General features: G+C 60.4%; 57 protein-coding genes and 1 pseudogene (2 of these 58 running past the window's edge). 38 read left to right on the top strand and 20 right to left on the bottom strand.

Going from position 1 to position 56,126, the window contains the following annotated elements:
* Positions 1-138: the 5' portion of a DUF5602 domain-containing protein gene (locus ERD78_RS10075; RefSeq protein ID WP_167668905.1), read on the bottom strand. It extends 300 nt beyond the left edge of the window; only the first 138 of its 438 coding nucleotides appear in the window; it begins with the start codon at positions 136-138; its stop codon lies beyond the left edge, outside the window.
* A 261-nt stretch (positions 139-399) separates the two neighbouring features.
* Between ERD78_RS10075 and ERD78_RS10080 the strand changes: the two genes are divergently transcribed.
* The 10 genes from ERD78_RS10080 (at position 400) to ERD78_RS10125 (ending at position 10,721) form a co-directional block, all read left to right on the top strand.
* On the top strand, positions 400-2,094 hold the full coding sequence (locus ERD78_RS10080; protein WP_129969184.1) for a thiamine pyrophosphate-binding protein: 1,695 nt from the start codon (positions 400-402) through the stop codon (positions 2,092-2,094).
* Complete coding sequence (locus tag ERD78_RS10085; protein WP_129969185.1) at positions 2,095-2,994, top strand: VOC family protein; 900 nt, start codon at positions 2,095-2,097, stop codon at positions 2,992-2,994.
* 33 nt (positions 2,995-3,027) lie between these two features.
* Positions 3,028-4,128, top strand: coding sequence for an ABC transporter substrate-binding protein (locus tag ERD78_RS10090; protein ID WP_129969186.1), 1,101 nt, complete (start codon positions 3,028-3,030; stop codon positions 4,126-4,128).
* A 10-nt stretch (positions 4,129-4,138) separates the two neighbouring features.
* Positions 4,139-4,993, top strand: coding sequence for an ABC transporter ATP-binding protein (locus tag ERD78_RS10095; protein ID WP_129969187.1), 855 nt, complete (start codon positions 4,139-4,141; stop codon positions 4,991-4,993).
* 23 nt (positions 4,994-5,016) lie between these two features.
* Entirely contained in the window at positions 5,017-5,787 is a 771-nt protein-coding gene (locus ERD78_RS10100) for an ABC transporter permease (protein WP_245152423.1), read from the top strand.
* 23 nt (positions 5,788-5,810) lie between these two features.
* The gene (locus tag ERD78_RS10105; RefSeq protein ID WP_129969189.1) at positions 5,811-6,896 is read left to right on the top strand and encodes a M14 family metallopeptidase; all 1,086 of its coding nucleotides are present in this window, start codon (positions 5,811-5,813) and stop codon (positions 6,894-6,896) included.
* Positions 6,893-8,416 (top strand): class I adenylate-forming enzyme family protein, encoded by a 1,524-nt coding sequence (locus tag ERD78_RS10110; RefSeq protein WP_371734587.1) that lies wholly within the window; start codon positions 6,893-6,895, stop codon positions 8,414-8,416. Before ERD78_RS10105 ends, ERD78_RS10110 begins: the two co-directional genes overlap by 4 nt.
* 53 nt (positions 8,417-8,469) lie before the next feature.
* Positions 8,470-9,477, top strand: coding sequence for a quinone oxidoreductase family protein (locus tag ERD78_RS10115; protein WP_129969190.1), 1,008 nt, complete (start codon positions 8,470-8,472; stop codon positions 9,475-9,477).
* Positions 9,474-9,890: a PaaI family thioesterase gene (locus ERD78_RS10120; RefSeq protein WP_129969191.1), complete on the top strand. Its 417-nt coding sequence runs from the start codon at positions 9,474-9,476 to the stop codon at positions 9,888-9,890. The genes ERD78_RS10115 and ERD78_RS10120 overlap by 4 nt, the downstream gene beginning before the upstream one ends.
* A gap of 129 nt (positions 9,891-10,019) precedes the next feature.
* Positions 10,020-10,721, top strand: coding sequence for a GntR family transcriptional regulator (locus ERD78_RS10125; RefSeq protein ID WP_129969192.1), 702 nt, complete (start codon positions 10,020-10,022; stop codon positions 10,719-10,721).
* 24 nt (positions 10,722-10,745) lie between these two features.
* Here ERD78_RS10125 and ERD78_RS10130 read toward each other — a convergent pair whose 3' ends face one another.
* The 3 genes from ERD78_RS10130 to ERD78_RS10140 all read right to left on the bottom strand — a co-directional run bounded on the left by ERD78_RS10130 (position 10,746) and on the right by ERD78_RS10140 (position 13,701).
* Positions 10,746-11,741, bottom strand: coding sequence for an NAD(P)-dependent oxidoreductase (locus ERD78_RS10130; RefSeq protein WP_129969193.1), 996 nt, complete (start codon positions 11,739-11,741; stop codon positions 10,746-10,748).
* 8 nt (positions 11,742-11,749) lie between these two features.
* The gene (locus ERD78_RS10135) at positions 11,750-12,784 is read right to left on the bottom strand and encodes a Bug family tripartite tricarboxylate transporter substrate binding protein (RefSeq protein WP_371734586.1); all 1,035 of its coding nucleotides are present in this window, start codon (positions 12,782-12,784) and stop codon (positions 11,750-11,752) included.
* 137 nt (positions 12,785-12,921) lie between these two features.
* A complete protein-coding gene (locus ERD78_RS10140) occupies positions 12,922-13,701 on the bottom strand; it encodes a class II aldolase/adducin family protein (RefSeq protein WP_245152424.1) in 780 nt (259 codons plus the stop codon).
* A gap of 273 nt (positions 13,702-13,974) precedes the next feature.
* Here ERD78_RS10140 and ERD78_RS10145 point away from each other — a divergent pair, with 273 nt between their 5' ends.
* Positions 13,975-14,454, top strand: a complete 480-nt coding sequence (locus ERD78_RS10145; protein ID WP_129969194.1) for a carboxymuconolactone decarboxylase family protein — start codon at positions 13,975-13,977, stop codon at positions 14,452-14,454.
* 86 nt (positions 14,455-14,540) lie between these two features.
* On the opposite strand, the gene ERD78_RS10150 is transcribed toward ERD78_RS10145, so the two are convergent.
* Positions 14,541-15,659 carry a calcium:cation antiporter gene (locus tag ERD78_RS10150; RefSeq protein WP_245152425.1) on the bottom strand — a complete coding sequence of 373 codons (1,119 nt, stop codon included), beginning with the start codon at positions 15,657-15,659 and terminating at the stop codon, positions 14,541-14,543.
* 301 nt (positions 15,660-15,960) lie between these two features.
* On the opposite strand from ERD78_RS10150, the gene ERD78_RS10155 reads away from it, so the two are divergent.
* From ERD78_RS10155 to pyrF, 4 genes are all read left to right on the top strand, one after another.
* On the top strand, positions 15,961-16,248 hold the full coding sequence (locus ERD78_RS10155) for a co-chaperone GroES (RefSeq protein ID WP_129969195.1): 288 nt from the start codon (positions 15,961-15,963) through the stop codon (positions 16,246-16,248).
* A 33-nt stretch (positions 16,249-16,281) separates the two neighbouring features.
* Positions 16,282-17,928: a chaperonin GroEL gene (gene groL, locus ERD78_RS10160; RefSeq protein ID WP_129969196.1), complete on the top strand. Its 1,647-nt coding sequence runs from the start codon at positions 16,282-16,284 to the stop codon at positions 17,926-17,928.
* A 218-nt stretch (positions 17,929-18,146) separates the two neighbouring features.
* The gene (locus ERD78_RS10165; protein ID WP_167668906.1) at positions 18,147-18,533 is read left to right on the top strand and encodes a diacylglycerol kinase; all 387 of its coding nucleotides are present in this window, start codon (positions 18,147-18,149) and stop codon (positions 18,531-18,533) included.
* A gap of 15 nt (positions 18,534-18,548) precedes the next feature.
* Entirely contained in the window at positions 18,549-19,382 is an 834-nt protein-coding gene (pyrF, locus tag ERD78_RS10170; protein WP_129969197.1) for an orotidine-5'-phosphate decarboxylase, read from the top strand.
* Here pyrF and ERD78_RS10175 read toward each other — a convergent pair.
* The 6 genes from ERD78_RS10175 to ribBA all read right to left on the bottom strand — a co-directional run bounded on the left by ERD78_RS10175 (position 19,365) and on the right by ribBA (position 23,688).
* Positions 19,365-19,874 (bottom strand): CinA family protein, encoded by a 510-nt coding sequence (locus ERD78_RS10175; protein WP_167668907.1) that lies wholly within the window; start codon positions 19,872-19,874, stop codon positions 19,365-19,367. The genes pyrF and ERD78_RS10175 overlap by 18 nt on opposite strands.
* 32 nt (positions 19,875-19,906) lie before the next feature.
* On the bottom strand, positions 19,907-20,434 hold the full coding sequence (locus ERD78_RS10180; protein ID WP_129969198.1) for a phosphatidylglycerophosphatase A family protein: 528 nt from the start codon (positions 20,432-20,434) through the stop codon (positions 19,907-19,909).
* Positions 20,435-20,448: 14 nt separating this feature from the next.
* Positions 20,449-21,414 carry a thiamine-phosphate kinase gene (gene thiL, locus ERD78_RS10185; RefSeq protein ID WP_129969199.1) on the bottom strand — a complete coding sequence of 322 codons (966 nt, stop codon included), beginning with the start codon at positions 21,412-21,414 and terminating at the stop codon, positions 20,449-20,451.
* 64 nt (positions 21,415-21,478) lie between these two features.
* Complete coding sequence (nusB, locus tag ERD78_RS10190; protein WP_245152426.1) at positions 21,479-21,979, bottom strand: transcription antitermination factor NusB; 501 nt, start codon at positions 21,977-21,979, stop codon at positions 21,479-21,481.
* Positions 21,980-21,983: 4 nt separating this feature from the next.
* Positions 21,984-22,496, bottom strand: a complete 513-nt coding sequence (ribH, locus tag ERD78_RS10195; RefSeq protein ID WP_129969201.1) for a 6,7-dimethyl-8-ribityllumazine synthase — start codon at positions 22,494-22,496, stop codon at positions 21,984-21,986.
* Between the two features lie 10 nt (positions 22,497-22,506).
* Positions 22,507-23,688, bottom strand: coding sequence for a bifunctional 3,4-dihydroxy-2-butanone-4-phosphate synthase/GTP cyclohydrolase II (ribBA, locus tag ERD78_RS10200; protein ID WP_129969202.1), 1,182 nt, complete (start codon positions 23,686-23,688; stop codon positions 22,507-22,509).
* 76 nt (positions 23,689-23,764) lie between these two features.
* On the opposite strand from ribBA, the gene ERD78_RS10205 reads away from it, so the two are divergent.
* Positions 23,765-24,601, top strand: coding sequence for an IclR family transcriptional regulator (locus ERD78_RS10205; protein WP_129969203.1), 837 nt, complete (start codon positions 23,765-23,767; stop codon positions 24,599-24,601).
* Between the two features lie 7 nt (positions 24,602-24,608).
* Here the strand turns inward: ERD78_RS10205 and ftsY are convergent, their stop codons facing one another.
* A complete protein-coding gene (gene ftsY / locus ERD78_RS10210; RefSeq protein WP_245152427.1) occupies positions 24,609-25,961 on the bottom strand; it encodes a signal recognition particle-docking protein FtsY in 1,353 nt (450 codons plus the stop codon).
* A gap of 120 nt (positions 25,962-26,081) precedes the next feature.
* Here ftsY and ERD78_RS10215 point away from each other — a divergent pair, with 120 nt between their 5' ends.
* The 3 genes from ERD78_RS10215 to ERD78_RS10225 all read left to right on the top strand — a co-directional run bounded on the left by ERD78_RS10215 (position 26,082) and on the right by ERD78_RS10225 (position 27,607).
* A complete protein-coding gene (locus ERD78_RS10215) occupies positions 26,082-26,678 on the top strand; it encodes an RsmD family RNA methyltransferase (protein WP_129969204.1) in 597 nt (198 codons plus the stop codon).
* Between the two features lie 68 nt (positions 26,679-26,746).
* Entirely contained in the window at positions 26,747-27,265 is a 519-nt protein-coding gene (gene coaD / locus ERD78_RS10220) for a pantetheine-phosphate adenylyltransferase (RefSeq protein ID WP_129969205.1), read from the top strand.
* A 90-nt stretch (positions 27,266-27,355) separates the two neighbouring features.
* Positions 27,356-27,607 (top strand): YfhL family 4Fe-4S dicluster ferredoxin, encoded by a 252-nt coding sequence (locus tag ERD78_RS10225; protein WP_129969206.1) that lies wholly within the window; start codon positions 27,356-27,358, stop codon positions 27,605-27,607.
* Positions 27,608-27,631: 24 nt separating this feature from the next.
* On the opposite strand, the gene ERD78_RS10230 is transcribed toward ERD78_RS10225, so the two are convergent.
* Together ERD78_RS10230 and ERD78_RS10235 are read right to left on the bottom strand one after the other, a co-directional pair.
* A complete protein-coding gene (locus ERD78_RS10230; protein WP_129969207.1) occupies positions 27,632-28,024 on the bottom strand; it encodes an MOSC N-terminal beta barrel domain-containing protein in 393 nt (130 codons plus the stop codon).
* 41 nt (positions 28,025-28,065) lie between these two features.
* Positions 28,066-30,741, bottom strand: coding sequence for an AsmA family protein (locus ERD78_RS10235; RefSeq protein WP_167668908.1), 2,676 nt, complete (start codon positions 30,739-30,741; stop codon positions 28,066-28,068).
* A gap of 269 nt (positions 30,742-31,010) precedes the next feature.
* On the opposite strand from ERD78_RS10235, the gene ERD78_RS10240 reads away from it, so the two are divergent.
* Entirely contained in the window at positions 31,011-32,288 is a 1,278-nt protein-coding gene (locus tag ERD78_RS10240) for a bifunctional O-acetylhomoserine aminocarboxypropyltransferase/cysteine synthase (protein ID WP_129969209.1), read from the top strand.
* Between the two features lie 32 nt (positions 32,289-32,320).
* Here ERD78_RS10240 and ERD78_RS10245 read toward each other — a convergent pair whose 3' ends face one another.
* Positions 32,321-32,725, bottom strand: a complete 405-nt coding sequence (locus tag ERD78_RS10245) for a YidB family protein (protein ID WP_129969210.1) — start codon at positions 32,723-32,725, stop codon at positions 32,321-32,323.
* 133 nt (positions 32,726-32,858) lie between these two features.
* Between ERD78_RS10245 and ERD78_RS10250 the strand changes: the two genes are divergently transcribed.
* From ERD78_RS10250 to ERD78_RS10260, 3 genes are read left to right on the top strand one after another with little or no spacing between them, the layout of a single operon-like run.
* Positions 32,859-33,977, top strand: coding sequence for a Re/Si-specific NAD(P)(+) transhydrogenase subunit alpha (locus ERD78_RS10250; protein WP_129969211.1), 1,119 nt, complete (start codon positions 32,859-32,861; stop codon positions 33,975-33,977).
* The gene (locus ERD78_RS10255; RefSeq protein ID WP_129969212.1) at positions 33,977-34,288 is read left to right on the top strand and encodes an NAD(P) transhydrogenase subunit alpha part 2; all 312 of its coding nucleotides are present in this window, start codon (positions 33,977-33,979) and stop codon (positions 34,286-34,288) included. The genes ERD78_RS10250 and ERD78_RS10255 overlap by 1 nt, the downstream gene beginning before the upstream one ends.
* Positions 34,285-35,724 carry an NAD(P)(+) transhydrogenase (Re/Si-specific) subunit beta gene (locus tag ERD78_RS10260; RefSeq protein WP_129969213.1) on the top strand — a complete coding sequence of 480 codons (1,440 nt, stop codon included), beginning with the start codon at positions 34,285-34,287 and terminating at the stop codon, positions 35,722-35,724. The genes ERD78_RS10255 and ERD78_RS10260 overlap by 4 nt, the downstream gene beginning before the upstream one ends.
* Before the next feature lie 10 nt (positions 35,725-35,734).
* Here the strand turns inward: ERD78_RS10260 and amaB are convergent, their stop codons facing one another.
* Positions 35,735-37,237, bottom strand: coding sequence for an L-piperidine-6-carboxylate dehydrogenase (amaB, locus tag ERD78_RS10265; RefSeq protein WP_129969214.1), 1,503 nt, complete (start codon positions 37,235-37,237; stop codon positions 35,735-35,737).
* 253 nt (positions 37,238-37,490) lie between these two features.
* Here amaB and ERD78_RS10270 point away from each other — a divergent pair, with 253 nt between their 5' ends.
* From ERD78_RS10270 to ERD78_RS10300, 7 genes are all read left to right on the top strand, one after another.
* Positions 37,491-38,672, top strand: a complete 1,182-nt coding sequence (locus tag ERD78_RS10270; protein WP_129969215.1) for an NAD(P)/FAD-dependent oxidoreductase — start codon at positions 37,491-37,493, stop codon at positions 38,670-38,672.
* Positions 38,673-38,795: 123 nt separating this feature from the next.
* Positions 38,796-39,419, top strand: coding sequence for a helix-turn-helix domain-containing protein (locus ERD78_RS10275; RefSeq protein ID WP_129969216.1), 624 nt, complete (start codon positions 38,796-38,798; stop codon positions 39,417-39,419).
* A gap of 18 nt (positions 39,420-39,437) precedes the next feature.
* Positions 39,438-40,349: a bifunctional Delta(1)-pyrroline-2-carboxylate/Delta(1)-piperideine-2-carboxylate reductase gene (gene lhpI / locus ERD78_RS10280; protein ID WP_129969217.1), complete on the top strand. Its 912-nt coding sequence runs from the start codon at positions 39,438-39,440 to the stop codon at positions 40,347-40,349.
* Between the two features lie 127 nt (positions 40,350-40,476).
* The gene (locus ERD78_RS10285) at positions 40,477-40,905 is read left to right on the top strand and encodes a RidA family protein (protein WP_129969218.1); all 429 of its coding nucleotides are present in this window, start codon (positions 40,477-40,479) and stop codon (positions 40,903-40,905) included.
* Positions 40,906-40,963: 58 nt separating this feature from the next.
* Entirely contained in the window at positions 40,964-41,524 is a 561-nt protein-coding gene (locus ERD78_RS10290) for a 3-hydroxyanthranilate 3,4-dioxygenase (RefSeq protein WP_129969219.1), read from the top strand.
* Positions 41,521-42,522 (top strand): amidohydrolase family protein, encoded by a 1,002-nt coding sequence (locus ERD78_RS10295; protein ID WP_129969220.1) that lies wholly within the window; start codon positions 41,521-41,523, stop codon positions 42,520-42,522. Before ERD78_RS10290 ends, ERD78_RS10295 begins: the two co-directional genes overlap by 4 nt.
* 75 nt (positions 42,523-42,597) lie before the next feature.
* Positions 42,598-43,263, top strand: coding sequence for a thiopurine S-methyltransferase (locus ERD78_RS10300; RefSeq protein ID WP_129969221.1), 666 nt, complete (start codon positions 42,598-42,600; stop codon positions 43,261-43,263).
* Here the strand turns inward: ERD78_RS10300 and ERD78_RS10305 are convergent.
* Both ERD78_RS10305 and nadE read right to left on the bottom strand, forming a co-directional pair.
* A complete protein-coding gene (locus tag ERD78_RS10305; RefSeq protein ID WP_180029207.1) occupies positions 43,243-44,217 on the bottom strand; it encodes a hypothetical protein in 975 nt (324 codons plus the stop codon). The genes ERD78_RS10300 and ERD78_RS10305 overlap by 21 nt on opposite strands.
* Before the next feature lie 205 nt (positions 44,218-44,422).
* Positions 44,423-45,253: an ammonia-dependent NAD(+) synthetase gene (gene nadE, locus ERD78_RS10310; RefSeq protein WP_129969222.1), complete on the bottom strand. Its 831-nt coding sequence runs from the start codon at positions 45,251-45,253 to the stop codon at positions 44,423-44,425.
* A gap of 194 nt (positions 45,254-45,447) precedes the next feature.
* Between nadE and ERD78_RS10315 the strand changes: the two genes are divergently transcribed.
* Entirely contained in the window at positions 45,448-46,644 is a 1,197-nt protein-coding gene (locus tag ERD78_RS10315) for an MFS transporter (protein WP_129969223.1), read from the top strand.
* Positions 46,645-46,748: 104 nt separating this feature from the next.
* On the opposite strand, the pseudogene ilvD reads toward ERD78_RS10315, so the two are convergent.
* Both ilvD and ERD78_RS10325 read right to left on the bottom strand, forming a co-directional pair.
* A pseudogene (gene ilvD, locus ERD78_RS10320) lies at positions 46,749-48,431 on the bottom strand (dihydroxy-acid dehydratase); the annotation flags it as partial.
* Between the two features lie 138 nt (positions 48,432-48,569).
* Positions 48,570-49,484 (bottom strand): LysR family transcriptional regulator, encoded by a 915-nt coding sequence (locus ERD78_RS10325; protein WP_129969686.1) that lies wholly within the window; start codon positions 49,482-49,484, stop codon positions 48,570-48,572.
* Between the two features lie 118 nt (positions 49,485-49,602).
* Between ERD78_RS10325 and ERD78_RS10330 the strand changes: the two genes are divergently transcribed.
* The 7 genes from ERD78_RS10330 to ERD78_RS10360 all read left to right on the top strand — a co-directional run.
* Positions 49,603-50,589, top strand: a complete 987-nt coding sequence (locus ERD78_RS10330; protein WP_129969225.1) for a 2Fe-2S iron-sulfur cluster-binding protein — start codon at positions 49,603-49,605, stop codon at positions 50,587-50,589.
* A gap of 68 nt (positions 50,590-50,657) precedes the next feature.
* Positions 50,658-51,917 carry an aromatic ring-hydroxylating dioxygenase subunit alpha gene (locus tag ERD78_RS10335; RefSeq protein WP_129969226.1) on the top strand — a complete coding sequence of 420 codons (1,260 nt, stop codon included), beginning with the start codon at positions 50,658-50,660 and terminating at the stop codon, positions 51,915-51,917.
* 2 nt (positions 51,918-51,919) lie between these two features.
* On the top strand, positions 51,920-52,402 hold the full coding sequence (locus tag ERD78_RS10340) for an aromatic-ring-hydroxylating dioxygenase subunit beta (RefSeq protein ID WP_129969227.1): 483 nt from the start codon (positions 51,920-51,922) through the stop codon (positions 52,400-52,402).
* Between the two features lie 8 nt (positions 52,403-52,410).
* Positions 52,411-52,749, top strand: coding sequence for a non-heme iron oxygenase ferredoxin subunit (locus tag ERD78_RS10345; RefSeq protein WP_129969687.1), 339 nt, complete (start codon positions 52,411-52,413; stop codon positions 52,747-52,749).
* Positions 52,750-52,816: 67 nt separating this feature from the next.
* Positions 52,817-53,311 (top strand): RNA polymerase sigma factor, encoded by a 495-nt coding sequence (locus ERD78_RS10350; protein WP_129969228.1) that lies wholly within the window; start codon positions 52,817-52,819, stop codon positions 53,309-53,311.
* A gap of 141 nt (positions 53,312-53,452) precedes the next feature.
* Positions 53,453-54,490 carry a FecR family protein gene (locus tag ERD78_RS10355; protein ID WP_167668909.1) on the top strand — a complete coding sequence of 346 codons (1,038 nt, stop codon included), beginning with the start codon at positions 53,453-53,455 and terminating at the stop codon, positions 54,488-54,490.
* Positions 54,491-54,576: 86 nt separating this feature from the next.
* A protein-coding gene (locus tag ERD78_RS10360; protein ID WP_129969230.1) for a TonB-dependent siderophore receptor crosses the window boundary here: on the top strand, positions 54,577-56,126 show its 5' portion. 817 nt of this gene lie beyond the right edge of the window; the window shows 1,550 of its 2,367 coding nt (coding positions 1-1,550); the start codon lies at positions 54,577-54,579; its stop codon lies off the right edge, out of view.

A 56,126-nucleotide genomic window follows, 5' to 3' on the forward strand; every position in this document is an offset into this window, starting at 1 on the left:
TGCGCTTACAGCCTTGTATGGCGCGGCCGGCGGCGCCTTGGCCGCTGTTGCCGCGTGGGCGCCATCGTGGGCGTCCGCCATCAATGGGCTCAGTGCAAGCGCCGCGGCTGCGGCGAATGGAAGAACGAGTCTGCGCATGGCTTATATCTCCAATAGAAAAGAAAAACATCATCGATTTCTACCCATTGGATGACGGGCATGCCGTAACTGTTTCAGTGCGGCACGGCAAATATATGGGGTTATCCCCAGGAATTGCCCTCTTGTATCGCATGCAATATTGCATGTATCTTTGTATACATTGAATAAGCCCGATCCGGAACGGCATCCGGCGGGCCTTCAACACCTCGGGGACCGCACGCTCGACTTCGCGTGGACATTACTACTGGACAAGGACGGGAAATGACAAAACTGAATGGCGCCGAAGCCGTTGTGCGCATGCTGCAACTTAACGGTGTCAAACACATTTTCGGGTTGTGCGGCGACACCAGCCTGCCTTTCTACGATGCGCTGGCCAGGCTGGACCACGGCATGGATCATGTGCTGGCTCGGGACGAGCGCAGCGCGGCCTATATGGCGGACGCCTATGCCCGCGTAACGGGAAAGGTGGGCGTGTGCGAGGGTCCGAGCGGCGGCGGCGCAACCTATCTGCTTCCCGGACTGGTGGAAGCCAATGAATCATCCATCGCGGTGCTTGGCATCACCTCTGATGTCTCAGTGGGTTCGCGCGGAAAATACCCGCTGACGGAACTGGATCAGCAAAGCCTCTATCGCCCGCTGACCAAATGGAACGCAACCATAGACAGGGCGGACCAGATTCCCGGCGTATTCCGGGCTGCCTTTCGCGCCATGACAACCGGGCGGCCGGGAACGGCGCACATATGCCTGCCCCACGATGTACAGCAGCACGAGGTCAACGAAAAAGATGTCTGGGCTCAGCCCGGTCACGACAGATTTCCCGCCATGCGGTCCGCGCCGGATCCCGCCGACGTCTCCCGCGCGGCACAACGGCTGGTGGCCGCTCGATCTCCGGTCATTGTGTGCGGCGGCGGCGTCGTCATCGCCGGCGCCTGCGATGCGCTGGGAGAATTAGCCGAAACACTGCGTGCGCCCGTCTGCACCACAGTCAGCGGCCAGGGCAGTCTCGCGGATACCCACCCGTTGAACGCCGGCGTGGTCGGTTCGAACGGCGGCATCATAGCCACCCGGGACGTGATCGCCGGCGCGGACCTGGTATTGTTTATTGGCTGCCGGGCGGGCTCCACTTCGACAGAACACTGGCGTTTTCCTTCAGCCGACATCACCATCCTGCATATCGATTCCGACCCCATGGTCGTCGGCGCAAATTACTGCACCGAGGTGGGCATGGTGGGCGATGCTTTGCTGGCGCTGCAATCGCTGGTGACAGAAGTAAAGGAACGCATTGCGGACCGCCCGGCTGATGCGGCCGACGGCGCCAGGATCGCCGCTCAGGCGCGCAGCCTGAAGCTGGCCGCACTCGAACCGCTTGCAGCGTCAAGCGAGGCGCCGATCAAACCCGAGCGCGTGGTCGATGCGCTCAATCGCCTGCTGCCTGACAATGCCGTCGTGGTGGCCGACCCCGGCACGCCCTGCCCTTATTTTTCGGCCTATTTCAGCCAGTCGCGCTCAGGTCGGTATTTCATTACCAACCGCGCACATGGCGCTCTGGGTTTTTCAATGTCCGCGGGCATAGGCGCCGCCTTCGGCAGGCCCGACACACGGGTTGTTTCGGTAATGGGCGACGGCAGCTTCGGCTTTACAGCGGGCGAACTCGAGACCATCGTGCGCCGCAAGGTGCCGCTGCTGATGATTGTGCTGTCGAACAGCGTTTTCGGATGGATCAAGGCCAGCCAGAAGGCCGGCTACGACAAGCGCTACTTCTCGGTGGACTTCGGCCGCACCGATCATGCCAAAGTAGCCGAGGCCTATGGCGTACGTGCCTGGCGCGTCGAAGATCCCGCACAGCTGGATGCGGTGCTGAAAGCGGCCATCGAATACGGCGGCCCCGCGCTGGTGGATATCATCACGCAACCGCTGCAGGACGCGGCCGCGCCCGTCAGCCAGTGGATGGGCTAAATGACAATGCTCCCCGCATCCGCGCGACCCGGGATCACCGGCCTGGATCACATCGGCCTTTATGTGCAGTCTCTGGACGACAGTGCCGAACAGTTCGCGCGCCTGGGGTTCCTATTGACGCCATTGTCGCAGCATTCAAGCGCGGAAGCCGGAACGGGTGAAGTCATTCTGCGCGGCACGGCCAACCGCTGCGCGATGCTGGCGGATGGCTATATCGAACTTGTAGGCATCGTTGACCCGGCACGCGATCTTCGCGACGTAGCCAATGGGCTCAAACGCTATGAAGGCATGCACATCATGGCATACGGTGTGGATGATCCATCGCAGGCCATGACTCACATGAGGCGTAATGGCTTCACGCCGCGTTTGGGCGATCTCAGGCGCCATGTCGACACACCTGAAGGCCAGCGCACTGCGCGCTTCACACAGGTGCGAGTGCCGCGCGACGAGATGCCTGATGGCCTCGTTATGTGCTTGCGGCAAGAGACGCCCGAGCTGCTATGGCAACCCCGCTACCTGACTCATCCCAACGGCGCCATTGCACTGGAGGCAGTGGTCTTGGCCGTGGAAAATATTGCCGAAACCGCATCACGCTACAAGCGCTATTTCGGCACACGGCCGACACCGATTCCTGGTGGCTTGCGATTCCAACTGCCACAGGGTTCGCTGCAGTTATTGGAACCCTCGGCAATCGCCCGAGAGTTCAACCAGATTGCGCCGCCGCTGTTGCCGTTCCCTGCTGCCGCCATTGTTTCAGTCGCCTCCCTGGCTAAAACGGAATCATTGCTGGTGAGCAATCGCGTCGAATACGAAAAGAGACGGGATGCGCTGCACATTCCGCCACGCAGCGCCGGCAATATGGGACTCATATTCAAAGCGAAAACAAATGGGCATGACTGACAAGCGAAATGCCCCCATAAAGGAGGAAGCACCATGCATTACACAAAATCCCGGAGCCATCGCGGCAAGAAGCTAGTTGCCGCCCTGATCGGCGCGGCGCTAGTCAGCGCAGCCGGCATAAGCCAAGCTGCGGACATGGAGAAAGTATCATTCGCCTACCCAACGAACATCTCCTTGTCCAACGCCCCGACTTTGATGGCGGTGGGAATGGGTTATTTCAAGGAGGCAGGCCTGGATGTAAGCATCAACTTCTTCCAGGGCTCAGCGGTCATGCTGCCGCAGATTGCGCAAAAGCATGTCACCTTTGGCTGGATCACACCCGACCCGCTGGTTGTGTCGCTTCAACCGAAGCGGGACCCTCTGCCCGTCAAAATGTTCTATAACGGCATTTATCTTTCTCCCTTTGAAATTGTGGTGCCGGCCGACAGCCCGCTTCAGTCACTCAAGGACCTCAAAGGCAAGAAGATTGGTGTAGGCGCGATGTCATGGGGAAATGTGCTCGTCACCGAGACCATGCTGAAGGATCTGGGTTACACACAGCAAAAGGACTACACCCTGGTTCCGGTCGGTGTTGGACCAACGGCATTTCGAGCCCTTCAGGATGGCAGCATTGATGCACTGAATCTGTTCGATACGTTCCACACGCAAATGGAAAACCGGGGAGCCAAACTCAGAAGGCTGCCATTCGAGAAAAAATACAGGGAACTATTCTCCAGTGGCCTGATTGCACACAATGACACCTTGAAGGAAAGGCCTGATTTGGTGGTTGCCTTTGGCAAAGCGGCCACAAAAGGCGTCATTGCATGCAACGCAAATCCCGTTGCCTGCGTCAAGAACTTCTGGAAGCTGTATCCCAACACCAAGCCCGCACAAGGAACGGAGCAGGAAAAACTTGACGATGCGGTCAAGGTTCTGCAGGTTCGCCTCAAAACCATGATTCCTCCAGAAGGCTTGAAGGAAATGGGCTACTACACAGAAGAAGCATGGAAGCACTATGCCGAGTTGCTACACGCGGGCGGCCAGCTTCCCACTGCAGATGTTCCCGTCCAGACGCTCTACACCAACGATTTCGTCAAATCCATTAACGACTTCGATGCCGATGCGGTTGTCGCAGCAGCCAAGTCTAAGGAATAGGACATACGCTATGGCGGCCATATTGGATGGAGAAAATTTATCCGCGGCAACACAGAGTATCGACCCGGGGCCTGTGCCGTCTTCACCGGCCGCCTCCACGCCTTTGCTGGAGGCGGATGCGCTGAGTGTCGTGTACAAGACAAGCAACGGCCCGATCACTGCCATGCAAGACGTATCCCTGCGTCTGGGCAGCAGTGACTTCGTATCGGTGGTTGGGCCCTCCGGCTGCGGCAAATCAACACTCATCAAGGTTTTCAGCGGCCTTCTGAAACCCACCAAGGGCTCGGTGCGCCTGGGTGGTACATCCGTGGATCAGCCACGAGGGGATGTTGGCATTGTCTTCCAACAGCCCACTCTACTACCCTGGAAAAACGTACTGGACAATGTACTAGTACCCGTACGCGCACTGGGCATGGACGTACCGGCATATAAAAAGAAGGCCATGGACCTGCTGCGCCTGGTGGGTCTCGAAAAATATGCCAGCCATTACCCTAACGAACTGTCAGGCGGCATGCAGCAACGCGTGGGCATCGCAAGGGGGCTTATCCATGATCCTTCACTGCTGCTGATGGATGAGCCCTTTTCCGCCCTGGACACCATGACGCGCGACCACATGAGCATCGAACTGCAGCGCATCTGGATGGCCACCCGAAAATCCGCATTGTTCATTACTCATAGTATTCCGGAAGCGGTATTTCTCTCCGACCGCATCCTGGTGATGTCCGCGCATCCGGGCACCATCGTTCGTGAAATTTCGGTGAACCTGCCTCGGCCACGCACGGTGGAAACATTGGCTGCGCCGGAATTCAATGAACTGTGTGCGGAGCTGCGCGCATTGTTCTCCCAACTGGTGCAGTTCAACTGAGCGGGGCCATCATGCAAGAGATCATGAAAACCATACTCTATCCCGCCCTCACCGCGCTGGCGCTGATCGCGGCATGGATAGCCAGCATCGAGGTGTTCAATGTTCCCAATTACCTCGTGCCTGAACCTGGCGCAGTGTTGCATGCGCTCAAGGTTGGATATATCGATGGCCAATACTGGCCGCATTTCTTCTTCACCTTGAAGAGTGCGGTGATCGGCTATGTAATGGGTTGCGGCCTGGCGATCGTTATCGGCACGATGGTTGCGGAGTCCCGTACCTTCGAACGCTTTTTATATCCCTATATTGTTGCCCTGCAGTCGACGCCCAAGATTGCCATCGCTCCCCTCATCCTTGTCTGGTTTGGCTTCGGGATTGAATCCAAAGTCGTCATGGTTGCCCTGATGAGCTTCTTTCCCATGTTCATCAATACCATGGTGGGGATACGCCAGACAAATGCATCCATGCTGAACCTGATGCAAGTATTCTCAGCCAGCCGTACGCATATCTTCTTCAATGTAAAGCTGCCAGCGGCTGCTGGGCATATTTTCGCAGGATTGCAAATATCGGTGGTGCTGGGGTTGATTGGCGCCGTGGTCTCGGAATTCGTATCGTCCACGCAGGGCTTGGGCTACATGATACAGGCCGCCTCCGTCAACATGGACGTTGCCACAATGTTCGCCTGCCTGCTAAGCCTGGTAGCCATAGGCCTGTCAGGAACCCAGCTGATCCGTTACCTGCATCGAAAGCTGGTGTTCTGGGACGAAACGCACAACGCCATGGGCCAGACCGAGTAAACCTGCGCCTTCAAGGATAACTCATGGAATTTCACGATTGCTATGCATTGACCTACCCCAGCGCTCGCGAGAAGTTTCGCGCGGCCGCTCAGGCTGCGGGCGCTGCGTTATATACCTACTCCGGGAATGCAAATAGCGACAAGCTGGCGACAGACGTCGCCTATTTCGGGAACATGAATGCGCAGCGGCGGCTCGTCGCTGTCAGCGGCACACACGGCCTTGAAGGCTTTTGCGGCTCGGCTGTCCAGATTGCCTGGATGAAGAGCGGCGGTCCGGCTCTGCTGGATGACAACACCGCCGTCGTCATGATCCACGCGATCAACCCGTGGGGGTTTGCAAACTTGAGCCGAACCACCGAGAACAATGTCGACCTGAACCGTAATTTCATAGATTTCTCCAAGCCCTTGCCCGCCAATCCTGGCTATCACCAACTTCATGCCCGCCTGCTGCCGGCCGAATGGTCAACCGAAGGTATGCGCAATGCCCAGGCGGCTATGGATGAATATGAATCCACCCATGGGCGCGACGCGCTGTTCGACTGTCTTGCGCGTGGTCAGTACGATTACGCCGATGGACTGAACTACGGGGGCGCGCAGCGGGAATGGCCTAATCTAATTCTTGAACAGATTGTTGAAGAGCATCTCGCCGGAGCATGCAAAGTTGGCTTCATAGACTGGCATACCGGCATCGGGGAATACGGAGAGCCCTTCTTCCTATGTTTTCATGATTCCGAAAGTCCGCTGCGCCAGCAGGCCGTACGCTGGTGGGGCGCAGAACGCATAGAAGGCGCTCAGCCTCACGGCAGGGCTCGACCCAACTACCAAGGACTGCTCTGCTTCGGCCTGCAGCAGTTTCTTGGCGATACGCCGCTATGCGGCGCCGTGATCGAGTTCGGAACGCGCGGATGGCATATGCGACGCATTCTGCGCCTCGATTTATGGCTGAAGTTTCATGCCAGCGGCAGCCAGGAACGCATAGACATGCATAGGGCAGATCTGCTTGATGCCTTCTGCCCGGTCGATGAAATATGGCGTGGCAGCACCATACGCTATGGGCAGCAGTTTATGAACGAAGCCGTCGCAGGCCTGGCGAGCTGGGAGGACGCGTGATGATCGCCTCCGGCAATCTGGGCATGCTGTGCTCATCCACGGCCGACGACAGCAAGACTGCCATCATAGACCTGAGCAGAGAATCCGCTGTTCAGTATTACACCTATGGTGCTCTTCGCCAGCGCATCGAGAATCATGCTCGCGGCATTGCGCGCCATGGACTGGATCGTGGCTCCCGCATAGCAATACTGGCGGCCAATAGTGCGGACTTCCTCGCTGCTTACTTCGGCATCATGTGCGCAGGCATGGTAGCCGTACCCGTGAACTACCGGCTGCCTCCCGCAACGATCGCGTACATTCTTCGAGACTGCGGTGCAGCGCTCGTCATGACAGACGCGGCGCGCCGCGGCATGTGTCCGGACGGCGTGCCCGTTGTCCCGCTGGATACTGACATGCCAGACCCGCCCATACCCGCCGGCGACGGCATCGCCGCATCCGTAGCCGATAATGACCCTGCCGTTATCATCTACACATCCGGCTCCACAGGCCGTCCCAAGGGCGTCGTGTTAAGTCATTCAGCCTATCTGTGGACGATCAGGCTGCGCACCCAGGCTGCACAGTATGCAACCGAACGCTTTCTTGTAGCGGCACCGCTCTATCACATGAATGCCTTGAACACCGTTAAGCTTGCCTTGGCCGGGCATGCCACATTGGTGCTCATGCCCAGATTCTCTGCGGCGGATTACGTGCAGGCGATCTTCAACTATCAATGCACATGGCTGACAGCCATTCCCACCATGATTGCCATGATCGACAGGCAACTGGTTGCCGATCTCCCTGGCGCCTTGACCAGTGTGCGTACAGTCAGGCTCGGTTCCGAGCCGCTCACGCAGCGTATTCTTGATCACGCGCATGGCCTGTTTCCGGCCGCTCGTATTAGTAATGGTTACGGTACCACCGAGATCGGTTCAGTCGTGTTCGGCACACACCCCGACAGCCTGCCCACTCCCGAGCTGTCTCTGGGCTATCCGCACCCGGCAGTCAGCATACGCCTTGCAAATGGCGCGAACCTGGATGCAGACGAAGGCGTGCTGCAGGTAAAGTCACCCGCAATGATGGAGGGCTACCTGGGACTGCCAGAACAGACAGCGGCAGCCACCACAGAAGACGGATACTACATCACGCGCGATGTCATGCGCCGCGATCATCATGGCTTTTACTACTTCGTTGGCCGCAGCGACGATATGTTCGTATGCGGGGGCGAGAACATTTATCCTGGAGACGTGGAGCGGCTGCTACTGACGCATCCGGATGTATTGCAGGCTTGCGTGGTGCCCTTGCCCGATCCGCTGAAGGGCTTCAAACCAGTCGCGCTGGTGGTCAAGCATTCAGGCGCAGACCTGAACGAACAGCAATTAAAGCAGTATGCCCTGGCGCACGGGCCTGCTTATCAGCACCCTCGTTCGGTGCACTTTGTGGAACATCTGCCTATCAGCGGAACCGAGAAAATCGATCGTAAGGCATCCATGGCGCTAGCCGCACAACTGAGCAGTGCCCCGTCGGCGCACCAAGTCCGATAAAACAGCGGACGTTTTTATACGTACCAGCCCAAGCAAAGGAGCAAGAAAGTCAGATGAAAGCCATAGTCATATCCGGTCACGGAGGGCCAGAGGTATTGCAGTATGAGAGCCACTTCCCCGATCCAAAGCCTGGGGAGGGGGACGTCATTATTAGAGTGACAGCCACCTCCATCAACTATCACGATGTTTTCACACGCCGTGGCATGCCCGGCATCAAGCTCTCCTTCCCAATTATCATGGGACTGGATGTGGCGGGCGAGATTGTAGAGGTCGGTCCCGGTGTGCAAGGATGGCAGATCGGCGATCGCGTCCTGGTCGATCCGATAAACCGTCAAGAGGGCGGCCTCATGGGAGAAACCATGCACGGTGGTCTGGCGGAGTACTGTCGTGCTCGCGCGCATCAGCTCATACGCATACCCGACAATGTCAGCGACGAACAGGCTGCCTGCCTGCCTGTTGCATTCGGCACTGCATATCGCATGATGGCCACGATAGGCAAAGTCTCCCAGGGAGAAAAAGTACTGGTGCTCGGCGCCAGCGGCGGAGTCGGCGTGGGATGCGTCTTACTGGCAAAGATTGCAGGTGCAGCAGTGGTGGCCTGTGCCAGCAGCGAATCTAAAATCCAGAGACTGCGGGAGCTCGGTGCGGACCATGTCATCAATTACGCTCAGGAGGATTTCGCCAAGGCAATCTATCAGCTGTATGGGAAACCTCATCGGCGCAGCTTCGAAGGTGGCGTGGATGTGGCCGTGAACTTTACGGGCGGCGATACGTGGGTCAAATCCATGCGTACGCTGCGCCGCGGCGGGCGGGTACTGACCTGCGGCGCAACGGCGGGCTACGATCCTCAGACAGACCTTCGCTTCATCTGGACTTTTGAACTCAATATCATGGGCTCCAACGGTTGGATGCGGGAAGATCTCGACGCACTGCTCAATCTCGTCGCCGAAGGGAAAATGCAGGTTCCGGTGGACAGGGTATTGCCGCTGTCCGAGGCGGGCGAAGCGCTGCGGCTTATCGAAGACCGTGAGGTTATGGGCAAAGTGGTGGTGAAGCCATGACGACACCTATGAGCATGGAGGCCATGCAAGAGCGCCTCGACAAATCGCCTTTCAACAGTTTTCTCGGGCTCAAGGTTGTTTCCGCCGATCACGAAAAACAGGTGATAGCCATGGAGATGGCTTTGCGGCCAGAATTCGAGCGCACGGCGGACAGTGGGCAGTTCCATGGCGGTATCATTTCCGCCGCCATAGATGCGGTAGGTCAGTATGTAGCCATGATGATGGTGGGCAAGCCACTTGCAACCATCAATTTTCGTACGGATTATCTGCGGCCCGCCATCAATACACGCTTGCACGCAACAGGGCGCGTGTGTCGGCTGGGCAAGACAATCTGCGTATCCGATGTAGAAATACACGACGACGCAGGAAAGCTCGTCGCCATTGGCCGCGCCAATTATGCAACGCCGGCATAGTCACGACGCTTTTTCTGCAATATCCGGCTGCCGCGTTAAACTGCGGCAGCCAATGTTGGCCAGCAAGGAATCATCCCCGCGCTGACGTAGCTTCATTCTCATGCACAACTTAAATATGGTTTCAGCTCCATGACACGGCCTGCGAGAGTTCCTGCCGCTTCGGTTCCCGCCAAACGGCGCAGCACCTCGTCTCAGGTTTTTGAGAAGCTCAGGGACATGGTCATTCTGTATGAGATCAAGCCTGGGGAGCGGCTTAACGAGGTGGCACTTGCGGAAAAGCTGGGGGTCAGCCGGACCCCCGTCAGGGATGCGCTGCATCTGCTGGCGCGTGACGGCTTTCTTGAGGAGTCGGGACGCGGCTATATCAGACGGCCGCTCAACCTGAAGGAGATGCTGGACGTCTATGAAGCGCGCGAAGCAATCGAAGTGGAATGCCTGAAGCTGGCGTCGCAACGGGCCACGCCGGAGCAGATTGCCGAGATCGAGGCATTTCTCGCCGAAAGCCGTACCGTTCCTGAAAACTATCCCGTACTGGATCTGGTCAGCCTCGACGAGAAATTCCACGATATGCTTGCGCAACTGTCCGGCAACAATGAGCTGCGCCGCATCCTGAACGAACTGAACGGGCGAATACGGTTTGTGCGCTGGATCAACATGGAACAGATCGGCCGCGGCAAGACCCAGGCCGAGCACGCGGCCATCTTGCAGGCGCTGCGCGACAAGGACGCGGATGCCGCTGAAGCGTGTATGCGCAGCCATATCTCGCAGCGCACGGCACAGATCAAGGAATCCATCACCGAGGGCCTGGCGCGCATCTTCCTGAGAGATTGACTGCTGCCCGCTCAATGACCAGCGTCAGGAGCACTGCGACCGGCCTGCCGCCGCCCGTTCGCGCTGCAGCCTGTGCGCCAGCTTTTCCAGAAAGATATCCAGCACACGCTGGTAGTTTCCCGCCGCATGACCGGCGGAGTGCGGCGTGATCATGACATCCTCTCTGTCCCAGAGCGGCGAATTCGCCGGCAGGGGCTCTTGTTCGAAAACGTCGAGAAAGGCGCCTGCCAAGTGGCCGCCATCCAATGCTGCGATCAAATCCCGCTCGACCAGGATTTCTCCTCGCCCGACATTGACGACATGGGCCCCGGCGGGCAGGGCGGCCAGCATATGGGCATCCACCAACCGGTTGGTCGCCGGCGCCAACGGGCACGCGATAATCAGCCAGTGAGCCTCGCGCAGGATGGATGCCATGTCCGCATAGGTGGTTGTGGCCGCCGCCTGCGCGACGGGCACACCGCTATGACGAGCCACGACAATCCGCACGCCCAGCGCCGACAGCAAGGCGCCAATGCCCTGTCCTATCGGCCCCCATCCCACAATGGCTGCCGTCTGGCCAGGCAGGTCGGGCGGCATGTCGCCCACCGCCAGTGAACGCCACTCATGGCGTGCCTGGCGCCGCATCATCTGTGGAAAGCGTCGCGCCAGCGCCAGCACCGCCCCCACCGCCGTATGCGCCACGACCTGCGCGTTGGCACCGGAAGAGGCCGTCACCGCCACGCCACGCGCCTGCAGTTCTCCAAAAATCGGCCTGTCCAAGCCCGCAGAGTGCGTGTGCACCCACTGCAGCCCGCCTGCTGCACGGAGCACATCATAAAAACGCGCCAGCGCCTCGGAATGCACATACTTCGTCGACGTGCCTGTGATATCCCGGCTGACCAATGCCATGCGTATTTGCGATAGCACATGATCATCCGCCTGCCCGAACGTCACCAGGCGCACATCGTCGCCACCCGGTATTTCCGACAGGCGAGCGCGCAGCAGATCCGCCGCCTGGCTTGTCACAAGAATTGATGTCATCGACGGAGCTATTGCTGTGACTTGACCGCGCCCGACTCAATCAGCACCGCCTTCCAGCGGTCATGCTCCTCTTGTATGAAATGCTTGAACTGCTCCGAGCTGCCTGGCACCGGATCCGCACCCTGCTGCACCATCTGCTTGGACACTTCGGGGATCTGGATGATGCGGTTCACGCTGTCATGCAGTTTCTTTACAACCGCTTCCGGCGTCCCTTTGGGCGCAAACAGACCAAACCACGATCCTGCACGAAAACCCTTGAAGCCCGCCTCGTCCATGGTGGGCACGTCGGGCAGCGAGCGCGAACGGTGGGGGCTTGAAACCGCCAGAGGCTTGAGCCGGCCGGCCTCGATCAATGAATGAACAGAAGGGATTGTGGCGAACATGAACTGCACCCTGCCCGCCAGCAAGTCATTGAGGGCTTCCGCACCTTTGTAGGGAATATGCGTAATCTTCAGATCCTGCATCTTCCCCATCATGTAGCCAGACAAATGGGAGGATGTGCCCACGCCTGTGGAACTGAAGTTATACTTGCCTGGGTTGGCCTTGATGTTCTTTACCAGCTCATGAATGTCCTTGACCTTCAGATGCTCGGGAGCGACCACCAATACATTGGGCACATCCGCGACTTGGGCGATGGCAACGAGGTCGGTCAGCGGATCATAGGGCAGATCATGAAGTGTCGGGTTGATGGCAATGGGCCCGACAGAATCCACGATCAGCGTATAGCCATCGGGCTTGGCGTTCACCACATACCCAGTGCCGATGTTGCCACCCGCACCCGGCTTGTTTTCCACCACGAAAGATTGTCCGAACTCCTTGCTCATGTGGTCGGCGACCAGCCGGGCAAGAATATCCGTCGTACCGCCGGCCGAGAACGCCACGACTACCCTCACCGGCTTGCTGGGATAGTCGTCCGCCGCATTGGCGGTGGCCGCAGTCGCGCCAAGACAGGCGGATGCCAGGGCGGCGGCCGCCGCCAAGCGCCCCGCGGCGCCGACGATCCCAGCCCGGCAGCGCATGTTCAATGGATTTCTTCCTTGCATGTTTGTCTCCCGTATTGAATTATTGTGAAGCAGCCGGCATCAGCGCAGGCACGGACGGCAAGCAGCGCCAGACGCAGCTTGCGGTATAGGGCGGCCCGCGGGAAGCCATGCGCGGGCCATCGATCAGGGTGAGTCGATCAGGTTCTGTATGAAGGGTCCATGCGGTCGAGTTTGCGCAGCAGCGCGGGCCACTCCATCAAACCGTAGGGACGCCGTGTTCCCGGCTGATAATTGCGCCATGTGTCTTCCAGCACACTGGAAGGCACGGCGCGCAACGGCGAGTTGCAAGACATGGCGGCCACCTGTGAGCGGCATGCAAGTTCCAATCTATGCATCCAGTTGAAAGCCTCTCCAACCGTCCTTCCGGCCACCAGCGCCCCATGATTGCGCAGAATAAGCGCCTCGCCCTGCCCCAGGTCCTCCACGAGCGAGGCCTTCTCTTCATCCTTGAGCACAACGCCGACATAGTCGTGATAGCCGATTTTCAGGAAGCGCATCGCCGTCTGCGTGATGGGCAACAGGCCGCACTCAAGCGCGGATACCGCCATGGAAGCCCAGCTGTGCGTGTGGATGATACAGGCGACATCGTGGCGGGCCTCATGTATGGCACTGTGAATGACATAGCCGGCCTTGTTGATGCCGTAGTTCAGTTCGCCGAAATCGGGCCTGGAAAGCACATTGCCATCCAGATCTATCTTGACGAGGCTGGAGGCGGTAATTTCCTCGTACATCATCCCGTAGGCGTTGATGAGAAAGGCGTTGTCCTCGTCCGGAACGCGCATGGAAATATGGTTGGCCATCATGTCGGACATGCCATAGATCTCGACCAGCCGGTAACAGGCTGCAAGATCAACTCTTGCCTGCCATTCCTGTTCGGAACATTGCGACCGCATCGAGGGAATTTCCAGACTGCTCATCCACGTCCTCCGGTTGATTCTTGTTCTAGCATAGATAGCCGGCGCGTTTCATGCTAGTAAGCAAATACTCAAGGCGTGTTCAGTATTCATGAAGAGCACATCGCCCCCCGGCTGCAGGCTTGGCCCAAGCGAAAAGCACGTTCTTGGCTCTTCACCGACGGATGCCATGCCGGCATTATTTAATATCAGCAGGATGCCAAGGCACGGGGCGTGCCCACTTCAAGCCCCGACAGGCCCGCGCATTCGGCAGGTAATCAACCAGGATCAGATCATATGAATCAGCGTTTGGCGTATTTCGAAGTCTCGCCCGAGCTTGCAAACCAGTATCGGAACTTCAGCATGAGTCTGAAGAAAAGTGCCGTCGTCAGGGAGTTCGACGACCTGGTGTCGATCAGGGCGTCCCAGATCAATGGCTGCGCCTTTTGCGTGGACATGCACGTGAAACAGGCCAAGATTCACGGCGAACGGGCGTTGCGCCTGCATCATATCGCCATATGGCGGGAATCTCCTCTTTTCACGCCACGTGAACGAGCGGCGCTGGCCTGGACCGAAGCCCTGACCACGCTGGCGCCGCATGGGGTTTCCGATGCGGTTTACGACGCAGTCCGCGCAGAGCTCTCAGAGGCGGAAATTTCGGACCTTACCTTTCTGGTGGTCGGCATCAATGGCTGGAACCGGCTGAACGTCGCTTTCCGGACACCCTCAGGATCCGCCGACAAAGAGTATGGCCTGGACAAGGCCGGCTTGAACTGAAACGGCCCATGTCATTCTTCCGGGCTGGGGTTCTCGGCGAACGCATATGCCGCCAGTCGCGTCTTGTCCGGCAGCAGGCGCATGGGCTAGAGTCCCAATGCGGTCAGCATCAGAAACGCCGTAAACAGAATGAAATGCGTCATCCCTTCGATGGCGTTGGTCTGGCCGTCATTCAGATTGATGGCAGCGGCAAAAAGCGTTATGGCCACCATCACGGTCTGTACCGGTGTCATGGCCATCTCCAGGGGTTTGCCCGTAAGCAGCGACAGCGCCTCCATGGCCGGCACGGTCAATATGACGGTGGACAGCGAGGCGCCCATGGCAATATTGACCACTGACTGCATGCGATTCGCCAGCGCGGCGCGAAGGGCGGTAAGAATCTCCGGACAGGCGGAAATCGTCGCCACCAGCAGGCCTGCCAGCATGGGCGGTGCCGACATGGCGGCGAGACTGACATTCAGGCTCTTGGACATGACCTCGGCCAGTGCGCCTATGATCACAATGCCCAGCACCAGGATTCCGGCGGACATCATGCTGGAATTTGCGGCATGGGGCTGCGGATGCGTGCTTCGCCGGCGTTTCTCGGGGTAGCTGTAGCTGAAGAAATAACTGTGCGCACCTACCTGCATACGCACAAACAATGAATACAGCACCAGCATCGCGCCTATGGTATAGATGGCATAGATATGTCTGCGAGCCTCGGGAATGAACTCAGGCACGATCATTGATATGCCCATGGCGGTCAATATCATGACGCCGTACACTCTTCCCGAATCGTCGTTGTACGACTGCTCGCCATGCTTCAGGCCCCCCATGAGCGCAGCCAGACCGAGAATGCCATTGATATCCAGCATTACCGCCGCGTATATCGTATCGCGCACCAGCGTCGGCGACTGCTCGTGACCCACCATGATGCCCAGGATCACCACCTCGACCAGCACGGCCGACAGGGTCAGGATCATGGATCCATACGGGTCTCCCACCTTCTCGGCCAATATCTCGGCATGGTGGGCCACCCGGAGGGAAACGCCAACGATCGCAGCCACCAGCACGGCTGCGGCCGCCAGGGCGACCAGCGGCCCGTTATCCACCAGCGCATGTTCGCATGCGTAGGCCAGCACGCCAATGATCACCGCGCCGGCGAGCAGATACTCTTCCCTAAAAGTGCGCCGCAAAGGCGGCATTGTGTCAGTCGAGTCGGTCATGGGTTTGCGCCTGGGGTGGGCCCGCCATCAAGCAAGTGCTGTGCCTCGTCATGTGCGGCGACGGGAAAATATCATTCGCAATATATTGAGACTGGATCCGTTTAGCCAGGCTAAATTCAGCCCGGCGTACATCCTGATATGTAACTAACTGAAACTTTGACCGCACACCCTCTTGAAGATCCTCGTATCATCCCTATAATTAGCACTCGATGGGGTTGAGTGCTAACAGAGCATTCTGTCGGCTTCGACCTCTCAGCGATACGAACCAATCAATCCCAATTCATTGAACAGGAGTTCCTCCATGGCACTGCGTCCTTTGCACGATCGCGTGATCGTCAAGCGCCTGGACAACGAGCGCACCACTGCCTCCGGCATCGTCATTCCCGATAGCGCCGCTGAAAAGCCCGATCAGGGTGAAGTCGTGGCCGTTGGCCCCGGCAAGAAGACCGAAGACGGCAAAGTCCTGCCCGTAGATCTGAAGGCTGGCGACAAAGTGCTGTTCGGCAAGTATGCCGGCCAGTCGGTCAAGGTCGATGGCGAAGAGCTGCTCGTCATCCGCGAGGAAGAAATCCTCGCCGTGATCCAGTAAGACACATACACGAATCACTAAAGGAATTTCACAATGGCTGCTAAGCAAGTTTATTTCGGCGATGACGCACGCTCCCGCATCGTGCGTGGTGTCAACGTCCTGGCCAACGCCGTCAAGACCACTCTGGGCCCCAAGGGCCGCAACGTCGTGCTTGATCGCTCCTTCGGCGCCCCCACCGTCACCAAAGACGGTGTGTCGGTTGCCAAGGAAATCGAACTGAAAGACAAGTTCGAGAACATCGGCGCACAACTGGTCAAGGAAGTGGCCTCCAAAACTTCCGATAACGCGGGCGACGGCACCACGACCGCCACTGTCCTGGCCCAGTCCGTCGTCGAAGAAGGCCTGAAGTACGTTGCCGCCGGCATCAACCCCATGGATCTCAAGCGCGGTATCGACAAGGCTGTCGCCGCCGCCGTCGAAGAGCTCAGGACCCTGTCCCGTCCTTGCACCACCAGCAAGGAAATCGCCCAGGTTGGCTCCATCTCCGCCAACAGCGACGAATCCATCGGCAAGATCATCGCCGATGCGATGGACAAGGTCGGCAAGGAAGGCGTCATCACCGTTGAAGACGGCAAGTCGCTCGACAACGAACTGGACGTCGTCGAAGGCATGCAGTTCGACCGCGGCTACCTGTCGCCCTACTTCATCAACAACCCCGACAAGCAAGTGTCGGTTCTGGAAGACCCCTATATCCTTATCTTCGACAAGAAGATCAGCAACATTCGCGATCTGCTGCCCGTGCTCGAGCAAGTTGCCAAATCCAGCCGTCCGCTGCTCATCGTGGCCGAAGATGTCGAAGGCGAAGCGCTGGCCACGCTCGTGGTCAACAACATTCGCGGCATCCTGAAGACCACCGCCGTCAAGGCGCCCGGTTTCGGCGATCGCCGCAAGGCCATGCTGGAAGACATCGCCATCCTGACCGGCGGCGTCGTCATCTCCGAAGAAACCGGCATGTCCCTTGAGAAGGCCACGCTGGAAGACCTCGGCCAGGCCAAGCGCATTGAAGTTGCCAAGGAAAACACCATCATCATCGACGGCGCTGGCGACAGCAAGTCCATCGAAGCTCGCGTCAAGCAGATCCGCGTCCAAATCGAGGAAGCCACCTCCGACTACGATCGCGAAAAACTGCAGGAACGCGTTGCCAAGCTGGCTGGCGGTGTTGCCGTCATCCGCGTGGGCGCTGCCACCGAAGTCGAAATGAAGGAAAAGAAGGCGCGTGTCGAGGACGCCCTGCACGCCACCCGCGCTGCGGTGGAAGAAGGCATCGTACCCGGCGGCGGTGTTGCACTGATCCGCGCCAAGGCAGCCATCGCCAAGGTCAAGGGTGACAACTCCGACCAGGAAGCCGGCATCAAGCTGATCCTGCGTGCTGTTGAAGCCCCGCTGCGTACCATCGTCAGCAACGCCGGCGAAGAAGCCAGCGTGGTCGTCAACGAAGTCAGCAACGGCAAAGGCAACTACGGCTACAACGCCGCTACCGGCGAGTACGGTGACCTGGTCGAGCAAGGCGTGCTGGATCCCACCAAGGTGACCCGCACCGCGCTGCAGAATGCGGCCTCCGTGGCCAGCCTGCTGCTTACCACAGAAGCCGCCGTGGCCGAGATCGTGGAAGACAAGCCTGCTGCCCCGATGCCCGACATGGGTGGCATGGGCGGTATGGGTGGCATGGGCGGCTTCTAAGCCGTGTCATGACACCGCCGGGGCGTACCGCCCCGGTTGCCACAACAGCAAGCAAGGCCTCCGGTTCTCCGGAGGCCTTTTCTTTTGCTCTCTACACGCTGGTGGCGGGCCTGCTTGCGGCAGGCAGCGACACGCCACTGCAGCTTACGGCAGCGCGAGACATGGCCTGTAGATACTTACTCACTATAATGCGAGCACAATTCACGCATTCTGAAGCCATGCACTCCTCCTACAAGAGCAAAGGCGGGCCGGCCCGCCTTGTCAATGCCCTGCGATATTCCGCAAAAGGCCTGGCCGCCGCCTTCAGGCACGAAGCCGCATTCCGCCAGGAGTTGCTGATGGCTGCCGTGCTGGTCCCCGTTGCCGTGTGGATCAGTCGCAGTCTGGCGGAAGCGGCCCTGCTGATCGGCGTAGTGGTGTTCGTATTGATCGTGGAGCTGCTCAATTCGGCCATAGAGGCCCTGGCAGACACCATCACGGTGGAGCATCATCCGCTTATCGGACGCGCCAAGGACCTGGGCAGCGCAGCGGTGCTGTTGTCACTGCTGGTGCTGGTGCTGACCTGGGCGGCCGTCGTCGTCTCACATCTCATGCAACGCTTATAACCATTCAATCGAGCCATGATCTTCACCCAAAAACTCGAACAAGCCTGGGCCGCAACAGGCTCGCTGCTGACAGTGGGGCTGGACCCCGATCCGCAACGATTTCCCGCCGAACTGTCGGGTCGGCCAGACGCTATTTACGAGTTCTGCCGCGCCATCGTTGACGTCACAGCGCAGTATGCTTGTGCGATCAAGCTGCAGATCGCCTATTTTTCAAGCGCGCGCGCAGAGGATCAGCTCGAGGATCTCTGCGCCTATATCCAGGACCAACACCCTAACCTACCCATCGTGCTGGACGCCAAACGTGGGGATATTGGCTCCACCGCAACGCATTATGCAACCGAGGCATTCGAGCGCTACGGGGCGGACGCCGTCACCGTCAATCCCTATATGGGCTACGACAGCATAGAGCCTTATCTTTCATGGAGAAGCAAGGGTGTCATTGTCTTATGTCGAACATCCAACACGGGCGGCTCCGATCTGCAGTTTGTCGAATCCGCCCAGGGAGAGCCGCTATATCTGCGAGTAGCCCGCCTGGTTGCCGAAAGATGGAACACCAGCGGCCAGTGTGCGCTGGTGGTGGGTGCCACATTTCCGGAGGAGCTTGCCAGAGTGCGCGCCCATGTGGGCAACATGCCTCTGCTGGTCCCCGGTATCGGCGCGCAGGGCGGCGACATCCCTGCTACCGTCAAGGCCGGCCTTGACAGTCGCGGCACAGGCATGCTGATCAACTCCTCCCGCGCCATCCTGTATGCCAGCGGCGGCGACGACTGGCGCGAAGCGGCCGCGGCGGCGGCGCGCGCCACACGCGACGCCATCAATACCGCACGCTCCCTAGTCCTGGGGGGCTGATAGGTCGATTGCCGTGCGAATGGCGAATGCAACCGCCGCGCGGCGTATGGCGGCGCGGTCGCCTTCGAAAATGCGGGTCATGGCGCGTGTGGAGACACCGCCCGATGTGCGATGCGCAAAGCCAAAGCACACCATGCCCACCGGCTTGCCCGGCGTGGCACCATCCGGCCCTGCAATGCCTGTGGTGGACACGGCCAACTGGGCACGGCTGGATGCCGCGAGCGCGCCCGAGGCCATTTCCATGGCAGTCTCTTCGCTGACAGCGCCAAAGTGCTCCAGTGTATCTTCACTGACACGCAGATGCTCGACCTTGGCAGCATTGCTATATGTCACGAATCCCCGGTCGAACCATGCGCTCGAGCCCGGCGTTTCAGTCATGGCGGCGGCCAGCAGCCCGCCCGTGCAGGATTCGGCGCAGGCGAGCATCCAGCCGCTCTGCTCAAGCAGCTTGCCCAATGCCGCTGCAAGCTCCGCATTGTTGTCCATCGTCATGATAGCCTCTAGCCAAGAGAAACAAGGTTGCGTCACAGGACGCCAAAACGCACCAGCACAGCCATGAGCAGCAAGCTGTATGCCGCCGCCATCAAGTCATCCACCATGACACCAAGGCCATTGCGTATATGCCGATCAAGGTAGCGTACCGGCGGCGGCTTGAGAATGTCGAAGAAGCGAAAAATAATGACGGCAATCAATTGCGCCAGGATGGACGGCGGCGTAAGCCACAACACCAGCCAGATAGCGACGATCTCGTCCCAGACCATGCCGCCATGGTCATGGACCCCGAGCTCCCTCCCAACGCGCTGACAGAGCCAGCAGCCCACAGCGAACGCCAGCGCCAGAACAACGGCGATCGCGGCGTCGGATAGCCGGGACACGGCCACCAGCCACAACAACCATCCCACCAAGGTTCCCCATGTGCCGGGGCCGGGACGCAAAAGCCCACTTCCGAAACCAAAAACCAGCACACGAGCCGGGGACCGGAAAATCCATGCCGGATGCGGCCTTGTCTTGCGCGAAGGTGATGTTTCGGGAGCGTGTAGGTCTTCAGTCATGAGCGTTCCGCCAATCATGAAAAGTGATCGAAGCCGCCCGCGGGCAGGCTGACAGCCTGCCCCTCTGCATCAATAACATGCAGCCCCGGCGCCTCGCGGATGACGCCGACACGCGTCGCCAGGACGTCCGCCCGCCGGGCACAAGCCTGGATTTCGTCTCGTGCCTCGGACGGCGCAGTAAAGCACAGTTGGTAGACATCGCCGCCGGCAAGCACGGCGCGCTGGATCACATCGGGATCCAGTCCCGACCTCGAGACCGCCGGATGTATGGGCATGCGCGCATAATCGAGTCGAGCACCACAGTGGCTGGCCTCGAGAATATGGCCAAGGTCCTGCAAAAGCCCATCGGAAATATCGAGCGCCGCATGGGCAAGGCCAGCCAGCGCGGGTGCAAAAGACCAGGGCGGATCGGGCCTGTCCAGCGCATCCCGGGTTGCGGCCAGCAAATCGGGGTTGGCGGGCAACTTCCCCAGCCTAAGCTGCAGGGCCACATCCGCCGCCCCCAGGAGGCCTGTAACCCAGATATCGTCCTCAGGCCGTGCGGCGCTGCGCAGCAGGGCCTGGCCCGCAGGTACCTGCCCCAGCACGGTCACGCTGATTACAAGGCCAGCGGGGCTCCGGGTGGTGTCCCCGCCAATCAAAGGGCAGCGTGCCCGCTGCGCAAGGCAGTGAAAGCCTTCCGTAAAGGCCGCCAGCCATGTGTGGTCAATGCGAGGCAGCGAGAGGCCAAGCAGGCAGGCAAGCGGCTCCGCGCCCATGGCAGCCAGATCGGAAATATTGACCGCCAGCGCCTTGTGGCCAAGACTGCCTGGGTCATCCTCGGCCAGAAAATGCGTGCCTTCAATCAGCAAATCGGTGCTGGTGGCCATTTGCCAGCCTGTCCTGGGTGCCAGCAGGGCGCAGTCGTCGCCCACGCCCAGCATGCCGGCGGGCGCGGCCCGCCTGAAATACCGGGAGATCAGGTCAAATTCTGTATCCAAGATAGCAAGGTCCAGACGTGTGCCCCAGGTTGATCATGCCGCCGCAGGTGGATTGGCCTTCCGCCTAGCGGCGCCTGGCCGAGGCACTGGTTTCGGCCTGTCGAACATCGGCGGCCACCTTGTCGAGCACGCCGTTCACGAACTTGAAGCCATCGGTGCCGCCAAATGACTTGGCCAACTCGACCGCCTCGTTGATGGCGACCTTGTAGGGCACTTCGATGTGGTTGATAAGTTCGAAACTGCCTATGAGCAATATGCCGTGCTCTATCGGCGACAATTCGCCCAGCGGACGGTCCACATACGGCATGAACTGCTCCCGCAGCGCGGGCGCGGCATGCACGACACCATCGAACAATGTCTTGTACCAGTCGGCGTCCGCGTCCTGGAACTCGCTGTCATCCCGGATATGCGCATCGATTTCGCCGGCATCCTGCAGGCCGCTGCCCCCGCGCAGCAGCCAGGCGTATATGCCTTGCAGGGCAAATTCGCGCGCACGCCGCCGCGCACTGCGGGCGCTGGCCCGCGAGCCGCCCGACGGCGTACCCTGCGTCTTAGCTGTGGTCAAGATATCAATCCTCTTCGTCGTCTTCGTCGAAATCTTCGTCGTCCTCGTCATCGGACTCTGGCTCCAGTGCGGCCACCAGATTGGCCATCTCCACCGCCGCGCGCGCGCAATCGCGCCCTTTGTCGGCGGAGCGCGCCTGCGCCTGTTCCTCGGTATCGGTGGTAAGGACGCCGTTCGCGACAGGAATGCCTGTTTCAAGCGCCACACGGCTCATGGCGGATGCACTCTCGTTGCTGACAATTTCGAAATGATAGGTCTCACCGCGGATAACGGCGCCCAATGCGATCAGTGCGTCAAACTCGAATGTCTCGGCCATCTGTGCCAGCGTGACGCCCAGTTCAAGCGCGCCGGGCACGGATACGACCATGACGTCGCGCTCGTCCACGCCCAGTTCGGCGAGTTCGGCCAGGCAGGCATCAAGCTCGGCAAGGCCGATTTCCTCGTTGAAACGCGCCCGTACGATACCAATGTGCAGACCTTCACCGTTTAGATCCGGAGCCATGGTGTAAGGAGTCATGAGATGTCCTTTATGGGGTGGTAGGTTCACTATCGTAACCTGTTATCGTCAGCGAAAAGCCGGTCATGCTGGGCATTTTTCGCGGGCGGGCCAACAGACGGGCCTTACCGACATTCAGGTCGCGCATGATTTGCGCTCCGATGCCATAGGTGCGCAGGCCGTAGCGATTGTCGCGTTCGGATGTCTTTGCCTCGACCGGCTCCTCTTCCGCCCAGCTTTCGAACTGGCCAAAGAGCAGGTCCGCCGAACCTTGGCAGTTGAGCATGATGAGCACACCGGACGGTGCCGCTGCTATGGCGCGCAGGGCGCTGGGTATGCCCCAGCTGTGCGAGGTAGCGCCTTCGAACATGACATCGAGCAGGCTGGTGGGCTCATGCACCCGCACCAGCGCCTCGGTATCGGGCTGGATGTCGCCGTGCACCAGCGCGAGATGCAGGGCGCCGGATGCGAGGTCTCTGTAGGCCACCGCTGCGAAAGGCCCCCACGGCGTCTGCACATCGCGCGAAGCGATACGCTCGACCATGGATTCGTGCTCGCTGCGGTATTGAATGAGATCAGCAATGGTGCCGATCTTCAGGCCGTGCTCAGTGGCGAATCGCTTCAGATCCGGCAAGCGCGCCATGGTGCCGTCGGGCTTGAGAATTTCGCAGATAACAGCGGCTGGCGTCAGGCCAGCCAGGGCCGTAAGATCGCAGCCAGCCTCGGTGTGGCCAGCGCGCACCAGGACGCCGCCCTTAACGGCCTGTACAGGAAAGATGTGACCTGGCTGCACGAGATCGGAGGGCTTGGCGTCGCGGGCCACGGCAACCTGGATGGTGCGCGCGCGATCAGCCGCGGAAATGCCTGTGTCCACGCCCTCGGCGGCTTCTATGGACATCGTGAAATTGGTACCGAAGCGCGTGCCGTTGCGGCTTGCCATGAGCGGCAGCTGCAATTGCCGGCAGCGTTCTTCGGTAAGGGTAAGACAGACCAGGCCGCGCGCATGGGTGACCATGAAATTGATGGCCTGCGGCGTGACATACTGGGCCGCCATGACCAGGTCGCCTTCATTTTCCCGGTCTTCTTCGTCGACAAGAATAACCAGGCGACCCGCGCGCAGTTCGGCCACGATCTCGGAGACGGGAGAGATGCCGCAGGCCGCGTCGCCGGACGCGTCCACGGTATCGGGATGTAGATTGGTAAGATTGCTCATCGTTGCAGGCCCAGTGAATGTGGCACCATTTTAACCCGTGACGGGCATGGCGCCCGCGCCCGTTGTATAGTGCGGCATGACGCAAAGAACCCGCAACGCCGACCCCGACGCACGCCGCAGCATCCAGTCCGTGGAGACAGGCTTCCGGCTGCTGGAAGCACTGGTCGACGCCGGCATCCCTCTCAATCTGGGCGACCTGGCTGCCCGCGCGGGTATGAGCTCGTCGCGCGCGCATCCCTACCTGGTGAGCTTCACACGCGTGGGCGCCGTCCAGCAGGACGACGCCACAGGCCGCTACGAACTGGGGCCCTTTGCACTTCAGATGGGTCTGGTCAGTCTGCAAAGACTGGATCCGGTGCGACTTGCCCTGCCTCATGTCACCCGGCTTGCGGGGGAAATCGGCCACACGCTGGCCATTGCCGTGCTGGGTTCGCACGGGCCCACAATGATACATATCTCCGAAGCCAGCTATCCCGTGCATGTCAATATGCGTAAGGGCACCGTCATGTCCATGCGCCACACGGCCACCGGGCATGTATTTGTGGCCTGGCTGCCGCCGAAGGTAACACGCCACTATATCGACCGGGAATTGGGCGATGCCGCCGTTGTTACCAGCATCACACCAGAGCGGCCAGACGATGACGCCCTGCAGGGCCTGGTGCGGGATATCCGGCGGGCTGGCCTCGCGCGGGCTCTCGGCAACCCGCTGCCGGGTATCGATGCGCTTTCAGTGCCGGTATTCGACCATTCGGGCAATATCGTGTTGGCATTGACCAGCCTGGGGCCCAGCACCCTGTTCGATGCCAGCCCCGATGGCGCCATCGCCACAGCGCTGATGCGCTGCGCGGGCGCGATTTCAAGTCAATTGGGCTACCGAGGCCCCTGGCCCGCTCAAGAGAGCGGGACGCCCTAGCCGCCCGCTATTCGCCGACCAGGGCGGCGGCAAACTCTTTGGCAACAAAGGGCTGAAGGTCGTTCAACCCTTCGCCCACGCCGATCCAGTACACCGGGACAGGACGCACGCCCTGGCTGCCCGCCGCCACCGCGGCCAGGGTGCCGCCCTTTGCCGTGCCGTCCAGCTTGGTGACAACCAGGCCGGTGAGATTGATGGCGGCATCAAATGCCCGTATCTGCGCAATGGCGTTCTGGCCGGTATTGCCGTCAACGACAAGAAGCACCTCGTGCGGGGCGGCGCTGTCCGCCTTGCTGATGACGCGTCGGATTTTTTTCAGCTCCTCCATCAGATGCAACTGGGTGGGCAACCGCCCCGCCGTGTCGACCATGACCACGCCAGCCTCGCGCGCGCGTCCGGCGTTGACTGCGTCAAATGCCACGGCCGCCGGATCGCCGCCTTCCTGCGCAATGACATTGACATGATTTCGCTTGCCCCATTCGATCAGTTGTTCGCGCGCAGCAGCCCGGAAAGTATCGCCCGCGGCAAGCAGCACGCTGGTTCCCTGAGCCTGAAAATGATTGGCGAGCTTGCCGATGGAGGTCGTCTTGCCTGCACCGTTGACGCCGGCAATCATGACAACCATCGGTTTGGTTTGGCCCAGCGGAAACTTCTTTTCCAGGGGGGCCAGATGATCAGCCAGAATATCGCGCAAAGCGGCACGAACCTGGCCGGCGTCCTCCAGGCGCTCTTTGCGAACACGCGTGCGCAGGCTGGCCAGCAGCTTCTGCGTGGCCTCCACGCCGGCATCCGCCATGATCAGCGCCGTTTCCAGCTCGTCGAACAGGTTTTCATCGACCTTCACGCCAACGAAAATCCCGCCTATGCTCTGCCCCGTGCGCGACAGGCCCTGACGCAAGCGCGTCAACCAGGATGTACGCGCCGGCGCGGACGTGGGCTCCGCTTCCGATTCGGCGTCTGCCCTGGGTTTGTGGTCCGGCCCCGGATCCTGCTCCGGTTCCTGCTCCGGTTCCTGCGCCGATCCGGGTTCGGGTCCAGGCTCGGATTCGGGTTCGAGCTGCGGTACCTGCTCGGGCTCGGGTTTGGGTTCGGGCTGCGGTTCGGATTCGACACGAGGAGGCGACGGCTCAACCGCGGCGTATCCGGGCACCAGGGCATGGGATTCCGGCGTCGCGGACTTCAGTGCTTCGCCGGCGGGCGCCTGTTCGGGAGCGGGGGGAGCGAGCGTCCCCTGCGCATCGTCGGAAGAAGCGCCAGCCTGCCCCGAAGCATCGCCAGCGCCCTGTTCCTGCCCCTCGGCTGGCGTGTCATTGTCGCGCCCAGCCGGTGCCGGTTTTTTTCTTTTAAAAAAACTGAACATACCCTTTACACTATTCCCATTCGGCAAATGCCGCCTCGGCGAGCCGCGGCGTCATGCCGCAGGCAACTTCGTCAGGCATTTGCGCCAGCACACATGCAGGCATGTTGCCAGACATCATCCATGAAAAAACACATAGTCCGTATTGTAGGCGGTGATTATCGCAAAACGCCGATACCCGTCATCGACGCACCCGGCTTGCGCCCCACGCCCGATCGGGTGCGCGAAACCCTCTTCAACTGGCTGCGCCACTTCTGGACCGGCCAATTCGCCGGCAAGCAAGTGCTGGACCTGTTCGCAGGCACCGGTGCGCTGGGCCTGGAGGCAGCATCGCACGGCGTGGGCCGCGTGCTGATGGTCGAGTCCTCCCCACAAGCGGTGGCCGCGTTGCGCGCGCTGCGCACGCGGCTGGGCGCCGACAGCGTGCGCATCCACGCCGGGGACGCCATCATGGTGCTTGATCGCCTTGATGATGCCGTGTTCGATCTGGTCTTGCTTGACCCACCGTTTGGCAAGGGCTGGCTGGACAATCTATGGCCTCGCCTTCCCAATGCCTTGCGCCACGGCGGTCTGGTGTATGTGGAGGCCGAAGAGGCTATTTCAGCACCTGCCGGGTTCGATCTGCTGCGCCAATCAAAAGCTGGTCAGGTTCATTTCCATCTGTTCCGATTTGCTGCAACGCAAGAAAACGACAATAATCCAGCTTTGGAACAAGAATAAGTGCCCCGGACGCATACGGCATTCGACGGCTATATTGGCGACAAACCTCACAGATACCCAGAACTTGCATGATTACTGCAATATATCCCGGAACATTCGACCCCATGACACGCGGCCATGAAGACCTCGTGAGACGCGCCGCAGGTCTCTTCGACCACGTCGTGGTCGGTGTCGCCGACAGCCGGGCGAAAAAGCCGTTCTTTACCGTCGAAGAGCGCGTGGAGATCGCCCGTGAAGTCCTGGGGCATTATCCCAATGTCGAGGTCTTCAGCTTTGCGGGCCTGCTCAAGGACTTCGTGCGCGAGCGCAATGGCCGCGTCATCGTACGCGGCCTGAGAGCCGTATCCGATTTCGAGTATGAGTTCCAGATGGCCGGTATGAACCGCCATTTGCTGCCTGAGGTGGAAACGCTGTTCATGACGCCCTCCGAGCAATATCAGTTCATTTCCGGCACCATTGTGCGGGAAATTGCGTTGCTGGGCGGCGACGTCAGCAAGTTCGTGTTCCCTTCGGTGGAGCGCTGGCTGCATGAAAAGGCCAGCCGCAGGCGCGCGCAGCAAGAGCAGGAACGAAGCCAGCAGGGTTAATCAGCGCCCATACACGCGGCCGGATTACACTATCCCGAGGGCGCGTCGCGCTCTGTTGCCCCGATTTTGTTCTTGCAGGAAGTTTTTGCCATGGCACTGCACATTACCGATGAATGCATCAACTGCGATGTGTGCGAGCCGCAATGCCCGAACAACGCCATTTTCATGGGCGTGGAAATCTACGAGATCGAAGCAAGCAAATGCACGGAATGCGTGGGCCACTTCGATGAGCCGCAATGTCAGGTGGTGTGCCCGGTCGAATGCATCGTGATAGATCCCGAACACACTGAAGACGGCGACATGCTCATGGCCAAGTACCGCCGCCTGACCGGCAAGGGCTGAACAAGCCCTTGCTTTGTCGGCGTTTCAGCGTGCGTCCGGCCAGGGCACTTGCTGCCCTTCCGGATCAAGTTTCGCCAAGCGGCAGGGCCGCCCGAGATAGGTCGACAGCCAAGTAGCGGCCAGATCGCCCTCGTCGACAACGTCCACTTCCACGCCCGCCACGGTTGCCTTGCGACGCACGCTGTCGTCATCCTCGATTACGTCCAGCGGAATATCCAGGCGCAGCATGCCTGGCGCGCGTACGACAAGATAGCCAAAGCGCAGGCCCACCTCGATGCCTGCCAGCGCATCGCCGTGCGTGCGCGACAGCCATTCCCCCTTGTCATCGACCACCAGCCAACGCCGGTCGTAGGAGGCCGCGTCGGCATCAGACACGCCGCCACAGGCGGCAATCGGAAAATAAACAGCGTCGGTCATGGATATTTGCTCCAGGAATATTCGCGGGCTTCGTCCGCGCGTCATTGCCCCAGCAGGCCCTTGATGGCCTCGCCGATGCTCTTGACCGGATCGGCATGCGGCGTGGCTGCGGGCTTGTCGGATTTTCTGCTTTTCTGGCTGGCCTGATTGGACAGCATGTCGACCAGGCCTTCGCTGACTGCCTGCTCGATCTCCTTGCTATTGATGCTGTCCCATTGAACACGGAATGAGGGCGCATTGGTGGGACCGGAGATACGCAGCGGGATCGTAACGCCTCGAAGATTGGCGAGATTCCTTTCCGATTGGCCCTTGGTGGTACCCACCAGGCGCACATTCACCATCAGATCCATCTGATCGTTGACCAGGTCCACCGTGGCAGGCTTACCCTGTGTGACGCGCAGCAAGGGAGCCGCCATGTTCAGCCGGGAGATGGTCGCCTGCCCGCGCTCAAGATCGACATCCGCATCCAGCGACGTGAAATCGGTTTGGCGCCCCATGTCGATCTGATTTGCAATACCCGGCAATTGGCCACTGAATACATTGCGCACCGCTTCGTTGACTTCCCCCAGAGTGCGCAGGAGGTCGATGCCCCGCACGGCGCCATCGCGCACGCGCAGCTGAACGGAGCCCGTGAGGCCCGCCTCCAGGGCGGCGCTGGTCGACCCTTGGCTGCGCACATCGACCTTGATTGTTCCTTTGCCGCGCAGCCTGTCTTCGCGGCCATAGTCGTGCAGCAGCGACCCCACGTCCACGCCCGATAGCGTGAGTGCGGCACCCAGCGCGTTTTTCGAGTCCGCCGTCAGCCGGCCGACGAGTGTACCGCCATACAGCGACGCATGCAGATTGTTTACAGCCATCCGGCCATCGCTTGCACGCAGATCCGCAGACACATCCGAAGCCTGAAGGGACTGCGCCTTCAACTCGCCGATCTTGAAGGTACCCGACAGATCGACGGAATCAAGAAAGGCCATATCGAGCGTGTCGCTGCCGGCGGCCGATGACCGGGGCTCGGCCTTGGCGGGCGCCTGCTTTTCAGCGCCGCCCTCCTTGGCCGCAGGCTTACCTTCCGCCGCTGGCTTTGCGGGCGGAACCGGAAACATGGTATTGAAATCGAGCTTGTCGGCGGTCAGGGCGAACTTGATCTTCGGGTCCTGAAGCTGCGTGGCGTCGAGGCGGAAGTTGAGTTTGCTGCCGCTCAGCACGGCGTCGATTTCGCTGGCGAGCTTGTCCTTGACCAGATCGGCCTGCAAACTTCCAATGAAAGGAAATTCAAAGCTCCCACCGGGCAGGGCGGTATCGTTGATACGGATATCGCCCTTCATGGCGGACAGGCCTCCGGCGCGTCGAAACACGCCCCATGTGGCCGGCGATGTCATGTTCAACTGCACCAAGCGTTGGTCTTCCTTCAGGCTGGCCTCGATCTTCAGCTCTTTGAGCGTAAGGTTGGCGGCGTCGCCGCCCAGGCCGGACATGCCCAACGAAACGCCCAGCACGCTATCGGGCCGGGTCAGTTTGACCGTGCCTTGCACAGGCTCACCCTTCGCCGCCTCCGGCGAGACGGACAGGCTGGGTGCATCGAAGGCAATATCAAAAGCCTGTTCGGGTGTCTTCCCCTTGGCACGAAACGCCAATTTTTCCACGCGAAGCTCCGCCCTGCTGCGATCCACCTTGAGCCGGGGCGCGGTCAACGAGGTCTCGAGCCCCGCGATAGGATGCGGTCCCTCCACATCCCCCTGCACCTGCATTTCCAGATTGCTGACATCAAGCAGGTCGGCGTGATTGTCGTAGGCCACATTGCCCCGCAACACTGCCGTCTTGGCCGTGAGCTCGCCGAGCTTCCCGCTGATTTGCAGGTTGAGTTTCTGTGCGGAATATTTCTGCTCATTGGGATTGAACTGTACCAGCGCCTGGCCCGACAAGGCCGCATCGGCCTCGGGGTGTTTGCCGATGAGCCGACCCTTCAGGGCCACATCGAATGCCTGGTTGAATGTCATCCGTCCCGTATTGACTTCCAGCTTTTCGATCCGTCCCAAGGCACCAGTTCTTGTGTCATACAGATGAATTTCGCCGTTTTTCAGATCCAGACCGGCGATATCGATCTGCAGATCCGTGCGGCGCACGGCCTCCTGTGCGGCCGCAATGGACAAAGGCGAAAAGCGGAAACCGCTGGAACCATGCTCCGTGGCGGCCACCGGCGCCGCGCCGTCTGGCATGGCCTCATCCACACTCGCTTGCTGCGCGCCCTTCCCAGCGCCATCGGCGCCCACCAGCGCCCCGGCGACCAGGGCGGACGGATGAGCCCGTACCGCAACGCGCTCACGGCCGAGCAAATCGTCGAAATTGAAATGGCCGTTTTCGTCACGCCGAATCCAGGCCTTGAATCCCGAGACGGCTACATGATCGACCACAAGCCGGTTGGACAGCAGCGGCCAAATGGCCACTGCGAAACGCGCGCTGTCTATGGATGCGAACAGATCGTCGCTGTCGCGGTTGGACAGCGAAACATCCTGAACCGACAGGCCTATGCGCGGGAAAAGTGAAAGCTCGATATCCCCGTTGATGGACAACGTACGGTGATACCGGTTGTAGACGACCTCCTCCAGCTTGTTCTTGTAAGCATTGGGATCGAACGTCAAAAGAAAGATGGCAATGCCCACCACTGCGGCAATGATCACCACAACCAGACTGAACAATACCCGCTTCAACCAAACTTTCATTAATGGGCCTCGAAAACCAGGGGCACGCCCCCCCGCCATTTTTAAGCGAATAGGTGGAATGCTAACCCATCAAGGTATGACGCGTCAGGGGCAATGCTGAATATGCCCCCCGGGATGATCCAAATAATCGCCAACCGCAGCGTCTTTTACTTTAATATAACCATAGGAAATATAAACATGTTGCAATCGTCCTTTCAGCCAGGGGCGGCAGCCATTACGATGCGGACTAGTCACGCCTTATTTTTTTCATCACACAACTACGCAAAATCATGAAATTCGAGACACTTGCCATTCATGCCGGCTATCAGCCCGACCCCACGACCAAGAGCGTCGCCGTCCCTATCTATCAGACAACCTCCTATGCCTTCGACAGCACCCAACATGGCGCGGACCTGTTCGATCTGAAAGTGCCGGGCAATATCTATACCCGCATCATGAACCCCACCAATGCCGTGCTTGAGGAGCGCGTAGCGGCGCTGGAGGGCGGGGTGGCCGCATTGGTCGTTGCTTCAGGCATGGCGGCCGTGACTTACGCCATCCAGACTATCGCGCAGGCTGGCGACAATATTGTTTCAGTGTCCAAGCTATATGGGGGCACCTACAACCTTTTCGCCCATACCTTTCCGCGCCAGGGCCTTACAGTGAAATTTGCGCCTCACGACGATGTGGCGGCGCTGGAAAGCCTCATCGACGAGCATACCAAGGCCGTGTTCTGCGAATCCATAGGCAATCCGGCGGGCAATGTGGTGGATATCGAGGCAATTGCCGAGGCGGCGCACAGGCATGGGGTGCCGCTTATCGTGGACAATACCGTTGCATCGCCTGCGCTATGCCGCCCCATTGAATACGGGGCCGATATCGTGGTGCATGCGCTGACAAAATACATGGGCGGACACGGCACCACCATCGCGGGCGCGATTGTCGACTCAGGCAAGTTTCCGTGGGCCGAACACAAGGACCGTTTCCCCATGCTGAACGAGCCCGATCCCTCCTATCATGGGGTGGTCTACACCGAAGCATTCGGCCCGGCCGCCTACATCGGCCGCTGCCGGGTTGTGCCGCTGCGCAACACTGGCGCGGCGCTGTCACCTTTCAACGCATTCCTGGTACTGCAAGGCGTGGAAACACTGCCACTGCGCATGGCTCGCCATACCGAGAATGCCTTGGCGGTGGCGCGCTTCCTGCAGCAACATGATCAAGTATCGTGGGTGCAATATGCCGGGCTTGAGGATCATCCGGAGCACGCGCTGGCGAAAAAGTATTTCGACGGCAAGCCGGCCAGCATACTGTCCTTTGGCATCAAGGGCGGCAGCGCCGCGGGTGCGCGCTTCATCGATGCACTCAAGCTTATCCTACGCCTGGTCAACATCGGGGATGCAAAGTCGCTGGCCTGCCATCCCGCATCCACCACACACCGCCAGCTCAATCCCGACGAGTTGGCCAAAGCGGGGGTGGGAGAAGACATGATCCGCCTATCCATCGGCATCGAGCACATTGACGACCTGATCGAAGACCTGGAGCAGGCCTTGGCGGCGAGCAGGGGCTGAGAGCCCGCAACCGCGCGCCGCACGATTGTTGACTACAGCTTGCCGAGCAGGCCCGATACCGAGCCGAGCAGGTTGTCGTCCAGGCCGCTCGCCGCACTCTCTTCGCCATCGGGGGTGGCCTGATCGACCAGCGAGGGCAGCAGCGACGTCAGATTCCGCAGCACGTCGCCCTTGTCCTGCCCGCTTTCCTGCGCCATGGCGTTGATCATGCCGTCTCCGAGCACGGACTGGACCTGATCCGTGGATATAGGCAGGTTCTGGCCCGGACCGACCCACGAGGCGATAACTTCACCCAGGCCGCCTTCACGAAAACTGGCCAAAAGCCCCTGCAATCCGCCCGGATATTTCTTGATCTGATCCATCAGGACGGGCAGGAGCGCCGCCTGCCCCGCGCCTTGCCCTCCCAGGGCGGAAGAGATCGAGTCGAGTAGTCCCATTTCATTCTCCTGTGTTTTGAATGCGACAGAAGCCAGTCTACTGAATAATCCCCGGGAAGAATGCAAATAAGTGTGTGGACAACTTGGTATAGTGTCCACCAAAGAATATTGATCAGGTGGAGAGCACAGCCTTATGCAAACAGGAATTCCGCGCGAGCGCCGGGGCGGCGAGACCCGCGTGGCGGGCACCCCCGAAATCGTCAAGAAGTATGTAGCCGCGGGACATACCGTGCTCGTTGAGAAAGACGCGGGCGCGCTGGCGCATTTTCCCGACGCAGCCTACGAGCAGGCGGGCGCCCGCATCGTGGACCAGGGCGATGCGCTGGCCGCAGAACTCGTGCTGAAAGTTCGAGCGCCCGACCCACAGGAGCTTGCCTTGATGAAGCCAGGCTCGGTGCTGGTGGGTATGCTGGACCCTTTCGATGCCGACGGCCTGGCGCGGATGGCCGCGGCCGGCCTCACCGCGTTTGCACTGGAGGCGGCGCCGCGCATCACGCGCGCGCAGAGCCTGGATGTGCTTTCATCTCAAGCCAATCTGGCCGGATACAAGGCCGTGTTGCTGGCAGCCAATCAATATGGCCGCCTTTTTCCCATGATGATGACCGCCGCGGGTACGCTCAAGGCGGCCCGGGCCGTCGTGCTCGGCGCAGGCGTGGCCGGATTGCAGGCGATCGCCACGGCCAAGCGCCTTGGCGCGGTGGTCGAGGCATCGGATGTGCGGCCTGCCGCCAAAGAGCAGATCGAATCGCTGGGTGCCAAGTTCATCGATGTACCCTACGAAACCGATGAGGAGCGCGAGATCGCCGAAGGAACTGGTGGCTACGCGCGCCCCATGCCGGCCGCATGGATGGCGCGCCAGGCGGCGCTGGTGGCCGAACGCTGCAAGCAGGCCGATATTGTCGTCAGCACCGCCCTGATACCCGGCCGCCCCGCCCCCGAGCTCATCAGTGCGGACACCGTGCATGGGATGAAACCTGGGTCGGTCATCGTGGACCTGGCCGTCGAGCGCGGCGGCAACTGCCCCCTATCCGAGAAGGATAAGGTTGCCATGGTGAATGGCGTGGCCATTATCGGCTACAGCAATCTGGCCGCACTTGTGCCGCACGACGCGTCAGCGCTGTACGCCCGCAATATATTTGACTTCCTGAAGCTGGTGACCGGTGCCGAAGCGCAACTGGACATTCAGCACGATGATGAAATCGTCGCCGCCTGCCTGGTATGCAAGGACGGCAAAGTACTGAGGAATGCCTGATGGAACTGGTCAACCACACCCTCATCAACCTGATCATTTTTGTGCTCGCCGTTTATGTTGGCTTTCACGTCGTCTGGAATGTGACGCCAGCACTGCATACGCCGCTGATGGCCGTGACCAACGCCATCTCTGCCATCATCATCGTGGGGGCGATGCTCGCCGCCGCGCTGACTACAGGCGGACTGGCGCACACCATGGGAATTTTTGCCGTGGCGCTCGCCGCGGTCAATGTTTTCGGCGGCTTCCTCGTCACACGGCGCATGCTGGAGATGTTCAAGAAGAAAGAGAAAAAATCGGGAGGCCAGTCATGATCTCCATGGACCTGGTCACACTGCTGTACCTCATTGCCTCGGTCTGCTTCATCCAGGCGCTCAAGGGACTGTCGCACCCGACCACGTCGCGGCGCGGCAATGCCTTCGGGATGGCAGGCATGGCTATCGCGGTGCTGACGACAGCAGCATTGATCGTGACGCTGGCCGCCCAGGGCAGCGCTGCCATCGGCCTTGGGCGCGTTGTTCTGGGACTGCTGATAGGCGGCACACTGGGCACGATCATGGCAAAGCGTGTCGAAATGACCAAGATGCCCGAGCTGGTAGCCTTCATGCATAGCATGATAGGTCTTGCCGCGGTGGCCATCGCCATCGCCATCGTGTCCGAACCGCATGCCTTCGGCATTGCTGCCCAGGGAGCCCCCATCCCCACCGGCAACCGGCTCGAACTGTTCATCGGCACATTCGTGGGCGCCATCACCTTCTCGGGGTCCGTGATTGCCTTCGGCAAGCTGGCCGGCAAATACAAGTTCCGGCTGTTTCAGGGCGCGCCCGTGGTGTTTCGCGGCCAGCATATGCTGAATCTAATCGTGGGCCTTGCAATGATCGCCTGCGGCCTCTGGTTCATGGCGACGCAGGCTTGGCTGCCTTTCATCATCATGGCCCTGCTGGCATTCGCGCTGGGCGTGATGATCATCATCCCCATTGGCGGCGCCGACATGCCGGTGGTGGTATCGATGCTCAACAGCTATTCAGGCTGGGCTGCCGCAGGCATAGGCTTCTCGCTGAACAATCCCATGCTCATCATTGCCGGCTCGCTGGTCGGATCGTCGGGCGCCATTCTGTCCTACATTATGTGCAAGGCCATGAACCGGTCTTTCTTTAATGTCATACTGGGCGGCTTCGGCGCCGAGCCGGGCGCCGCCGCAAGCGCGGGCGGGTCGGCGCAACGCAACGTGAAGTCGGGCAGCCCGGAGGATGCTGCTTTTCTCATGAGCAATGCCGAGACCGTCGTGATCGTGCCGGGCTACGGCCTGGCGGTCGCCCGCGCCCAGCACGCGCTCAAGGAACTGGCCGAAAAACTGGCCGATAGCGGCGTGACCGTCAAGTACGCCATCCATCCGGTGGCCGGCCGCATGCCGGGTCACATGAACGTGCTGCTGGCTGAAGCCGAGGTGCCATACGACCAGGTATTCGAAATGGAAGACATCAACGGTGAATTCTCCCAGACCGACGTCGTGCTGGTATTGGGAGCCAACGATGTCGTAAACCCCGCGGCCAAGAACGACCCGGCATCGCCCATTGCCGGCATGCCCATTCTCGAAGCCTACAAAGCCAGGACGGTAATCGTCAACAAGCGCTCCATGGCTGCCGGCTATGCCGGCCTGGAGAATGAATTGTTCTACATGGACAAGACCATGATGGTCTTTGGCGACGCCAAGAAAGTCATCGAAGACATGGTCAAGGCGGTGGAATAGGGATACGCGGTCAATCGTCTCCGAACTTGATGCCCTGGGCCAGCGGCAATTCGCGCGAATAGTTGATTGTATTTGTCGCCCGCCGCATATAGGCCTTCCAGGCATCGGACCCCGACTCGCGCCCTCCGCCTGTCTCCTTCTCGCCGCCGAAGGCGCCTCCGATCTCGGCGCCCGAAGTGCCGATATTGACATTGGCAATGCCGCAATCGGACCCTTCAGGCGATGTGAATCGCTCCGCCTCACGCAGGTCCGTGGTAAACACAGCGGACGAAAGGCCCTGCGGAACGCCATTCTGCATCGTCAGCGCATCGTCAAACGACTCGTAGCGCATGACATACAAAATAGGCGCGAATGTTTCCTGGCAGACCACCTCTGTCTGTTCCGGCATCTCCACCAGCGCGGGCGAAACATAGAACGCATCCGGATAGGCATCCTGAAGCTGCCGTTCGCCGCCGAACACAGCCCCGCCATGCGCGCGCGCCTGTTCAAGCGCTAATTGCATCGCCTCGAACGCTGCCCTGTCGATCAACGGTCCGACCAGCGTACCCGCTTCCAGCGGGCTGCCGACGCGCGCGCTGGCGTATGCCTTCTTCAGTTTTTCAACCAGACGATCGGCGACCGAATGGTGCACGATCAGGCGCCGAGTGCTCGTGCATCGCTGCCCGGCGGTGCCCACCGCGCCAAATAGAATACCGCGCGCCGCCATGTCGAGATCCGCCGACGGTGTCACAATGATGGCATTGTTGCCGCCCAGCTCCAGCAGGCAGCGACCGAATCGCTGTGCCACACGGGGTCCGACCTCCCGGCCCATGCGCGTGGATCCCGTTGCCGAGACCAACGCAACGCGCGCATCGTCCACCAGCGCCTCGCCGACCTCCCGCCCGCCGATCAGCACGCCCAATAGCCCCTGCGGCGCGTCGCCGAATCTTTCCATTGCACGCCGCAGCAGCGCCTGACATGCCAACGCGGTCAGTGGTGTTTTCTCGGACGGCTTCCACACCACCGCATCGCCGCACACCAATGCCAGGGCGGTATTCCACGACCACACGGCCACCGGAAAATTGAAGGCTGAGATGACACCCACGACGCCCAGCGGATGCCAGGTTTCCATCATGCGGTGCCCTGGCCGCTCTGACGCGATCGTAAGGCCATACAGCTGACGAGACAGGCCTACGGCAAAGTCGCAGATATCGATCATCTCCTGCACTTCGCCCTCGCCTTCCGCTGTAATCTTGCCAGCCTCTATCGACACAAGCCGCCCCAGGGCCTGCTTGTGCGTGCGCAGTTCCTCGCCCAGCAGCCGCACCAGTTCGCCCCGCCGCGGCGCAGGCACGCGGCGCCATGCGAGAAATGCCTCGTGCGCCTGCCCGATGATTTGAATCGTTTCGTTTCTCGTGTGCTCGCTCAATACGGCAATGGATGCGCCATCGACCGGCGAGCGGACCTGCAAGGTTCCGCTCGACAGCGCGGAGGAGTCAAGACCCAGTTCCTTGAACAGCTCGGTGATATCCATCTGTTGTTCCTCAAATGCATCAATACATGCGCGTGGAAGTCCACGGGGTGCCCAGCCGCGGCAGCCGTTCAATGGCCGTGTCCGCCCAACCGGCGTGTAGGGTCCAGCATAGCATGAACATTTCCGATAAGAAATTATATTTCCCAAGGGAAAATACTGAGAGAAATCAGAATAAATAAACGAAACAATAGACGGGTCATGAGGCGGCCACACGGCGTCGCCTTTCTCGTCTTGATACGCCGGAGCAGGCAGCATGGGCACAGACCGCTACGATGTCGTCATAGTCGGCGGCGCCGCCATTGGCAGCGCCGCAGCCTATTTTCTGACGGCCGACAAGGGCTTCAACGGCCGGGTGCTGGTGATCGAGCAAGACCCCAGCTACCAGCATTGCGCCACGGCGTTGTCCGCCGCATCCATTCGCCACCAGTTCTCCACACCCGAAAATGTGCAGATGTCGCTGTTCGGCTCGTCGTTTCTGCGCCATTTTGGCGAACTGCTCGCGGTGGACGGCCAGCAGCCGGACGCGGCATTTCATGAGAGAGGCTATCTCTTTCTGGCGACTGCCGCGGGCGTACCGGTGCTTGAGGCGAATCACGCCACGCAAAAACAACAGGGGGCCGACGTGACGCTGTTGGAACCAGGTGCGCTGTCGCGGCGATACCCGTGGTTGAACACAGAGGATATTGCCCAGGCATCACTGGGCCTGTCAGGCGAAGGGTGGCTCGACGCCTACGGCATGATGCAAGGCCTGCGACGCAAATCCATTGCCCAGGGCGCGCGCTATATTAAGGACAAGGTGGTCGGGCTGCGACGCGCGGGACGGCGGGTGCGGTCACTGGTGCTGCGCGACGGCGCAGAGGTCGAATGCGGCGCCGTCATCAACGCGGCGGGCATCGGCGCGCCGGAGGTGGCCCGGCAAGCGGGCATCACACTGCCTGTACAAGCCCGCAAGCGCTGCGTGTTCTATGTTCAATGCCCCACCACCCTGCCTGGATGCCCCATGATCATCGATCCGAGCGGCGCCTACTTCCGGCCCGAGGGCCAGGGTTATATCACCGGCATATCGCCCGCACCGGACCAGGATCCGGAATGCCACGACTTCGAGGTGCAGCACGCTCTGTTTGAAGACGTGCTGTGGCCCATTCTGGCGCATCGCGTACCCGCCTTCGAGGCATTGCGCTGCAGCCGGAGCTGGGCGGGCCATTACGATATGAACACGGTGGACCAGAATGTGATTCTCGGCCCGCACCCCGATGTGGACAATCTGTTTTTCGCCAACGGTTTCAGCGGCCACGGCATGCAGCAGTCACCGGCAGTGGGCAGGGCGCTATCCGAACTCATCATTCATGGCGGCTTTCGCACGCTGGATCTGTCGCGCATGGGTTGGCAGCGCATACTGAACAACAGCCCGATCATCGAGAAAAATGTTGTCTAGACCGGCGCGACGTGAGGAGGGCATCGGCCGAGAGCCCGGCCCTGGTCCGCTTCGCCGCACACCGCCTGGGCGTAGGCCTTGTCCCATCGTGAGGCTACACTGCCAATTTTCAATCGGAATGCCATGGTGAACCAGACCACCGTACAAGAACAGGAGTCCGCACTAGCAGCGCGGCTGAAGGCGCTGCGCCTGGAGCGTGGCTGGACGCAAGGACAGACCAGCAGGGCCAGCGGCGTGGCCAGTTCCACGCTGTCGAAAATAGAAAACGGACTGATGTCACCCACTTATGATGTGCTGCTGCGTCTGGCCCATGGCCTGGGTGTCGATGTTGCCGAACTCTTTTCGCCTGCCCAGGCTCATATGGGCGCGGGCCGGCGCAGCATAGAACGCAAGGGGCACGGAGAGGTCCATGAAACGCCGCTCTACCGCCATGTACTGCTGTGCTCGCAGCTATCCCACAAGCAAATGATGCCGTTTGTCACGCGCATCAAGGCGCACGGCGTGCAGCCGGAAGAAGGCTGGAGCCAACATGACGGTGAGGAGTTCGTATACGTTCTGTCTGGCGCCATCGCGCTGCATACCGAGTACTATCAGCCAGCAATACTCCAGGCCGGCGACTGTTTCTATATCGACAGCCGTATGCGCCATCGCGTCATCAATCACGGGCCGGACGATGCCGAAGTGCTGTGGGTAAGCACCCAGCCTCATATGTCCGATGCAGGGCATGCGCCCGCGCCCTCTCCCTGACCCAACCTGGACCATGCCATGACAGCCAAGGCAATCAAGACTTTCAATGCAGCACAGACAGCGGATCTACTGGATTTCCCCGGCATGGTGGAGATGCTGGCACAGGCCGCCGCCGACTATGCACACGGCGAAATCACAGCGCCCGAGCGCCAGGTTGTGGCCTACCCGCAAGGCGGCGTCATGCTGTCCATGCCAGCGACGGCGCCGGATATCGGCATACACAAGCTGGTCAATGTGGTCGCGTCCAACCGAGAGCGGGGCCTGCCCACGATTCATGGCGTGGTCACAGCCTATGATGGTGCAACAGGCCAGGAACGCTTCGTGCTGGATGGCCCGACCGTCACAGCGCGGCGCACAGCCGCCGTGTCGATGCTAGGCCTGCGTACCCTTGGGCCATCCGCACCCAGGCATGCCGCGGTTATCGGCACAGGCACCCAGGCGCTTGGCCACGTCCAGGCATTGGCGGCACTGTATCCGGGCCTGTGCGTCACGCTCATCGGCAGAAGCATCGAGAAGGCGCAGGCATTCGCGCGCGATCATGAGGATCTTGGCCTGCCGCTGCGCGCGGACGCATCCGTGCCCGACGATGCCGATGTGGTCATCACGGCCACCACCAGCCCCGAACCTGTGTACGCCCTGCCCCCGCGCCCTGACCGCCTGGTCATCGGTGTGGGCGCCTACCGGGCGGATCTGGCGGAAATTGCGCCCGCCACGCTGGAAGGCAGCCAGCTCTATGTCGATGACCTGGCTGGCGCGAAGCATGAAGCGGGCGACTATATTCAGGCCGGCGTCGATTGGCGTGCGGTGCGCGCGCTGATTCATGCTTTGGAAAACGGCGCCGGCACGGCCGGTGCCAGGGTATTCAAGACCGTGGGTTGCGCGGCCTGGGACCTGGCCGCCGCACGTTGCGCATTGCGCAAGATAAAATAGCCGAAGGCTGGCGAGGCGCGGGTACGCGGCGTCCAACCTCATCAACCCCGGCACAGGCGAGGCTCGCATGGCGCGGCCTCATCATGAGTGGAGACTGTATGACCCAACAGGCAGCAAAGGAGACTTCATGAGCACACCATCCCCAGGCATCGTCAGCGGCAAGGCCACCCCACGCGGCGCCTTTCCGCATGTGAAACGCGCGGGCGACTTCCTGTTCGTGTCAGGCACAAGCGCGCGACGCCCCGACAATAGCATCGCGGGCGCATCGGCCGACGCCATGGGCACAACCACGCTGGACATCCGCGCGCAGACGCGCGCCGTCATCGAGAACATCCGAGATATTCTGGCCAGCCAGGGCGCGGGCCTGGAACATCTGGTGGAGATCTCCGCCTTTCTAGTGAATATGAATGACTTCGGCGGCTACAACGAGGTATACGCGGAATTCTTCTCGGCGCAGGGCCCCACGCGCACCACTGTCGCCGTGCATCAATTGCCCCATCCGCACTTGCTCATCGAGATCAAGGCCGTGGCCTATCTGCCAGCGGCAAGCACATAACCAGACCAAAACAAGACGGCCAGGGAAATACCGGCAGCCCCAAACTCGGAGACAAAAAATGCTCAGCTACGGCAAGCCCTTCAACTTCCAGCAATGGATAGACGAACACGCCCATCTGCTCAAGCCGCCTGTGGGCAACCAGCAGATCTGGCAGGACAGCGACTTTATCGTTACTGTCGTGGGCGGCCCCAATGTGCGCACCGACTACCACGACGATCCATACGAAGAATTCTTCTATCAGATGCATGGCAACGCCTGGCTGAATCTTTGGATAGACGGCAAGCGCGAGCGTGTGGACCTGAAGGAAGGCGACATATTCCTGATGCCGCCACATGTGCGCCATTCACCACAGCGCCCCGAGACGGGCAGCGCATGCCTGGTCATCGAGCGCCAGCGTCCCCAGGGCGTGATTGACGCATTCGAATGGTATTGCGAAAGCGAGGATGGCTGCGGCGGCCTTGTGCACAGGGTTGAAATCCAGCTGCAGAGCATTGTGAAAGATCTGCCCGTTCTCTTCAACGCCTTCTACGAATCAGAGGAGCAGCGCCGCTGCCCTCACTGCGGCAAGCTACATCCTGGCAAGCAGGCCCATGCCGCGACCAATGGGAAATCCGAATGAAGAAGATAGATATCCACGCGCATTTCCTGCCTCCGATTTCCCAGCAGGAGGCTGCAAGCCTGGACGCTGAACAGGCACCCTGGCTGGCAGTCGATGCCGGCGGCGAAACCGGCCAGATCATGAAAGGCAGCCAGCCCTTCAGACCCGTATACCGCGCATTGTGGGATCCTGCCATGCGGCTGGAAGAAATGGATAAGCATGGCCTGGATATTCAGATTGTCTGTGCCACGCCCATCATGTTTGGCTATGAATTTCCAGCAGACAGGGCTGCGGCGTGGTGCGAACGCATGAACGACCGGGCACTCGAACATTGCAATGCCGATCCAGGGCGCCTCAAGGCGCTTGCCCAAGTGCCGCTGCAGGATCTGGACCGAGCCTGTTCCGAGGCATCTCGCGCGCGCAAGGCCGGCTGCGTAGGGGTGCAGATCGGCAATCACCTCGGCCCACGCGACATGGACGACGAACATCTGGTGCAATTTCTCACGCATTGCGCACGCAATGACATTCCCATTCTGGCCCATCCCTGGGACATGATGACCGACGGCCGCATGAAGAAATGGATGCTGCCCTGGCTGGTGGCCATGCCCGCCGAAACGCAGTTGGGCATTCTTTCGCTCATTCTTTCGGGGGCATTCGAGCGCATTCCCGAATCGCTGAAGCTTTGCTTTGCCCACGGCGGCGGCAGCTTCGCCTTCCTGCTGGGCCGTGTCGACAATGCCTGGCGCTGCCGGGATATCGTGAGAGAGAACTGTCCCAATCCGCCTTCCAGCTACGTCTCGCGCTTCCATGTGGACAGCGCCGTGTTCGACCAAGGCGCGCTGCGCCTGCTGGTGGAAGTCATGGGCAATAGCCACGTGATGCTGGGATCGGACTACCCCTTCCCTCTGGGCGAGCAGTCCATTGGAAAGCTGGTCGCAGAGAGCCCCTGGCTTGACGACTCGCAGAAACAGCGCATCTGCGCCGGCAATGCTGCCGACTTCTTCGGCCTGGCCGGCTGAGGGGCCGGACGGGCCCATTGCACGCCCCCGCCCGTCCTACAATGAGAGCCGACTGAAACGCTTTGCGAGGTATACATGGACGCCGCATTCTGGTTGGATCGATGGCAGGAGGGCCGCACGCATTTTCATATGCAACGCGTAACGCCCTTGCTGCAAAAATACTGGCCGGCACTCCGGCTGCCCGCAGGCAGCCGCATTCTGGTGCCGCTTTGCGGCAAATCGCTGGATATGATCTGGCTGGCCAGCCAAGGCTATCGTGTCCTTGGCGTGGAGCTGTCACCCCTGGCCATCGCACAGTTCCTGCAGGAAAACGACCTGCGGGCGCAGGTTCGCGAATCGCCCCTCGGACGCCATCATGTCGCGGGCGAGATCGAGATCATCGAAGGCGACATCTTCGGCCTGGATGCCGCCACGCTTGCCGGCTGCGCCGGCGCCTATGACCGCGCGGCGCTGGTTGCTCTGCCTGAAGCCATGCGGAAAGACTACGTGCGCCATGTATATGGCCAGCTTGCAGGAAATTACCGCGGCCTGTTATTGACGCTGCATTACGATCAGTCGTCCATGGAGGGGCCGCCTTTTTCTGTCGACGAAGAGGAAGTCGCCCGCCTGTATGCCGACCATACCCGTGCGCGTCTGGTGGACAGGCGGGACATCCTGGCGAAAGAACCCAAGTTCGCCCAACGGGGCCTCACCGCGCTCGATACGCTGGTCTTCGATCTTTCAGGCGCCCGCGGAGACTGAATCCAGCGCGGGCTTCGGACAGACGGGGATGCGCGGCGGCGGCCACGACTCCTCCAGGGTAAAACAGGCAGAGGGCTCAGGATCCAGCGGCCCCTCCCGGGTTTCAGGTGTACAGGCCTGAAGCGCGCGTACAATCCGCTTCAGCGCCTCGGCCCCATGCGCGCCTTCCGTCACTTCGTCCCACCACAAGCGGTGCACCGCGCGCACGCGCACCGGGATCGACGGCAGGCCCAGCCTCTGAGCCATAGCCAGGCGATGCAGGCCCCGATTCACCTTCAGGATTTTTCCCTCACGCGTAATGGCCACGCCCAGATGATCCTTGCCGCGCGCGGGATCGAATCCGCGCTTGGCCATGTCGTCCAGAAAACCCAGATAGACCGCCAGATAGCGCTCGATGCGCTGGGGCGTATCAAGCACGATGCCCTCATGGTGCGAAGAATAGGGACGCCCACGCTGCAAATCGAACAGCAGGCTGCGGTAGCGCACTGTGTCCTCGAGATGGTCGCGGTGCTCGTCCAGGTCGCTGATGAGACGGTAGCGGCCGGAGATACGCAGGTCGCCGCGGCGCTGATCCCAGTTGCCATCCCAGATGAAAAAGGAGGACGACGGGCTTTTCTCGATGCGCCTGTGGTCGTATGCGGAAATCCGGATGAGCTGGCGCGGATCCACATGCAGCGTCAGGGCGGCATCGCCGACAAAATCTTCCACGCCGCGACGCGGCAAGCCCTTGCGCTCCACGGCGGCCGCCCCGGGCAAGTCAAGCAGCCAAAGCTGCAATGCCAGGCGCTCCAAAGTCAGCCCGATGCTTTGCTGGAAGCCGGTGCGCAGATTGTGCACCAGACGCGCCAGCAACACCCGGTGCCTGATCTTGTCGGATGCCAGGTCAGCATAGGCGGGGTGGCCGCCCGGCCCCAACATCGCGTCGGCCCGGGGGGCAGATAATGGCCTGCTCATGGATCTTCGTTACATGCTCAATATCAGCCATGCCCCGCATGCATGCCTGAAAAAGTTGATATTTTCTTGATATTTAAAGCATGTTACTGCAAAGACAGCTATTTTCAGCTAAAAGCACGTTTTTTGCGTTGCATTCATGCAACGAGAACCCGGCCCTCCGCAGGAGAGCCGGATTCGGATGCAGGCCGGCGGCAAGACGAGAAAACTAGGGCGCCACCGGAAGCGCCCGTTTGTGCGCCGAACCGCGATAGGTGCGCAGTATGATTTCGAGTGCCCCTTCCGGGATGTCCCTGCCTTCGAGAAAATCGTCGATCACGTCGTAGCTGGTGCCGAATGCTTCTTCATCCGGCTTGAGCGGCGCCAGGGTTTCGAGATCGGCGGTCGGCACTTTCATGGCGACCTCCTCGCTGGCGCCAAGCGCGCGCGCCAGGGCACGGACACGGCGTTTGTTGAGGCCGGACAAAGGGATGATATCCGCAGCGCCGTCGCCGAACTTGGTGAAAAAACCCATGAGCGCCTCGGCGGCATGATCGGTGCCGACCACCAGCCCGCCATGCGCGCCGGCAACCGCGTACTGAGCAATCATGCGCTGGCGGGCCTTGATGTTGCCAAGCAGGAAATCCTGGTGCCTGTCATCGCGGAACGACACGCCCGCATCCAACAATGCCCGCATCATTGCATCGCTGGCGGGCTTGATGTCAACCACCCGTACCTGGTCGGGGCCTATGGTTGCCAGCGCACGCTGCGCATCGGCTTCGTCCTTTTGCTGTCCATAGGGCAAGCGCATGGCCACGAAGACGGCGTCGCCGCCCTGCGCGCGCACCCGTTCGACGGCACGCTGCGACAGACACCCCGCCGCCGTCGAGTCGACGCCACCGCTGATGCCCAGAACCAGCGCCCGCGCGCCGGTTCGGCCAAGATAATCGGCAAGAAATGCGACGCGGCGCTCTATCTGCCGCTCAACGTCAAAATGCGCATCAACGCCCAGCTCGGCAATGATGTCGTTTTGTATGGCGCGTTGCTGATCGGTGAGCACGATATGTCCTTTGCCATGAAGAATGGAAAAGCCCTAACATGCCTGCGCATGTCCCGGCACGCAGGACGCCGGCGGGGCTGATTGAATCAAGGGATTATGATACGACAAGTCTGCCCGGCTCTTTCTTGCGCGGCCGGCCGGCAAACACTGCAGTTCGCGCAAGCCCCGAATCCGCAGAACAGGCTGTTTGTTGCATGAAGTCCTTTTCCCCGACCTTTGTCGTGCTCGCCGCCACGCTGGCGGTGCAATCCCTGGTCGCCATGTCCCTGATCACCCTCCCCGCCGTGGCGCCGGCAGTCGCGCAGACGCTGGGGATATCGCCTGCGTATGTAGGCCTCTATATTGCATTGGCCTACCTGGGCGCCATGTCGGCCAGCCTCGTGTCGGGCGGGCTGGTCAGACGCTACGGGGCGATACGCAGCAGCCAGGCCGGGCTGGCGCTGTGCGCCTGTGGCCTGGCGCTGAGCATCGTGCCATCGCCCGCAGCAACCACGGCCGGCGCCTTGCTGGTGGGCCTGGGCTATGGCCCCATCACCCCCGCCAGCTCTCATCTGCTGGCGCGATCCACGCCGGCGCACAGGATGTCGTTCGTCTTTTCCATCAAGCAGACTGGCGTGCCGCTGGGCGGGGTGCTCGCAGGCGCCATTGTGCCGGGGCTGGCTGATCTGACGGGATGGCAGATTGCCTTCCTGATCGTGGCTGTCCTCAATCTTGTCTGCGCCATCGCCATCCAGCCCTTGTGCCGCAAACTCGATGCCGATCGCGACAGAGAACGCAAGCTCTCGCTGGGAACAGGGCTGATCGGGCCGCTACGCCTGGTGTTCAGTCGCCGCAGCCTGGCCGTGCTGGCGGCCGTCTCGTTTCTGTTCTCCATTACGCAGCTGTCATTGACGACATACCTGGCAACCTTCCTGCATGAAGACATGAGCATGGATCTGGTTGCCGCGGGGTTCATTCTGGCTGCCGCGCAGGTCGCCGGCGTCGCCGGGCGCCTGCTATGGGGCTATGTATCGGATCGCTTTGCGGGACCGGTCAATACGCTGGCCCTACTGGCCTTGCTCATTCTGATCTGTGCGGCCGCGATACCCTGGCTGTCCACGGACAATCCCTGGCTTATGTGGTTGGTGCTTGCCGTTTTCGGCAGTTGCGCGGTTGGCTGGAATGGCGTGTACCTGGCCGAGGTGGCCCGTCAGGCGCCGCCCGGGCAGGCCGGCATCGCGACAGGCGGCGCGCTGAGCATGACCTTCCTGGGCGTGGTAGTGGGCCCTCCCCTGTTCGGCCTGATTGCCACCACCGTCCACAGCTACGGCCTGGCCTATGCATCACTCGCCGTGCCGGCCCTGCTCTGCCTGTGGCTGCTGTGGCGCTACAGGGCAGCCTTCAGGCCGTAACGACGGGCAGCGCTGCTACGGACTACGAGAAGGGCAGCATTCTAGTCGCCACCGGCATGGCCCCAGCTATTGCCGGCCTGCCATTGCGCCGCGTCCTTGTCACTGAAATGGTCCAGCACGGCCCCCTTGCTGGCGGTGCTTGCGTTGAATGCGAACTTTGCCTGAACGCCGCGCAGATAGCGCGCCTGTGGCGGTGTCCATGCGGCACGCCGCGCCGCAATCTCTGCGTCGGGAACATTCAACTGCAACAGCAGTTGGTGGGCGTCTATCGTGATGGAATCGCCTTCCTGCACCAGCGCTATGGTGCCGCCCACGGCCGCCTCGGGCGCCACATGGCCAACCACCATACCCCAGGTGCCACCTGAAAACCGCCCGTCGGTGATGAGTCCGACCGAATCGCCCAACCCCACGCCGATAAGCGCGCCCGTCGGCGCCAGCATCTCGGGCATGCCCGGTCCGCCCTTGGGTCCCAGATAGCGCAGCACCATGACATCGCCAGCCTTGATCTTGCCATCAAGTATGGCCTTGAGCGCCGATTGCTCGTCATCGAACACCCGTGCGGGACCTGTAATGACGGGGTTCTTCAATCCCGTGATCTTGGCCACTGCGCCCTCCGGCGACAGATTTCCTTTCAAAATCGCCAGATGCCCTTGTTGATACAGCGGCTTGTCGATGGGGAAGATGACTTTCTGATCGGACGGCGGCATATCGGGAATATCCTTGATCAACTCGCCTATCGTCTTGCCCGTGATTGTCATGCAGTCTGTATTCAGCAGGCCGGCGTTTGCCAGCATCCTCATCACCTGCGGCACCCCGCCAGCCTTGTGAAAGTCCACAGCCAGATAGCGTCCGCTTGGCTTGAGATCGCAGAATACAGGCACCCGCTTGCGTATACGTTCGAAATCGTCAATGGTCCACTCGACACCCGCCGCATGCGCAATAGCCAGCAAATGCAGAACTGCATTGGTGGAGCCGCCCGTAGCCATAATGACGCTGACCGCGTTTTCAATGGACTCGCGGGTGACGATGTCGCGCGGCTTGATATCCAGTTCAATGGCCTTGAGCAGCACGCGCGCGGATTCCGCGGCGGATTTGGTCTTCTCGTCGTGCACATTGGCCATGGTCGAGGAATAAGGCAGGCTCATGCCCATCGCCTCGAATGCGGAACTCATGGTGTTGGCGGTATACATGCCTCCGCACGAGCCGGGACCGGGAATGGCATGCAGCTCGATCTGCCGCAGTTTCTCGTCACTCATGCGGCCCGCCGCGTTTTCGCCAACTGCCTCAAAAACGCTCACGATATTCAGGTCTTTACCATCGAGGCGGCCAGGTAGAATGGTGCCGCCGTACACATAGATGGCGGGCACGTTGGCGCGCAGCATGCCCATCATGCCACCAGGCATATTCTTGTCGCAGCCGCCGATGACCACCACGCCATCCATCCACTGACCCTGGACGCAGGTCTCCACGCAGTCCGCGATGACTTCGCGGGACACCAGGGAATATTTCATACCCTCGGTTCCCATGGCCATGCCATCGGATATGGTGGGCGTACCGAACATCTGCGCATTGCCCCCCGATGCCTTGATGGCTTCGATGGCCGCATCGGCGAGTTTTTGCAGGCCGCTATTACAGGGCGTGATGGTGCTGTGGCCATTTGCCACGCCAACCATCGGCTTGACGAAGTCTTCCTCTTTGTAGCCCAGCGCGTAATACATGGATCGGTTTGGCGCGCGCGCCGCGCCCTGGGTAATGTTGGCGGACCGCAAACGTCGGGAAGCACTCATTGCAATACCTCATGTCATGGTAGGGTCATGGTCTGGCCAGGCGGCATGCGCGCCGCATCCGGGAACAGTTTACCGCCAAGGCGGCAAGAACAGCACCGCAGGCAAGCCGGGCCCCGAAAACGCCGCGGCGATCATGCGCTAGCGCTGGTCCGACAGGGCAAATAAATCGAAGAACAGACCGCGCAGCCACTGATTGGCCGGATCGCGGTGATACTTGCTGTGCCAGAACAGATTGATTGCCGCATCGGGCAATCGCGCCGGATGCGCAATGCAGCGCAACCCGAAGGGCTCGGCCATGCGCTCGGCAAGGCGCTCGGTCACTGTGGCAACCAGATCAGTGGACTGAAGAATGTGCCCAATGGCCAGGAAGTGCGGGACGGTCAGACGCACCCGCCGATGCACATCCATACGCCGCAGCAAGTCGTCAACCTTGCCATGGCCCGTGCTGTCCGACACGACGAGCAGGTGCTCGGCCGCCGAAAAATCATCGAGCGTCATACGCCGCCTGTCCAGCCTGTGCCCTTTGCGAAACAAGCACACATACCGCTGGCGAAACAGCCGACGCTGAAAGAACCCCGCCTTGAGCTGCGGCAGAGGGCCGACCGCGCAATCGACGCGGCCCGCCTCCATATCCTCCTTCAGGCCCACAGCGGTATTGCGCACGGTGCTCAAGGAAATACCCGGCGCATCACGGGCCAGCCGCTCCAGAAGCCGAGGCAGAAAATAGATCTCGCCAATATCCGTCATGCCGATGACAAAGGTGCGCTGGCTTGATCCTGGATCGAATACAGCACTCTGATTAATGGCTCCGCGTATCATCGCCAGCGCATATGAGATGGACTCCGCCATTTGTTCGGCATGCGCGGTTGGCATCATGCCTTGGGCGGTGCGCAGAAAAAGCTCGTCGCCGAATGCGCCGCGCAGGCGGGCCAAGGCGTTGCTGACCGCGGGCTGGCTCAGACCCAGGTTCTCCGCCACACGGGACACCCTGCGCTCAATGAGCAACTGATCAAAGACCAGAAGCAGGTTGAGATCGAGGTCTTTCAAATCCATGTGCGCCATAATTATTCATAGAATCAATTTAGTCTATTCACAATATTCTATTGGATTATGAATGCGATTGGGCCAACATACGTGAACGTGAACGCCGACAGCCGTAGACAGTCTCGCCATGGAATTACTGATACAACCGCTCAACCGCATGCTGCACGTGAGCCCCGGGGCAAACCTGCTTGACGTGCTGCGGGAAAACCAGGTGCCGATTTCCTACAGTTGCATGGCGGGGCGATGCGGCACATGCCGCTGCCGCATCGTGGAAGGCGAGGTGCTGGAGTCGGGTCAGGAAGAGCTTCGGCCTCTGAGCGGACAGGCGCAATATGTGTTTGCGTGCCAGACCTGGCTTACTGAATCATGCGTCATCGAGATTCCCGAGCCCGACGAGATCATCGTTCATCCGGCCCGGATACTCAAGGCCAGTGTCATAGCGGTTGAATCGCTGGCACCGGATATTCGGCGCCTGCGGCTCAAGCCAGGCAAGCCACTGCAGTATTCACCCGGACAATACGCCAACCTGCAGTTTGCCGCAGGGATGGTCCGCCCCTACTCCATGGCGGGCACATGCGAAGACGACGAACTGGAGTTTCACGTGCGCATCGTGCCCGGCGGCCGCGCGGGCAACCATATCGCAGCGGGACTGCGGCCTGGCGATGCGGTGCGCGTCAGCGGCCCGCTGGGTTCAGCCTATCTGCGATGCAGGCACGAAGGGCCCATGCTCTGTGTGGCCGGCGGCACCGGGCTTGCGCCCGTTCTATCGATTGTCCGCGGCGCACTGGCGGCGGGCATGCGCAATCCCATTCATCTCTATCTTGGCGTGCGCTCTTCGCGCGACCTCTACGGGATGCAGTGGTTGGCGCCGCTGCAGCGCGACCATGGCAACCTTCATGTGCAGATCGTGGCAAACGACAGCAAGGGCATTTCAGAAGCAAGACGCGGTCTTGTCACGGAAGCGATTGCCGAGGACTGGCGTGACCTGACAGGCTGGCGCGCCTACTTGTGCGGCTCGCCTCCCATGGTAGAGGCCACGTCGCTGCTGGTCAGGCAGCGCGGCATCCGGCTGGAACACGTTCACGCCGACGCTTTCTATGCCGCAAGCACCTGAAACGCACCGACGCAAGCCAGGCCGACGGGATGCTTCATATTCACGAACGATGAAAACAGGAGACTTCCATGCATGAAAGACCCACTGTGTTTCCCGACAAAGCCGAATGGACGGCAGGCGGCACCAGCCGCATTCCGTTCCTTGCCTATACGGACGATGTGCTCTACCGGCAGGAACTGGAACGGTTCTTCTACAAGAACCACTGGTGCTATGTCGGCCTGGAGGCAGAAATCCCCAACCCTGGTGATTTCAAGCGCACCGTCGTGGGTGAGCGATCCGTCATCATGGTGCGTGATACCCATGGCGAGATCCATGTGGTTGAAAATGTGTGTGCTCATCGCGGCGTGAGTTTCTGCCGCGAGCGGCATGGCAACCGCAAGGAATTTGTATGCCCCTACCATCAATGGAGCTATGCACTGAATGGCGATCTGCAGGGCGTGCCGTTCCGGCGCGGCGTCAAACAAGACGGCAAGGTGCTGGGCGGCATGCCTGCGGATTTCAATGTGCGCGAACATGGGCTGACCCGTTTGAACGTCGCACAGCGCGGCGGCGTGGTCTTCGCATCCTTCGATCCCTGCATGGAATCGTTTGAAGACTTTCTCGGCCCAACCATCCTGTCGTATTTCGATCGCCAGTTCGATGGCCGAAAGCTCACGCTTCTGGGCTACAACCGCCAGCGCGTGCCAGGCAACTGGAAGCTGATGCAGGAAAACATCAAAGACCCTTATCATCCAGGCCTGCTGCATACCTGGTTCGTGACGTTCGGGCTTTGGCGGGCCGACAACAAGTCCGAGCTGAAAATGGACGCGCATCACCGCCACGCGGCGATGATTTCCACGCGCGGCAACGAAAGGAAGCAGTCGGAGGTGTCGCAGGTAGGCAGTTTCAAATCCAGCATGCAGCTGGAAGACCCGCGCTTTCTGGATATCGTTCCAGAACCCTGGTGGGGCGGCCCTACCGCCGTCATGACGACAATCTTTCCCAGCGTGATTCTGCAGCAGCAGGTCAACAGCGTTTCAACGCGGCATATTCAGCCTGCCGGGCATGGATGTTTTGATTTTGTATGGACGCATTTCGGATATGAGGACGACAGCGAGGAAATGACACAACGTCGGCTGCGCCAGGCCAACCTGTTCGGACCGGCTGGGTTCGTGTCGGCCGACGACGGTGAAGTCATAGAACTGTCTCAGCGCGGGTTTGAACAGAAGCCATTTCACCGGACCGTGGTGGAGCTGGGCGGGCGGGACATCGCCGACACGGACCATATGGTCACCGAAACGCTGATACGCGGGATGTATGACTACTGGCGCACGGTAATGGAGGCCTGAGCATGGAGACACAACCGGACTTTGGCGTCTACATGGCGCTGCAACAGCTGTACGCAGACTATGCCTGTGCCCTGGATTCAGGCCAGTGGGACCGATGGCCCGACTTTTTCACGGACGATTGCCTGTATCGCCTGCAGCCACGAGAAAATCATGAGCGTGGCCTGCCGCTGGCAACGCTGTCATTCGACAGCAAGGGAATGCTGCGGGACCGCATATACGGCATCAAGGAAACGCTTTTTCACGATCCTTATTATCAGCGTCATGTAGTCGGCGCACCGCTCATCATACGCATGAGCGACGCCGAGATCGAGAGCGAAGCGAACTACGCCGTGTTTCGGACCCGGCTGTCGGAGCTGTCGGCGGTATTCAACGTGGGCCGTTATGTGGACGTGGTGGCGCGCACCCCGGCGGGGCTGCGATTTTCACGACGCCTGTGCATCTATGACAGCGAGTTGATTCCGAACTCGATTATTTACCCTGTTTGAGGCGAATGATGGACAACACGAACTGGCAGGATGCGGGTGCTGTTGACGGTCTCCCCGAAGATGATGTCGCCTGCGTGGAGATACAGGGGCGGGAAATTGCCCTGTATACGGTGGGAACAGCGGTATTCGCGACAGACAATATATGCACGCATGGTCACGCACGACTCTGCGACGGCTTCCTGGAAGGCCACGAGATAGAATGCCCGCTTCATCAGGGGCGCTTCGACGTGCGCGACGGCAAGGCGCTATGCGCGCCGCTGACCGAAAACGTGCGAAGCTATCCTGTGCGGATTGAGGCAGGGCGGGTGCTGGTAAGGATGGATAGCCTGGATTCAATCAATTCATGAATGATAATAATACTCATTTGAGTTATTATTTAATAACTATCATTTCTCACTCCGAACGCGGCTCCCTGTGTCCACCCACCATTATCAAGAGCTGTTCAACTTCTGTACCCGCAGCCTGGGAGACCGTCACGCCGCAGCCGACGTGGTGCAGGAGGTCTATGCGCGTTTCCTGGCTATGCGTAATACCCAGGAGCATATTCAGGACGCGCGGGCGCTTTTGTACCGCATCGCCCGCAATCTTCTCGTCGACCAGCATCGGCGCTCAATGTCGCACAGTTCCGTGGCGTGGTCCGACTGGGACGAAGAACCACACAGCGTCGGGCCGGAATACATGCAGCCCGAAAGAATCCATGCTCTTTCCGAACACGCGAGAGTATTGATGCAGGCTATCGAAGACCTGCCGCCGCGCTGCCGCGAGGCTTTTATACTGAACAGGTTCGAAGGGCTCTCACATCAGGAAGTGGCGGAACGAATGGGTATTTCGCGTAACATGGTCGCACAACACATTATCCGTGCAATGCTCGCCTGCAAGGCACGGGAAGATGCCTACTTGCGGGCCTGAATACAGCCTAGCGCAGCTTTGCGCACAGGTTCTCTCCGGCCAGCATCCCGATCTGCTTTTTCATGCCGATATATTTTTCATTCCTACATCTCAATGCGCAAACAGCATGACTTCAGCCGTGACACGCAGGGAGGGATCCGCGTGCCAAGCGACAACCCCGTCATGCGCGCAGCCGCCCACTGGATGATACTAAGACGCGAAGGTTTGTCCGACGCTCAAGAGCAACAGTTCCAGGAATGGCTTCAGGCCGCGCCAGCGCATCAAAAAGCCCTGACGCAGATGGAGTCGCTGTGGGAGCGGCTGGGTGAACTGCCCGTAGATCGAATCAGGTCGATGAATAGCGAATCGGGTGCCTGTACCGGGATCACTTCATCCGTGGATGCGCAGGCCAGACCATGGACGCGCCGCGCATTGATGGGCGCGGGCGCAGGCGTGATCGCGGCGGGGTTTGCCGCATGGGTGGGAATCAGGCCACGTCATGGCTCACCAGTATTCCAGGCGGAATATACCAGCGCACGTGGAGAGCGCCAAACGGTCAACCTTCCCGACGGAAGCCATGTCGAACTGGACACCGCTACAAGCCTGTCCGTGACGATGTATGCCTCACTGCGCCACCTGTGGCTGCGAGAGGGGCAGGCGCTGTTCACGGTGGCCCCGGATCCCCAGCGCCGCTTCGAGGTGCTGGCTGGCAAATTACGCGCCGTCGCAACAGGCACCTGCTTCTGCGTGCGCAGCACGCAAAGCGGCCTGCAAGCAGGCCTGGCGACCGTGGCGGTCGAGCAAGGGAGTGTCAGCGTGATGCAGAGGCGCGATGGCCTGCTGGAGAAATGGCTTGGAGACGGAGATGGCGTTGAAATCCGGGCGGGCCAGGCCGTCACCGCGTATCCTGACGGGAAGCTGGGTGAGGTCATTTCCGATGCCGCGCCCCGCTATGTCTTATGGCGCGAAAACAGGGTTACATTCGACGCGACCACACTCGGTGAAGCGTTGTCGGAATTTGCCCGCTATGCGCCGTTGCAGATCACGTTCTCAAGCCCTCGCGTCGCGGCGCTGCGCATCAGCGGCAGCTACGACGTGCGGCGGATCGACACCTTTCTAAAGCGCCTGCAGCAAGTACTGCCCGTGCAGGTACGAATCAACGGATATATGGTCCAGATATCCTCCGATAACGCTATTTGATCGACACGACCTCAACTTTCCACCGTCGTCTGCGTCTTCATTAGAAGAACAACAGATCAGTCAGTCGGTCGGGAGGATAGTCCGCGATGTCACGAAAACCGTTTAGCCGCGCAACCTGCGCGCTAGCCATGATGCTATGCCTGGGCACCCTGCATACCCAGGCCCATGCTCAGCCTGCACCCGTCATGCTGATGCTCTCCATCCCCGCTCAGCCGCTAGGTTCCGCGCTCAATGAGTTGGCACGCCAGGCCGGGCTTCAACTGATGGTTAGGCCAGAAAATGTGCAAGGGCGCACATCGCCCGCCTTGAAAGGACACTACTCGATTGATCAGGCGCTGGAGCGCATATTGGCCGGAACCGGACTTACCGCGGACCGTCACGGCAGCGATGTCGTTATCCAGCCAACGGCTCCCGGGGCGACAGCGATGCTTGCGCCAGTACGAGTACAGGGCCATGGCGGCGTGGAAACCGATGGCACAAGCGCCTATACCTCGTCGCAAGTCACCATAGGAAAGGGAGAGCAGTCTGTTCGGGACACGCCTCAATCGGTCAGCGTCGTGACTCGCCAGCGCCTGGATGATCAAAACTTGAACACCCTGGGCGACGCAATGCGCTATACCACAGGCATGAAGACCACCTCCTACGGCACAAGCCTGTTCAATATCGAAGCCCGCGGCTACGACCTGGACAACTATCAAATGGATGGAATGCCGGTGCGCGCAGGTTCGGGGTCATGGAGTGCCACATTTCTGGATCTGGCCATGTTCGATCGTGTCGAGGTATGGCGCGGGCCGGCGGGGCTGATACAGGGTGCAGGCGACCCGGGCGGCACGGTAAATCTGGCGCGTAAGCGCGCATTGTCCGAGTTCACACTGCAGGGCACACTTTCCGCAGGCTCCTGGGACAACTACCGCAGCGAGATTGATGTGTCGGGCCCGTTGAGCGAGGACGGACGGTTGCGAGGCCGCTATGTCAACGTCTATGAGGACCGCGACTATTTTACCGACTATCTCTGGTCGCGCGAATCCATGCATTACGGCACACTCGAATACGATCTGGACGACAGCACGGCTTTGTCGCTGGCGTATGCGCACCAGGAAAACAAGGCTCGCCCGTTCTTCGGGTTGTCGAGCTATCTGGGCTACTTGGCCGACGACCTAGATCGCGACACATACCTGGGCGCAGATTGGAACCACATGGAAAGCCGACTGGATTTCTATCTGGCCGAAGTGGACCACAGAATGAACAATGGCGGCCAGGCCAAGTTGAGCGCATCCATGATGCGCCGCCGCCTGACCAACGAGAACAACAGCTGGGTGAATTCCCTGATCGACCCAGCCACGGGTAATGTCTCCATGGTGCCCATCGCCATCAAAGCCGACGAGCGTGATGTAAACATCGATGGCTTTGTATCCACGCCCGTGCAGGCATTCGGCCTTCGCCACGATCTCCTGCTGGGAGCGAGCTACCAACGCTTTTCCGGAGGCAGCGCCTACAATGCCTCAACCTACGGCCAGTACGAGGTTACGCAGGACATTTACCATCCGGATCCGCATTTCCCCAAGCCCTACATGCCGGTGGGCAGCATCCCCGACGTCGTCCAGACTCAGGCGTCGCTCTATGGGCAGGCCCGCCT

The organism is Allopusillimonas soli, assembly GCF_004153445.1.
Taxonomy (GTDB): domain Bacteria; phylum Pseudomonadota; class Gammaproteobacteria; order Burkholderiales; family Burkholderiaceae_B; genus Allopusillimonas; species Allopusillimonas soli.

Coding starts and splice junctions, on each gene's coding strand:
- ERD78_RS10135 (WP_371734586.1), bottom strand. CDS start 12,784: ATGCAAGGAAGAAATCCATTGAACATGCGCTGCCGGGCTGGGATCGTC.
- ERD78_RS10285 (WP_129969218.1), top strand. CDS start 40,477: ATGAGCACACCATCCCCAGGCATCGTCAGCGGCAAGGCCACCCCACGC.
- ERD78_RS10315 (WP_129969223.1), top strand. CDS start 45,448: ATGAAGTCCTTTTCCCCGACCTTTGTCGTGCTCGCCGCCACGCTGGCG.
- ERD78_RS10205 (WP_129969203.1), top strand. CDS start 23,765: ATGACGCAAAGAACCCGCAACGCCGACCCCGACGCACGCCGCAGCATC.
- ERD78_RS10250 (WP_129969211.1), top strand. CDS start 32,859: ATGCAAACAGGAATTCCGCGCGAGCGCCGGGGCGGCGAGACCCGCGTG.
- ERD78_RS10260 (WP_129969213.1), top strand. CDS start 34,285: ATGATCTCCATGGACCTGGTCACACTGCTGTACCTCATTGCCTCGGTC.
- pyrF (WP_129969197.1), top strand. CDS start 18,549: ATGATCTTCACCCAAAAACTCGAACAAGCCTGGGCCGCAACAGGCTCG.
- ERD78_RS10090 (WP_129969186.1), top strand. CDS start 3,028: ATGCATTACACAAAATCCCGGAGCCATCGCGGCAAGAAGCTAGTTGCC.
- ERD78_RS10105 (WP_129969189.1), top strand. CDS start 5,811: ATGGAATTTCACGATTGCTATGCATTGACCTACCCCAGCGCTCGCGAG.
- ERD78_RS10275 (WP_129969216.1), top strand. CDS start 38,796: ATGGTGAACCAGACCACCGTACAAGAACAGGAGTCCGCACTAGCAGCG.
- ERD78_RS10165 (WP_167668906.1), top strand. CDS start 18,147: ATGCACTCCTCCTACAAGAGCAAAGGCGGGCCGGCCCGCCTTGTCAAT.
- ERD78_RS10140 (WP_245152424.1), bottom strand. CDS start 13,701: ATGAGCAGTCTGGAAATTCCCTCGATGCGGTCGCAATGTTCCGAACAG.
- ERD78_RS10115 (WP_129969190.1), top strand. CDS start 8,470: ATGAAAGCCATAGTCATATCCGGTCACGGAGGGCCAGAGGTATTGCAG.
- ERD78_RS10175 (WP_167668907.1), bottom strand. CDS start 19,874: ATGACGATGGACAACAATGCGGAGCTTGCAGCGGCATTGGGCAAGCTG.
- ERD78_RS10125 (WP_129969192.1), top strand. CDS start 10,020: ATGACACGGCCTGCGAGAGTTCCTGCCGCTTCGGTTCCCGCCAAACGG.
- ERD78_RS10290 (WP_129969219.1), top strand. CDS start 40,964: ATGCTCAGCTACGGCAAGCCCTTCAACTTCCAGCAATGGATAGACGAA.
- ERD78_RS10235 (WP_167668908.1), bottom strand. CDS start 30,741: ATGAAAGTTTGGTTGAAGCGGGTATTGTTCAGTCTGGTTGTGGTGATC.
- ftsY (WP_245152427.1), bottom strand. CDS start 25,961: ATGTTCAGTTTTTTTAAAAGAAAAAAACCGGCACCGGCTGGGCGCGAC.
- ERD78_RS10245 (WP_129969210.1), bottom strand. CDS start 32,725: ATGGGACTACTCGACTCGATCTCTTCCGCCCTGGGAGGGCAAGGCGCG.
- ERD78_RS10100 (WP_245152423.1), top strand. CDS start 5,017: ATGAAAACCATACTCTATCCCGCCCTCACCGCGCTGGCGCTGATCGCG.
- ERD78_RS10225 (WP_129969206.1), top strand. CDS start 27,356: ATGGCACTGCACATTACCGATGAATGCATCAACTGCGATGTGTGCGAG.
- ERD78_RS10230 (WP_129969207.1), bottom strand. CDS start 28,024: ATGACCGACGCTGTTTATTTTCCGATTGCCGCCTGTGGCGGCGTGTCT.
- amaB (WP_129969214.1), bottom strand. CDS start 37,237: ATGGATATCACCGAGCTGTTCAAGGAACTGGGTCTTGACTCCTCCGCG.
- ERD78_RS10295 (WP_129969220.1), top strand. CDS start 41,521: ATGAAGAAGATAGATATCCACGCGCATTTCCTGCCTCCGATTTCCCAG.
- ERD78_RS10120 (WP_129969191.1), top strand. CDS start 9,474: ATGACGACACCTATGAGCATGGAGGCCATGCAAGAGCGCCTCGACAAA.
- ERD78_RS10300 (WP_129969221.1), top strand. CDS start 42,598: ATGGACGCCGCATTCTGGTTGGATCGATGGCAGGAGGGCCGCACGCAT.
- ERD78_RS10085 (WP_129969185.1), top strand. CDS start 2,095: ATGACAATGCTCCCCGCATCCGCGCGACCCGGGATCACCGGCCTGGAT.
- ERD78_RS10325 (WP_129969686.1), bottom strand. CDS start 49,484: ATGGATTTGAAAGACCTCGATCTCAACCTGCTTCTGGTCTTTGATCAG.
- ERD78_RS10130 (WP_129969193.1), bottom strand. CDS start 11,741: ATGACATCAATTCTTGTGACAAGCCAGGCGGCGGATCTGCTGCGCGCT.
- ERD78_RS10270 (WP_129969215.1), top strand. CDS start 37,491: ATGGGCACAGACCGCTACGATGTCGTCATAGTCGGCGGCGCCGCCATT.
- ERD78_RS10340 (WP_129969227.1), top strand. CDS start 51,920: ATGGAGACACAACCGGACTTTGGCGTCTACATGGCGCTGCAACAGCTG.
- ERD78_RS10145 (WP_129969194.1), top strand. CDS start 13,975: ATGAATCAGCGTTTGGCGTATTTCGAAGTCTCGCCCGAGCTTGCAAAC.
- groL (WP_129969196.1), top strand. CDS start 16,282: ATGGCTGCTAAGCAAGTTTATTTCGGCGATGACGCACGCTCCCGCATC.
- ERD78_RS10180 (WP_129969198.1), bottom strand. CDS start 20,434: ATGACTGAAGACCTACACGCTCCCGAAACATCACCTTCGCGCAAGACA.
- ERD78_RS10255 (WP_129969212.1), top strand. CDS start 33,977: ATGGAACTGGTCAACCACACCCTCATCAACCTGATCATTTTTGTGCTC.
- ERD78_RS10155 (WP_129969195.1), top strand. CDS start 15,961: ATGGCACTGCGTCCTTTGCACGATCGCGTGATCGTCAAGCGCCTGGAC.
- ERD78_RS10305 (WP_180029207.1), bottom strand. CDS start 44,217: ATGAGCAGGCCATTATCTGCCCCCCGGGCCGACGCGATGTTGGGGCCG.
- ERD78_RS10080 (WP_129969184.1), top strand. CDS start 400: ATGACAAAACTGAATGGCGCCGAAGCCGTTGTGCGCATGCTGCAACTT.
- ERD78_RS10095 (WP_129969187.1), top strand. CDS start 4,139: ATGGCGGCCATATTGGATGGAGAAAATTTATCCGCGGCAACACAGAGT.
- ERD78_RS10240 (WP_129969209.1), top strand. CDS start 31,011: ATGAAATTCGAGACACTTGCCATTCATGCCGGCTATCAGCCCGACCCC.
- ERD78_RS10330 (WP_129969225.1), top strand. CDS start 49,603: ATGGAATTACTGATACAACCGCTCAACCGCATGCTGCACGTGAGCCCC.
- ERD78_RS10335 (WP_129969226.1), top strand. CDS start 50,658: ATGCATGAAAGACCCACTGTGTTTCCCGACAAAGCCGAATGGACGGCA.
- ribBA (WP_129969202.1), bottom strand. CDS start 23,688: ATGAGCAATCTTACCAATCTACATCCCGATACCGTGGACGCGTCCGGC.
- ribH (WP_129969201.1), bottom strand. CDS start 22,496: ATGACTCCTTACACCATGGCTCCGGATCTAAACGGTGAAGGTCTGCAC.
- coaD (WP_129969205.1), top strand. CDS start 26,747: ATGATTACTGCAATATATCCCGGAACATTCGACCCCATGACACGCGGC.
- ERD78_RS10215 (WP_129969204.1), top strand. CDS start 26,082: ATGAAAAAACACATAGTCCGTATTGTAGGCGGTGATTATCGCAAAACG.
- ERD78_RS10345 (WP_129969687.1), top strand. CDS start 52,411: ATGGACAACACGAACTGGCAGGATGCGGGTGCTGTTGACGGTCTCCCC.
- lhpI (WP_129969217.1), top strand. CDS start 39,438: ATGACAGCCAAGGCAATCAAGACTTTCAATGCAGCACAGACAGCGGAT.
- ERD78_RS10150 (WP_245152425.1), bottom strand. CDS start 15,659: ATGACCGACTCGACTGACACAATGCCGCCTTTGCGGCGCACTTTTAGG.